This window comes from Sphaerisporangium sp. NBC_01403 (assembly GCF_045040145.1).
GTDB lineage: Bacteria > Actinomycetota > Actinomycetes > Streptosporangiales > Streptosporangiaceae > Sphaerisporangium > Sphaerisporangium viridialbum.
This window is the reverse complement of record NZ_CP109534.1, coordinates 5,660,634-5,718,304: the sequence shown is the minus strand read 5'-3', so window position 1 is coordinate 5,718,304 and position 57,671 is coordinate 5,660,634. Positions and strand designations below refer to the sequence as shown.

46 protein-coding genes (2 of these 46 cut by a window edge) are annotated in these 57,671 nt (G+C 71.5%); 28 read left to right on the top strand and 18 right to left on the bottom strand.

The features are described from left to right. A protein-coding gene (locus OG589_RS25465) for a sortase (protein ID WP_405140228.1) crosses the window boundary here: on the bottom strand, positions 1-663 show its beginning. The gene continues 822 nt to the left of window position 1, outside the view; the window shows 663 of its 1,485 coding nt (coding positions 1-663); it begins with the start codon at positions 661-663; the stop codon falls past the left edge of the window. Continuing rightward, a complete protein-coding gene (locus tag OG589_RS25460) occupies positions 660-3,275 on the bottom strand; it encodes a hypothetical protein (protein ID WP_405140226.1) in 2,616 nt (871 codons plus the stop codon). The genes OG589_RS25465 and OG589_RS25460 overlap by 4 nt, the downstream gene beginning before the upstream one ends. 336 nt (positions 3,276-3,611) lie before the next feature. On the opposite strand from OG589_RS25460, the gene pstC reads away from it, so the two are divergent. Genes pstC through OG589_RS25430 form a run of 6 tightly spaced genes read left to right on the top strand, consistent with a single transcriptional unit; the run spans position 3,612 to position 11,904 of the window. Further along, positions 3,612-4,616 carry a phosphate ABC transporter permease subunit PstC gene (gene pstC, locus OG589_RS25455; protein WP_405140224.1) on the top strand — a complete coding sequence of 335 codons (1,005 nt, stop codon included), beginning with the start codon at positions 3,612-3,614 and terminating at the stop codon, positions 4,614-4,616. Further along, complete coding sequence (pstA, locus tag OG589_RS25450) at positions 4,613-5,791, top strand: phosphate ABC transporter permease PstA (RefSeq protein ID WP_405140222.1); 1,179 nt, start codon at positions 4,613-4,615, stop codon at positions 5,789-5,791. The genes pstC and pstA overlap by 4 nt, the downstream gene beginning before the upstream one ends. Positions 5,792-5,822: 31 nt before the next feature. After that, on the top strand, positions 5,823-6,650 hold the full coding sequence (locus OG589_RS25445) for a phosphate ABC transporter ATP-binding protein (protein WP_405140220.1): 828 nt from the start codon (positions 5,823-5,825) through the stop codon (positions 6,648-6,650). Positions 6,651-6,677: 27 nt separating this feature from the next. After that, positions 6,678-8,564, top strand: a complete 1,887-nt coding sequence (locus tag OG589_RS25440; protein WP_405140218.1) for a substrate-binding domain-containing protein — start codon at positions 6,678-6,680, stop codon at positions 8,562-8,564. Positions 8,565-8,567: 3 nt separating this feature from the next. Continuing rightward, complete coding sequence (locus OG589_RS25435; RefSeq protein WP_405140216.1) at positions 8,568-10,925, top strand: Ig-like domain-containing protein; 2,358 nt, start codon at positions 8,568-8,570, stop codon at positions 10,923-10,925. Positions 10,926-10,935: 10 nt separating this feature from the next. Next, complete coding sequence (locus tag OG589_RS25430) at positions 10,936-11,904, top strand: class I SAM-dependent methyltransferase (protein ID WP_405140215.1); 969 nt, start codon at positions 10,936-10,938, stop codon at positions 11,902-11,904. Positions 11,905-11,947: 43 nt separating this feature from the next. Here OG589_RS25430 and OG589_RS25425 read toward each other — a convergent pair whose 3' ends face one another. Then, positions 11,948-12,664: a hypothetical protein gene (locus OG589_RS25425; RefSeq protein ID WP_405140213.1), complete on the bottom strand. Its 717-nt coding sequence runs from the start codon at positions 12,662-12,664 to the stop codon at positions 11,948-11,950. Then, positions 12,661-13,173: a SigE family RNA polymerase sigma factor gene (locus OG589_RS25420; protein WP_405152123.1), complete on the bottom strand. Its 513-nt coding sequence runs from the start codon at positions 13,171-13,173 to the stop codon at positions 12,661-12,663. Before OG589_RS25420 ends, OG589_RS25425 begins: the two co-directional genes overlap by 4 nt. A 240-nt stretch (positions 13,174-13,413) precedes the next feature. Here OG589_RS25420 and OG589_RS25415 point away from each other — a divergent pair, with 240 nt between their 5' ends. From OG589_RS25415 to OG589_RS25400, 4 genes are all read left to right on the top strand, one after another. Beyond that, positions 13,414-13,758 carry a histidine triad nucleotide-binding protein gene (locus OG589_RS25415; protein ID WP_405140211.1) on the top strand — a complete coding sequence of 115 codons (345 nt, stop codon included), beginning with the start codon at positions 13,414-13,416 and terminating at the stop codon, positions 13,756-13,758. Between the two features lie 248 nt (positions 13,759-14,006). Further along, positions 14,007-14,963 (top strand): PhoH family protein, encoded by a 957-nt coding sequence (locus OG589_RS25410; RefSeq protein ID WP_405152122.1) that lies wholly within the window; start codon positions 14,007-14,009, stop codon positions 14,961-14,963. Between the two features lie 8 nt (positions 14,964-14,971). Beyond that, the gene (gene ybeY / locus OG589_RS25405; protein WP_405140209.1) at positions 14,972-15,451 is read left to right on the top strand and encodes an rRNA maturation RNase YbeY; all 480 of its coding nucleotides are present in this window, start codon (positions 14,972-14,974) and stop codon (positions 15,449-15,451) included. Next, entirely contained in the window at positions 15,448-16,758 is a 1,311-nt protein-coding gene (locus OG589_RS25400) for a hemolysin family protein (protein WP_405140207.1), read from the top strand. Before ybeY ends, OG589_RS25400 begins: the two co-directional genes overlap by 4 nt. A 595-nt stretch (positions 16,759-17,353) precedes the next feature. Here the strand turns inward: OG589_RS25400 and OG589_RS25395 are convergent. From OG589_RS25395 to eccB, 5 genes are all read right to left on the bottom strand, one after another. Further along, a complete protein-coding gene (locus OG589_RS25395) occupies positions 17,354-18,712 on the bottom strand; it encodes a WXG100 family type VII secretion target (protein ID WP_405140205.1) in 1,359 nt (452 codons plus the stop codon). Positions 18,713-18,741: 29 nt separating this feature from the next. Beyond that, positions 18,742-19,125 carry a hypothetical protein gene (locus OG589_RS25390; RefSeq protein ID WP_405140203.1) on the bottom strand — a complete coding sequence of 128 codons (384 nt, stop codon included), beginning with the start codon at positions 19,123-19,125 and terminating at the stop codon, positions 18,742-18,744. An 81-nt stretch (positions 19,126-19,206) separates the two neighbouring features. After that, positions 19,207-19,518 (bottom strand): WXG100 family type VII secretion target, encoded by a 312-nt coding sequence (locus OG589_RS25385; protein WP_405140201.1) that lies wholly within the window; start codon positions 19,516-19,518, stop codon positions 19,207-19,209. A gap of 31 nt (positions 19,519-19,549) precedes the next feature. After that, positions 19,550-19,876 (bottom strand): WXG100 family type VII secretion target, encoded by a 327-nt coding sequence (locus OG589_RS25380; RefSeq protein ID WP_405140199.1) that lies wholly within the window; start codon positions 19,874-19,876, stop codon positions 19,550-19,552. 170 nt (positions 19,877-20,046) lie between these two features. Continuing rightward, on the bottom strand, positions 20,047-21,483 hold the full coding sequence (eccB, locus tag OG589_RS25375; protein WP_405140197.1) for a type VII secretion protein EccB: 1,437 nt from the start codon (positions 21,481-21,483) through the stop codon (positions 20,047-20,049). Positions 21,484-21,691: 208 nt separating this feature from the next. On the opposite strand from eccB, the gene OG589_RS25370 reads away from it, so the two are divergent. Together OG589_RS25370 and OG589_RS25365 are read left to right on the top strand one after the other, a co-directional pair. Continuing rightward, positions 21,692-23,080, top strand: coding sequence for a hypothetical protein (locus tag OG589_RS25370; protein ID WP_405140195.1), 1,389 nt, complete (start codon positions 21,692-21,694; stop codon positions 23,078-23,080). Then, entirely contained in the window at positions 23,077-23,736 is a 660-nt protein-coding gene (locus OG589_RS25365) for a hypothetical protein (protein ID WP_405140193.1), read from the top strand. Before OG589_RS25370 ends, OG589_RS25365 begins: the two co-directional genes overlap by 4 nt. 113 nt (positions 23,737-23,849) lie before the next feature. On the opposite strand, the gene OG589_RS25360 is transcribed toward OG589_RS25365, so the two are convergent. Continuing rightward, on the bottom strand, positions 23,850-24,290 hold the full coding sequence (locus tag OG589_RS25360; RefSeq protein WP_405140191.1) for a YbaB/EbfC family nucleoid-associated protein: 441 nt from the start codon (positions 24,288-24,290) through the stop codon (positions 23,850-23,852). Between the two features lie 215 nt (positions 24,291-24,505). On the opposite strand from OG589_RS25360, the gene OG589_RS25355 reads away from it, so the two are divergent. The 3 genes from OG589_RS25355 to OG589_RS25345 are packed head-to-tail and all read left to right on the top strand — an operon-like array spanning position 24,506 to position 26,069. Beyond that, positions 24,506-24,808 carry a hypothetical protein gene (locus tag OG589_RS25355; RefSeq protein ID WP_405140189.1) on the top strand — a complete coding sequence of 101 codons (303 nt, stop codon included), beginning with the start codon at positions 24,506-24,508 and terminating at the stop codon, positions 24,806-24,808. Between the two features lie 43 nt (positions 24,809-24,851). Further along, positions 24,852-25,643 (top strand): hypothetical protein, encoded by a 792-nt coding sequence (locus tag OG589_RS25350; RefSeq protein WP_405140188.1) that lies wholly within the window; start codon positions 24,852-24,854, stop codon positions 25,641-25,643. A 24-nt stretch (positions 25,644-25,667) separates the two neighbouring features. Further along, a complete protein-coding gene (locus OG589_RS25345) occupies positions 25,668-26,069 on the top strand; it encodes a YbaB/EbfC family nucleoid-associated protein (RefSeq protein ID WP_405140186.1) in 402 nt (133 codons plus the stop codon). Between the two features lie 8 nt (positions 26,070-26,077). On the opposite strand, the gene OG589_RS25340 is transcribed toward OG589_RS25345, so the two are convergent. Continuing rightward, a complete protein-coding gene (locus OG589_RS25340) occupies positions 26,078-27,136 on the bottom strand; it encodes a helix-turn-helix domain-containing protein (RefSeq protein ID WP_405140184.1) in 1,059 nt (352 codons plus the stop codon). Positions 27,137-27,282: 146 nt separating this feature from the next. Between OG589_RS25340 and OG589_RS25335 the strand changes: the two genes are divergently transcribed. After that, on the top strand, positions 27,283-31,155 hold the full coding sequence (locus tag OG589_RS25335; RefSeq protein ID WP_405140182.1) for a S8 family peptidase: 3,873 nt from the start codon (positions 27,283-27,285) through the stop codon (positions 31,153-31,155). 67 nt (positions 31,156-31,222) lie between these two features. On the opposite strand, the gene OG589_RS25330 is transcribed toward OG589_RS25335, so the two are convergent. Then, positions 31,223-31,531, bottom strand: coding sequence for a hypothetical protein (locus tag OG589_RS25330; RefSeq protein ID WP_405140180.1), 309 nt, complete (start codon positions 31,529-31,531; stop codon positions 31,223-31,225). A gap of 84 nt (positions 31,532-31,615) precedes the next feature. Between OG589_RS25330 and OG589_RS25325 the strand changes: the two genes are divergently transcribed. After that, positions 31,616-31,999: a hypothetical protein gene (locus OG589_RS25325; RefSeq protein ID WP_405140178.1), complete on the top strand. Its 384-nt coding sequence runs from the start codon at positions 31,616-31,618 to the stop codon at positions 31,997-31,999. On the opposite strand, the gene OG589_RS25320 is transcribed toward OG589_RS25325, so the two are convergent. After that, a complete protein-coding gene (locus tag OG589_RS25320; protein WP_405140176.1) occupies positions 31,936-32,640 on the bottom strand; it encodes a type 1 glutamine amidotransferase domain-containing protein in 705 nt (234 codons plus the stop codon). The genes OG589_RS25325 and OG589_RS25320 overlap by 64 nt on opposite strands. 139 nt (positions 32,641-32,779) lie before the next feature. On the opposite strand from OG589_RS25320, the gene OG589_RS25315 reads away from it, so the two are divergent. From OG589_RS25315 to OG589_RS25300, 4 genes are all read left to right on the top strand, one after another. Beyond that, positions 32,780-33,709, top strand: coding sequence for a LysR family transcriptional regulator (locus OG589_RS25315; RefSeq protein WP_405152121.1), 930 nt, complete (start codon positions 32,780-32,782; stop codon positions 33,707-33,709). Between the two features lie 34 nt (positions 33,710-33,743). Next, on the top strand, positions 33,744-34,316 hold the full coding sequence (locus OG589_RS25310; RefSeq protein ID WP_405140174.1) for an alpha/beta fold hydrolase: 573 nt from the start codon (positions 33,744-33,746) through the stop codon (positions 34,314-34,316). A gap of 223 nt (positions 34,317-34,539) precedes the next feature. Beyond that, the gene (locus OG589_RS25305; protein ID WP_405140172.1) at positions 34,540-34,893 is read left to right on the top strand and encodes a hypothetical protein; all 354 of its coding nucleotides are present in this window, start codon (positions 34,540-34,542) and stop codon (positions 34,891-34,893) included. Then, complete coding sequence (locus tag OG589_RS25300) at positions 34,893-35,834, top strand: hypothetical protein (protein WP_405140170.1); 942 nt, start codon at positions 34,893-34,895, stop codon at positions 35,832-35,834. Before OG589_RS25305 ends, OG589_RS25300 begins: the two co-directional genes overlap by 1 nt. A gap of 7 nt (positions 35,835-35,841) precedes the next feature. Here OG589_RS25300 and eccD read toward each other — a convergent pair whose 3' ends face one another. Further along, on the bottom strand, positions 35,842-37,329 hold the full coding sequence (eccD, locus tag OG589_RS25295; RefSeq protein WP_405140168.1) for a type VII secretion integral membrane protein EccD: 1,488 nt from the start codon (positions 37,327-37,329) through the stop codon (positions 35,842-35,844). Positions 37,330-37,525: 196 nt separating this feature from the next. On the opposite strand from eccD, the gene eccCa reads away from it, so the two are divergent. From eccCa to OG589_RS25270, 5 genes are all read left to right on the top strand, one after another. After that, on the top strand, positions 37,526-41,512 hold the full coding sequence (gene eccCa, locus OG589_RS25290; RefSeq protein WP_405140166.1) for a type VII secretion protein EccCa: 3,987 nt from the start codon (positions 37,526-37,528) through the stop codon (positions 41,510-41,512). A gap of 144 nt (positions 41,513-41,656) precedes the next feature. Further along, complete coding sequence (locus OG589_RS25285; RefSeq protein ID WP_405140164.1) at positions 41,657-41,962, top strand: hypothetical protein; 306 nt, start codon at positions 41,657-41,659, stop codon at positions 41,960-41,962. Further along, a complete protein-coding gene (locus OG589_RS25280) occupies positions 41,959-43,065 on the top strand; it encodes a transglycosylase SLT domain-containing protein (protein WP_405140162.1) in 1,107 nt (368 codons plus the stop codon). Before OG589_RS25285 ends, OG589_RS25280 begins: the two co-directional genes overlap by 4 nt. Before the next feature lie 131 nt (positions 43,066-43,196). Beyond that, positions 43,197-43,613, top strand: coding sequence for a hypothetical protein (locus tag OG589_RS25275; RefSeq protein WP_405140161.1), 417 nt, complete (start codon positions 43,197-43,199; stop codon positions 43,611-43,613). Further along, on the top strand, positions 43,610-44,587 hold the full coding sequence (locus OG589_RS25270; protein ID WP_405140159.1) for a hypothetical protein: 978 nt from the start codon (positions 43,610-43,612) through the stop codon (positions 44,585-44,587). The genes OG589_RS25275 and OG589_RS25270 overlap by 4 nt, the downstream gene beginning before the upstream one ends. On the opposite strand, the gene OG589_RS25265 is transcribed toward OG589_RS25270, so the two are convergent. Together OG589_RS25265 and OG589_RS25260 are read right to left on the bottom strand one after the other, a co-directional pair. Then, positions 44,584-45,192: a hypothetical protein gene (locus OG589_RS25265; RefSeq protein ID WP_405140157.1), complete on the bottom strand. Its 609-nt coding sequence runs from the start codon at positions 45,190-45,192 to the stop codon at positions 44,584-44,586. The genes OG589_RS25270 and OG589_RS25265 overlap by 4 nt on opposite strands. Before the next feature lie 78 nt (positions 45,193-45,270). Further along, complete coding sequence (locus tag OG589_RS25260) at positions 45,271-45,855, bottom strand: hypothetical protein (RefSeq protein ID WP_405140155.1); 585 nt, start codon at positions 45,853-45,855, stop codon at positions 45,271-45,273. Positions 45,856-46,319: 464 nt separating this feature from the next. Here OG589_RS25260 and OG589_RS25255 point away from each other — a divergent pair, with 464 nt between their 5' ends. Both OG589_RS25255 and OG589_RS25250 read left to right on the top strand, forming a co-directional pair. Next, entirely contained in the window at positions 46,320-47,792 is a 1,473-nt protein-coding gene (locus OG589_RS25255) for an APC family permease (protein WP_405140153.1), read from the top strand. Beyond that, positions 47,789-48,409 (top strand): GNAT family N-acetyltransferase, encoded by a 621-nt coding sequence (locus tag OG589_RS25250; RefSeq protein ID WP_405140151.1) that lies wholly within the window; start codon positions 47,789-47,791, stop codon positions 48,407-48,409. Before OG589_RS25255 ends, OG589_RS25250 begins: the two co-directional genes overlap by 4 nt. Here the strand turns inward: OG589_RS25250 and OG589_RS25245 are convergent. Together OG589_RS25245 and OG589_RS25240 are read right to left on the bottom strand one after the other, a co-directional pair. Next, complete coding sequence (locus OG589_RS25245; RefSeq protein ID WP_405140149.1) at positions 48,406-48,930, bottom strand: hypothetical protein; 525 nt, start codon at positions 48,928-48,930, stop codon at positions 48,406-48,408. The genes OG589_RS25250 and OG589_RS25245 overlap by 4 nt on opposite strands. A gap of 32 nt (positions 48,931-48,962) precedes the next feature. Beyond that, a protein-coding gene (locus OG589_RS25240; protein ID WP_405140147.1) for a hypothetical protein crosses the window boundary here: on the bottom strand, positions 48,963-57,671 show its 3' portion. Its footprint extends 219 nt past the window's final position; only the last 8,709 of its 8,928 coding nucleotides appear in the window; the start codon falls outside the window, past its right edge; the stop codon is at positions 48,963-48,965.

Genomic DNA, 57,671 nt, shown 5'->3' with positions numbered 1-57,671 from the left:
CAGCCCGGTCATCGAGACCCCGCCGAGCCGCCGTACCTCCGGGGGGAGCCCGTTGACCAGGTCGCGCAGGCTCCGGCGCTTGGGGGCGGGCGCCTGCGGCACGAACTGCGCCGTCGCGCCGGGCATGCCGTACCCCGGGGGTACGGCGTGGACCGGCGTCGCGGGGTACCCGGCGGGCACGCCGTATCCGGCCGGCTGGACGTATCCCTGTGGCACGCCGTAGCCCACCGGCGGGCCGTACCCGGATGGCGGGCCGTACCCAGGAGGCATGCCGGGGAGCGGGGGGACGAGGTGGGCCGGGGCGAGCTGCGCCCACTGCCCGGGGGCGACCTGCACCCATGGGGCCGGGCCGTACGGCATGGGGGACGGCGGCCGCGCGGGAGCGGAGACCGAGCCGAGGCGCAGCAGGACGTTGTCGTAGCGCGAGCGCAGGGCGGCGGCCGACGCCCTGCCCGCGGTGTCGTGGGGCGCGACGGTGAGCTCCAGCTGCCCGAGCAGCACGGACGCCGAACCCGCCAGGACCAGGGCGTTCGCGTGCCCGGTTCCGTCGCCGGTGCCCGACAGGCGGGCGACGATCTCCTCCAGCCGCTGGACGGCCTGGTCCGCCAGTTCCATGGCGGCGGCGTACGGCGCCTCGCCGCCTGTGGTGTCCAGCGGCGTCACGGCCTGAGGTCCGATGCGGGCGGCATGGTCACGGTGGTGGCGGCGTGCGCGGTTTGCGCGGTGTGCGGGGCCTGCGCGGTGTGCGGGGCGGGCGCCGCGGCCGGGGCGGGGGCCGGGCCCGCGTCAGGACGGGTACCGGCCGCGGGGGCCGGCTTGGACCGTATCCGCCACAGCAGGTAACCGCGCCACGTGCCGCCCAGTGAGAGGGCGACCGCGCCGAGGATCAGCAGCATGCTGGTCTGGATCACCCAGGAGGGGGCCGGAATCGTGCCGCCGCGCACGCTGCCCTCGTTCGCCACCGGCTGGGGGGCCGAGTTCGTGTCGGCGACCGGGCTGAGCTGCGGCTGCGGCTGCGGGCCCGCCGAGGGCGGCCCGCCGGGGTCCTGGGGGCCGGTGGTCACGGGGGCGCCGGTGGGCTGTGAGCCCGCGGAACCGCCCGCGCCCGGCGGCGTCGTGGCGCCGGCGCGGGTGGTCCTGGTGGCGGACGGGGCCGCGAGAGGACGGTGGGTCTTGGTCACCGTGACGGCCGGCGTGGGCTTCGGCTTGGCGCTCCCGTCCAGCAGGGCCGCGCCGGTGTCCTCGGGGCCGGGCGTCCCGCTCTCGGAACCGCCGTTCCCCCCGCCGCCGTTCCCGCCATTACCGCCGCCGCCCGTGTCGCCGCCGCCGGCGTCGGGCCGCGACGTCGTCGGCGTGGGGCTCGGCGAAGGGGTGGTGAGCAGCATGTCGGCCACCTGGACCGCCTGGTCGCGGAGCGCCTGGGGGAGCGGCGCGCCGCCGAGCTCCTCGACCCGGGCCTGCGCCTTGTCGCTCACCGCGTACTTGACGAACAGCGACAGCGCCTTGCGCTTCTCCAGCGGCAACGGGTTCTGGCCGTTCGCGTCGGCCTTCGGGACGGCGATGTAGTGGACCATCGGCAGCGAGTACGCCGCCGCGTTCCCCTTGTCGTCGAAGACCGCCGTGTAGGTCCCGTCGTCGTTCTTCCTCATCGACGAGAACGCGGCGAGGATCGACTCCTTGGTCGGCTTGACGTACTTGCCCGCGGCGTTCTTCAGCGCGGACACCCCGAGCGGGAATCCGCGTTCGGCGAGCGCCTTGACCTCGGTGATGTCCACGTAGCCGAGGGCCGCCCTCTGGTTCCTGAGGGTCTTGGCGTTCGGGTCCGGCTTGCCCTCCTGGTCGAGCTTGGTCAGGTCGCCGAACTGCGTCGCGACCTGCCGGGCGGTCTCGGCACCGCTCTGGGTGCCCCGGGTCCCCGCCGCGCCCGCGAGCAGTTCGAGACCGCCCGGATCGCTGTTGGGGAACTCGCGCTTGAACAGGTCGGCGGGGATGTTGGCCGCGAGCCACGAGGACAGCACCTGATTCTGGGCCGACTGGCCGAGGCGGAAGATGCTGACGACGTCTCGGGGAGGGAGCTCGCAGCCGTGGTTGTCCACGCTGAACAGGGACTTCTGCCCGAGAGCGCTCCAGCCGCTGGTGTAGTCGTTCAGGTAGGCGAGTGGACCGCTCCCGGGGGCGGAGGCCTGGCCGAGCATCCACGCCAGGGTGGTGGGGCTCAGGCGTGCCTCGCGGATCGGGCGGCCGGCGATCTCGACCTCGTTCGCCACGGCGAGCGCGGTGAGCGAGATGGGGGCGTACGCCACCTCACCCCCCGCCGTGTCACGGTCGTAGGGGATGCCGGTGACCGAGAAGTCGGCGCCGCGCTCGAACGCGCTCTGGAATCCCGCCTTGAGCGTGCCGGCCCCCTGGACGGAGGTGGTGCGCGAGAAGCTCACGTCGGCGGCCTTCGGCAGGGCGCGGACCTCGGTCAGCCAGGTCTCGAAGGCCGTGACGACGTTGGAGGCGCCGCTGCCGTGGATGATGTCGCCCACGCGCTCCCCGGCGATCGGGTCGAGCGGGGGTGGCGGCTTCTCCGTGGGGAAGTCCGGCGACACCAGCGCGGGCACGGCGGCGGTGACCGGTGCTCCGTCGCCGCCGGGGGCGAACCCGAGGTTCTCGCTCACCGCCGCGCGGGCCGGTTCCTCGATGCCCTCAGGCGGCGTCTTCTGCGGAAGCAGGGCCGGCGTCGGCGTCGTGACGTAGTCCAGCGGCTGCTGCCACTCGCACTCGCTCGCGATCACGACGCAGGGGGCGTACTGCGAGTTGCAGGTGAAGGGGTAGTTCGCCGTCACGCCGCCGCTGGCGTTCTCGTACACCGTGGAAGGCGTCATCGTGCCCTGCCTGACGGTCAGGGTGGCCGCACCGGTGCCGTCCGCCTTGGTGGCGCCGGACTGGCGGATCTGGTGAGCGCACCACTGGAACGGGTGCCAGGTCTTCCAGCCGTAGGCCTCGCCGTCGTACACCGACCACGCGCGGACGGGATCGACGCACTGGGTGAGCACGACCGACGAGTTCGGCGTGAAGCCCTTCCAGCGGACGTTCACCTCCTGCGCGGCGCCGAGCTTCTGGGCGGGGACACCGTCCACCCTCGCGCCGCCGTCGGCCGTCCACACCTCGACCGAAGGGGTCTCCTCCGCCGCGCGGGCCGTGGACTGGACCGCGACAGGGGTGACCGCCAGAACCGCGGAACTTCCCGTCACGGCGACCACCAGCAGTGCCCAACGTCTACGTCGCAACACGTCCGCATCTCCTATATCCAGAAACGGGGGACGTGCGTCAACGCGCGCAGTTCCCCCCGTATAGGGAAGCGCCCTGAACTTCCCCCGGACAATGGCTGCGGCCATTCGTCGGGGTGCCGTCCGGAGTCGTTCATCCGGCATTCCATCCCTGGAAACAACCTCAAAAGGCCTCGAAACACCGAAGAAAAGGTGTCGGGCACGTGCCCGCGCCCGTTCATCCCCCGTTCTCGCACCGGCCATGGGCCTGGCTCGACACTGGCGACGGACCTCGGGAAACGCAGATGACCGGGAAATCCGCCCACGCATTCACCACACGCCTATGAGGGGATCGACGTGCAGCCAACTGGCCCCGAGGGGTCGGTCACGAGTGAAATGCCCGAGACGGGGCCGCACGCTCAGGAACCGCGAAAGCTGGAAGCCCGCCTCACCGACGCCGATCGTCTCTACCGGGCCTTCGTCGCCTCGGGTGCCGGGGCCACCCTGGTGCTGATCACCCTCATCGGCGTCTTCCTGCTGATCGGGGCGTTACCCGCGCTAAGGACGGCGGGGCTGTCGTTCCTCACGACGCAGCCCTGGGCGCCCGACGGCCAGCCGCCGAAGTTCGGCGTCGCCGCGATGATGTTCGGCACCTTCGTCAGCGCCGCGGTGGCGATGGTGATCACCGTGCCGGTCGCGGTGTGCACGTCCCTCTTCATCAACGAGTACGCACCCCGGGCCATTCGCCGGGGGCTCACGTCCCTGGTCGACCTGATGGCGGCCATCCCCAGCCTGATCTTCGCGATCTGGGGCCTGTTCCTGCTGGTGCCGCTGCTCCAGCCGATCGAGGACTGGGCCGTCGCGCAGTTCGGCGGGTGGATGCCCCTGATGGAGGCCTCGGCCACGGGAGGGTCCTTGTTCAACGCGGGACTGATCATCGCCTGCATGGCGATCCCGATCACCACCTCGATCATCCGTGAGGTGCTGGCACAGGCGCCGAGGCACGAGTGCGAGGGCGCCCTGGCCCTGGGCGGCACCCGCTGGGGGATGATCACGGCGGTGATCCTCCCGTTCGGCAAGGGCGGCATCATCGGCGGCTCGATGCTCGGACTCGGCCGCGCGCTCGGGGAGACCCTCGCCGCGACGCTCATCCTGTCGATCGCCTTCGAGATCAAGCCCAGGATCCTGGAGAACGGCGGCATCACCGTGGCCAGCGGCATCGCCATCGAGTTCAGGGACGCGCAGGAGATGGGGCTCAGCGCGCTCATGGCCGCCGGGCTCGCGCTGTTCCTGGTCACCTTCGCCATCAACATCCTCGCGGCCCTGGTGGCCAACAGGTCACGCCCGGGAGCGGGCAGGTGACCGCGCCGGAGACCAAGGCGCTGCCCATCGCCCCGGGGACGGGGGGACGGCGGCCCGCCTCGGGCGCCGGCACCGGGCCGTCCCGGACGGCGCAGCCGAGGCGGCGGCCCAGGGCGTGGCGCTGGAGCGACGTGCTGGAGACGGCCGGCGCGCTCGCGGCCGCGTTCTTCCTGACGTGGCTGCTGTTCACGCGGCTGCTGCCGTTCCGGGTCATGCCGGTCGCGTTCGCCGTGGCCTGGTACGCGCTGTTCCTGCCGATCCACTGGTTCGTGACCAAGGACGGCCAGGGCCGGGCGGTGGCCAAGGACCGGCTGGTCACGGTGCTGATCGGCACCGGGGCGGCGTTCGCCTTCACGCCGATCGTGTTCGTGGTCGGGTACGTCGCCTACCGGGGTCTCAAGGTGCTCGGCCCGAGCTTCTTCACCGAGACCATGCAGATCGTCGGCCCGCTGTCGAAGGCGACCGAGGGGGGCGCCCTTCACTCGATCATCGGCACCCTGGAGCAGCTGGCGCTCGCCACGGCCATCGCGGTGCCCCTTGGGGTGCTCACCGCCGTCTACCTCAGCGAGATCCAGGGCCCGCTCGCCCGGCCCGTGCGGCTCGTCGCCGACGCCATGACCGCGCTGCCCTCGATCGTCGCGGGCCTCTTCGTCTACTCCCTGCTGATCAAGCCGCACCTGTGGTTGCAGTCGGGGATCCTCGGCAGCCTCGCGCTGGCCATCCTCATGCTCCCCACGGTGACGATCACCGCCGAGCAGGTGCTCCGCGTCGTGCCGGGGAGCCTGCGCGAGGCCGCGCTGGCGCTCGGCGCGCCGTACTGGCGCAGCGTGCTGATGGTGGTGCTCCCGACCGCGAGGGCGGGCCTGGCGACCGCCGTGATCCTCGGCATGGCTCGCGTGGTGGGTGAGACCGCGCCCGTGCTGATGACCACGGGCGGCACCACGGTGCTGAACACCAACCCGTTCGCGGGACACCAGGACAACCTGCCGCTGTTCGTGTTCACGCAGATCAGGAGCTCGCAGGAGACCCAGGTCGAGCGGGCCTGGGGCGGCGCGCTGATCCTGCTGATCGTCGTGCTGCTGCTGTTCGTGCTGGCGAGGATCGCCGGCTCGGCGGGCTCCGGCCGGCGCAGGGTCCGTTTCCCCGGCCGTGGCGGGCAGCGCCGTGGCCGCTGAAGGCATATCCGGAGCGGAGAGGACCGACCTGATGACCGTGCCAGACGTCGAGCACACCAGGCCCATCCCCGAGGCGGCCGCCGGCCCCGTCGGCGGCGTCCTGGAAGGCGTGGACGTGAGCTGCTGGTTCGGCTCCCGCAAGGTGCTGGAAGGTGTCAACATCAAGATGGACGCGGGGGTCGTGACCGCGCTGATCGGGCCCTCCGGGTGCGGCAAGTCCACCTTCCTGCGCACGCTCAACCGCATGCACGAGCTGGTGCCGATCGCCACGCTCGCCGGGTCGGTGCTGCTCGACGGCGACGACATCTACGGAGTCGGCCTGCGCCTCACCGAGGTGCGCCGCCGCATCGGCATGGTGTTCCAGAAGCCGAACCCGTTCCCCGCGATGACGATCGCCGACAACGTGGCGGCGGGCCTGAAGCTGACGGGGACCAAGGTGCGCGACCGCGACCAGCTCATCGAGGCCAGCCTGCGCAGGGCGGGCCTGTGGAACGAGGTGCGCAACCGGCTCGACGCCCCCGCGGGCGGCCTGTCGGGCGGCCAGCAGCAGCGGCTCTGCATCGCGAGGTCCCTGGCCGTCAGCCCCGACGTGCTGCTCATGGACGAGCCGTGCTCGGCCCTCGACCCCACGTCCACCAGGCGCGTCGAGGAGACCATCCTCGAACTGAAGGACCAGGTCACGATCGTCATCGTCACCCACAACATGCAGCAGGCGCAGCGCGTCTCGCAGCACTGCGCCTTCTTCCTCGCCGCCGAGAACGAGCCCGGGCGGGTCGTGGAACAGGGCCCCACAGAGCAGATCTTCTCGGATCCCGAGGACCCGAGAACCGCCGACTACGTCAACGGCCGGTTCGGCTGAGCCGCCGGCGAGTTCTGGAGCACAGGAATGCGAATCCGCCGTCGAGGCACCCGCCTGCTCGTGGTGCTGATGCTGATGATCCTGCCCGCGTCGCTGGGCGCCGCCCCCGCGTGGGCCGCCTCGCCCGTGAACGGGTCAGGTTCCACCTTCGCCTACGTCGCGATCCAGCAGTGGATGTCCGACGTCGCCCGGTTGCAGGGGCTGAGCGTCAACTTCGCGCCCAAGGGGTCGACCCAGGGCCGGCAGGAGTTCGCCTCACGCCAGGCGGACTTCGCCTCCAGTGACGTCTCCTACAACTTCCCCGGCGGGCTCGGCGTCGAGCAGGATCCGCCCTTCAAGTTCACCTACATGCCGCTCGTCGCGGGCGGCACGGCGATCATGGTCAACCTCAAGGACAACGCGGGCAGGCCGATCACCGACCTCCAGCTCTCCGGCGGCCTCCTTGTGAAGCTGTTCACGCAGAACATGTTCTCGTGCGCCAACAAGGGCAGCGAGAAGGAGATCTTCTGGGACGACCAGGCGATCAAGGACGACAACCCCGGCCTCGAGGCACGGCTGCCGCACGTACGGGTGCGCCCGGTCGTCCGCGCCGGCGGCTCAGGCACCACGGCCGTGTTCACCGACTACCTGAACCAGATGGACCCCGGCCGGTGGAAGGCCTACATGCAGGGCGTGGGCGGCAACCCCAACGGGTGCTCCACCGAGAAGTCGTCCAAGTGCACCGACCAGGTGTGCGGCCCGACCGACGTGTGGCCGAACCGGCCGGACACCGACCTGGTGGACGGTTCCGACCGCGTGGCGATCCAGGTGAAGAACGGCAACGCGAGCTGGGGCTGGATCGGATACGCGGAGTACGCCTACGCCATCCAGCTCAACGTGCCGGTGGCGAAGATCAAGAACGCCGCGGGGCAGTACACCCTGCCCACGGCCTGCAACCAGGCGATCGCCCTCACCGCCGCCGAGCGGAACGGCGACGGCACGTACAAGCTCGACAACGTGCACACGCACCCGCACCCGAGCGCTTACGCGATCTCCAGCTACAACTACATCATCGTCCCCACCGAGGGGTTCGACGCCGGCAAGGGCGAGACCCTGGCGAAGTTCGTGCTCTACTCCATCACCGACGGCCAGAAGAACGTCGACCAGATCGGCTACTCACCGCTGCCGTCGAACCTGATCAAGCAGGGTTTCGACGTGCTCGGCCAGGTGCCGGGCCACCCTGCGGTTCCCGGAAACCCTGACACGTGGGGCAAGTTCTACGAGAACCTGCAACTGCCGGACGGGAAGAAATGCGGCCAGGTGGGTGAGCAGACCGCGAACGATCCCCCTCCCGCGCAGAACGACAACAGCGGGAACAACAACCAGAACAACAACAACAACCAGCAGAACAACGACGACAACAAGAAGGACGACAAGGGCGCGGGAAGCCCCAGCCCGACGCCGAGCGCGAGCGCGACCACGAAGGCGCCGGGACCCAAGCCCAGCAAGACGCCCAAGGCCACCACCGGCCCCAAGGCGAGCACCGGCCCCAAGGCCACCACCGGACCCACGGCGGACACCGGTCCCCAGGCCACCGCCGGCCCGTCCGCGTCCGGCTCCGCCACCCCCGGCGAGACGACGAGCGGCGGCGGCGACCCCGGGACCACCACGCCCGGCGCCACCGGGGGCGACGCCACGGTGGCCGTCGACCAGAACGGCCAGCCCATGCCCGAGACGCCCGGTTCGACGGGCAACGGGCTGATCGATCCCACCCTCGCCGCCGGGGCCGCCCGTGAGATCGACACGGTGGCGTCGTCGATCGGCACGCCGTGGACGCTGTTCGGGCTCGCGGTGACGATGCTGGCCATCGTGTTCGCGCCGATGATCCTGGCCGGCGTCCGCCGCCTCGTCCGCGTGGGCCGCCCCGGTGAGTGAGAGATGAGGATCAGAACCCCGCTCGCCGGCCTGGTGGCCTTCGCGGTGGCCGCCATCGGGCTGGTGGCCGCGGCCGTCCCGCCTGCGGCGGCCGCCCCGTCCGGCACGATCGCCGAGCCCGCGGCCGACGGCGCCCTCTATACGCGCGCGCCCATCCTGGTGCGCGGCACGCTGAGCGGCGCTACCCAGACGGTGGTGGCCGTCCAGGACAGGGTCAGCAAGCTCTGGTGGCACGCCGACGGAAGCTGGGGCGACTACGAAGGGCAGCAGGCGGCCCTGGACGCGGGCTCGTGGAGCTTCACCTGGCCGAGCCCCGAGCCCGGCGACTACCTCGTCCAGGCCAAGGCGGTGGCCTCCGACGGGTCCTACGACCCTGCCCTGCCGTACCGGAGGTTCACGGTCGTGGACCTTCCGGCGGCGCTGGCCGCCCCCGCCGGGTTGATCGCGGAGCCGGCCCCGGGCGGCATCGTCCCCGTTGGGCAGAAGACGACCATCCGCGGCGTCGCGCAGGCGTCCGGCGGAGTCGTGTGGGCCGGCGTGACGATCCTCGACAGGGCGGCGCACGCCTGGTGGCACGCCGACGGCACCTGGGGCGCCTACGAGCGGCAACCCGTCACGATCGGCGCGTCCGGTGCGAGCAGGGTGGCGTGGTCCTTCGACTGGACCCCGCCGAAGGACGGTGACTACCTGCTGGAGGTGGCGACCCGGGACGCGGGAGGGGTGACGGCCGTCTCGCCGTCGGTCGTGTTCGCCGCGGACGGCGCGCCCCCCTCGGTCACGGCCGCCGGGCAGGCCTCCTACCCGGTCCAGCACCCGATCACCTGGACCGGCAGCGCCTCCGACAACCGGGGCGTCGTCTCGGTCAGCGTGGCGATCTACGACCGGGCCGCCAAGCTGTGGGCGCGCGACGACGGCACCTGGGGGGACTACCAGTCCAGGCCCGCGACGCTGACCGGGCCGGACGGCGGCATGCCCTGGACGGCGTCCTCGACGGGGCAGTTCGCCTTCAGCCAGGTCGGCTGGACGTTCACCTGGACGCCGCCACGTCCCGGCGACTACGGCCTGTCGGTGTACGCCACCGACTCGATCGGACTGCTCGACACCGCGCATCCGTGGCTGCCCTTCACGGTCACCGCGCCCGGCCAGGACGCCGAACCGCCCGTGGGAGAGGTGACCGCGCCGCTTCCCGACCAGGGCTTGACCTCGCCCGGCATCCGCGTGGCCGGCACGGTCACCGACGACGTCGCCGTCGACAAGGTCCGCGTCGGCGTCCAGAACAGGGACACCGGCAAATGGTGGCAGGCGGGCGGCACCTGGGGCGAGACACCGGGCTGGGCGGTCGCGACGCTCACCGGATCCACCTGGTCCTACCAGTGGGAGGCCCCGGCCGCCGGTCACTACAGCGTCACCGTGCGGTTCGCCGACAAGGCGGGCAGGGAGAGCTCCCGCTGGCGGGGCTTCGACCACGACCCCGGCGCCGACGGCAGGTACGTCACCCTGCTCATGTCCCGCTCGCAGTGGAGCGCGGTGGACAGGGCCTGCCGCCCGCTGCGCGGGGCCGTGAAGCTCGACGAGGTTGCCCGCGAGTTCAAGGCGCGGGGCTTCCCCGCCAGCGGGACCGTCGTGGTCGACCGCACCCTGGACCAGAACCGCCAGTGCCTGGCCGGTTTCGTCGACTACGCCAACTGGGCCGACCTCGCCACCCTCCGTGACCAGTACGGCTGGACGTTCGTCAGCCACGGCATGGGCTACCGGAACGTGACCACGCTGACCCCCGAGCAGCAGCGGGCGGAGTCGTGCGGATCCCTCGCCCCGCTGGCGAGCCGCGGCCACACCCGGGCCTGGGGGCTGTTCGCCTACCCCGACGACCGGCTCACCACGCAGATCCAGCAGGACGTCGTCTCCACGTGCTTCGCCTTCGGCCGGAAGTACGGCAACGGCGTCACCAGCCGGTCCGACCTCGCTCCGCCGTACTTCCAGAACACCTGGAGCCTGCCCGCCGGCAGGTGCGACGACCCGTCGTTGCTGTGCAACCGCTGGGTGCCGAGCGTCACAGGGGCCAACGACTACCGCTACACCTCGCCCGACCAGCTCGCGGAGTTCCTCAGGGGCTACCCGGGCAGGTGGCGGGTGCTCCAGGCGTACCGGTTCATGCGGGGCAAGCGCATCGTGGACACCGGGCAGGGCGAGTCGTGGGACTGCACCGGAACGAGCTGGCGCGGCCACTGGACGGGCGGCGCCGAGGCGTACTGCCTGAACGACTTCCTCACCGCCCTGCGCATGGCGGGCGGGCAGGCGACCGTCACCGATCCCGCCGCGGTCGCCGGCGCCTGGGGCCGTGGCGACCGGACCGCTCCGTGAGAGGACTCCTATGACCGCTTCCGACACCCAGGACGGCGCCGCCGGTCCGGGCGTGGTGACCTACGCGGCCACCCGCCACCCGCGTGCCGTGTGGTGGAGCGCCGGCCTCGGGATGAGCCTGGCGAACGCGGTGCGGCACCGGTTGCGCGGCTACCGCACCCCCCGCCCGTTCGGCGCGGACGACGTCGAGCGCAACGTCGACTACGTCATCGGGGTGGCCGACCGGTGGGCACGGGACGGTGATCTCGACTTCACCGGCCGCAGGATCCTGGAGCTCGGCCCCGGGCCGGACCTCGGCACCGGTGCGATCATGCTCGCCCGCGGCGCGGAGTCCTACACCGCGGCCGACCTGTTCCCGCTGGCGTCCGGCACCGGCCAGGCGTTCTACGAGGCGCTCGGCGCCCGCCTCGGCGGTCCCGTGGAGCGCGACCGGCTCTCCTACCGGGTCACCGCCTTCCCCGGCATGCCGGACCTCCGTGGCCCGTTCGACCTGGTGGTGAGCAACGCGGCGCTGGAGCACTTCGACGACGTCCCCGCGACGTTCGCACGGCTGGCCGAGCTGGTCGCCCCGGGCGGCGTCATGTGCCACCACATCGACGGCATGGCGCACATGCGCGGCATCCGGTCGCGTGACCCGCTCAACCTGCTGCGCTACCCGGCCCCGCTCTACCGGGCGATGAGCTTCCCCGGCATCCCCAACCGGCTGCGGGCGCGGGACTTCCTCGCCTACGCCGCCGCGACCGGCTGGAGCGCCAGGATGGTGCCCGGACTGGTCGCGCCCGCGGCGTACGTCGAGGCGGCACGCCCGGGCCTCACCCGCGAGTACCGGGCTCGTGACGCCGAGGATCTCGCGCTGCTGACCTTCACCCTCGTCGCCAGGCGGCAGGCCGCACCCAAAACAGTGAGCACCCCCAAAACAGTGAGCACCCCCAGAACAATGAGCACCCCCAGAACACTGAGCACTCCAGCAACGCGATGAAAGGCCGGGCTCCGAGGAGTCCGGCCTCTCGTGGGGTGGGGCTTCAGTTCGCGGGCGGGGCCGACTCGGCCTCCGCCGTCATCTGGGGGGTGACCGTCGGCGGCAGGGGGTCGGTGGGCGCCGGAGAGCACTGCGGGCACGGGTCCGGAGTCGGGTCCGCCGTCGGGGTGCGGGTCGGCTTGACGGTCGGCTTCGCGGTCGGCTTGGTGGTGGGCTTCGTCGGCGTGGGCGTCGGGGTGGGCTTCGGCCTGGTGGTCTGCTCCGGCTGGGAGTCGCCCGTGCCCGAGGGGCAGGGCTGGTCCGGCTCCTGCCCAGGCTCCGCCGTCGGCTGCACCGGGGTGGTGCAGTCGTTGCCAGGGGAGACCGTCGGGGTGGGTGTCGGAGTGGTGAGCGGCGTCGTGGCGATCGTCGGGCTGGGCTCGGCACGCTGGCTGCCGCCGGCCGGGGGCTGGACGCCGTTCCACGGCCTGCGCGTGCTCGACTCGTCAGGCGGCGACGTGTCCCACTGAACCTGGGTGATGCGCTGGTCCGTGCTGATGTGCTCGCGCAGCGGCGGCACGATCATCACGACCGTGGCCGCCACCAGGACGGCGCCGCACGCCGACGCGGCGGCTCGCCACCAAAAGACACCCCGCAGGCCACGCTGGTCGATGCGGGTGCGGATGATCTGCAGTCCTTCTGCGGAGGGCACGACAGAATCCGCCTCCGCGCGCAAGACACGGCGGAGGACCTCGCCGTACTCGTCGGGGGACTCGGTCATGACAATTGCTCCAGTACGGTGCGTAAGGCGGCCATGCCGCGGGCTGTGTGGCTCTTCACCGCACCCTTGCTGATGCCCATGGCGCTGGCGATCTCAGCCTCGGAGAGGTCGCCGTAGTACCGCAGCACCAACGCCTCGCGCTGCCTGGTCGGGAGCCCGCGGAGCGCCTCGATGACGGCGGACCGCTCGAGCTCTCCTATGGCTCCGTTCTCCGCGCTCGGGGCGTCGGGGAGGCCCTTGGGGGCGTACTTCTCCACGACGGCACGATGACGGAGCACTGAGCGCGATCGGTTCACGACCGACTGGCGCAGGTAGGCGAGTGCCTTGTCGGTGTCACGCAGGCGGCGCCATGCCCCATGGAGGGCGACGAACGCGTCCTGCACGACTTCCTCAGCGGTGGCGCTGTCACGCACCAACAGCATGGCGAGACGCACGAGCGACCGATAGTGGGCGCTGTAAAGCGCCGTAACGGCCATGTCGGCGTCCCATCCGACGGGCACCGCCCCCATCGACCTTTCGGCCACGAGGGTCTCGGTGGTCACATCTGTTGGACGCACGGCCTTCCCAGAGGGTTTACTCTCTGCCGGTTCTTTAGGGGGCATGACCCAGTTGTGTCCTCGCCGGTGGCCTCGCCGACACTGACCGCTATCTGACGCTGAAGTGTCGCACACCAACCCTAGCCGCGAGGATCTTTCGACGGGACCACCTAGGTATTACCGATTGGCAACAGAGGTGACTACCCTTCAGGCGTGACAGACTGCCTGTTCTGCAAGATCGTGGCCAAGGAGATCCCGGCCGCGATCGTCTACGAGACCGACCGCACGGTGGCCTTCCGCGACGTGAACCCGCAGGCCCCGACGCACGTGCTGGTGATCCCCAAGGGGCACTACGAGAACGCCGCGGTGCTCGCCGCGGCCGACGACGGGCTCGCCGACGAGGTGCTCAAGACGGCCCACGCGGTCGCGGTCCAGGAGGGCGTGGCCGACGACGGCTACCGCCTGGTGTTCAACACCGGCCCGCAGGCCGGTCAGACCGTCTTCCACGTGCACGGCCACCTGCTCGGCGGCCGGGCCATGCACTGGCCTCCGGGCTGAGCCCGGCCCGGATACGATGGCCTTAGCCAGCGGCGCGGTCGGGCCGGATGCCAGGCGACTGCACGGTCATCCGAGCGAGCGCGACAGACAAGTACACCAGGCCGGGAGGCGAGCAGGCCGCAGGGCCGCCCATGTCCGAGTCACACGAATCCCGCAGCGCGCCGAACGGCGCGCAGACCAGCGAACCGCCGCGCGTCAAGGGCCCGTCACGCACGCAGGCCAAGGTCGTCATCCCGGACCAGTACTCCATGGTGAGCATTCTCGGCTCCCGTGACGAGCTGCTGCGGGTCATCGAGGCCTCGTTCCGCGCGGACGTCCACGTCCGTGGCAACGAGATCACCATCAGCGGAAGCCCGGAGGAGAGCAGCCTCCTGGTGCGGCTCTTCGAGGAGATGGTCGAGCTCGTCAGGTCCGGGGCCCAGCTCACCGGCGACGCGGTGGAGCGGAGCATCGCCATGCTCCGCATGAGCTCAGGCCGTCCCGCCGACGTGCTCTCCCTTGACATCCTGTCGGCGCGGGGGCGCACGATCCGCCCGAAGACCGTCAACCAGAAGCGTTACGTCGACGCGATCGACAAGCACACGATCGTCTTCGGCATCGGCCCCGCGGGCACGGGCAAGACCTACCTGGCGATGGCCAAGGCGGTGAAGGCCCTCCAGAACAAGGACGTCAACCGCATCATCCTCACCCGGCCGGCGGTCGAGGCGGGTGAGCGGCTCGGCTTCCTGCCCGGCACGCTGTACGAGAAGATCGATCCCTACCTGCGCCCGCTCTACGACGCGCTCCACGACATGCTCGACCCCGACTCGATCCCGCGCCTGATGGCGGCGGGCACCATCGAGGTGGCGCCGCTCGCCTACATGCGCGGGCGCACGCTCAACGACGCCTTCATCATCCTGGACGAGGCGCAGAACACCTCGCCCGAGCAGATGAAGATGTTCCTCACCCGCCTGGGCTTCGGGGCCAAGATCGTCGTAACCGGCGACGTCACCCAGATCGACCTCCCCGGCAGCACAGAGAGCGGTCTGAAGGTCGTCCAGGATATCCTGGAGGGCATTCCGGACATCCATTTCAGCAGGCTGACGAGCGCGGACGTCGTGCGGCACAAGCTGGTGAGCGACATCGTCGACGCCTACAGCCGTTACGACCTCGCGACCGCCGAGCCTCATGCCATCAAGGGCGCCAAGCGCCCCCGGGGGAGATAAGAAACACCATGAGTATCGAGGTGGCCAACGAGTCGGGCGTGGAGATCGACGAGTCCTCGCTCGTGAAGCTGGCCGGTCACGTGCTCGGGCGCATGGGCATCCACCCGCTCGCCGAGCTCTCCATCCTGATCGTGGACGAGGCGGCGATGTCGCAGCTCCACGAGCAGTGGATGGGCGAGCCCGGGCCGACGGACGTGCTCGCCTTCCCGATGGACGAGCTGCGGCCGAGCCCGGGCGGTTCACGCCAGGAGGGCGACGCCCCGCTCGACCCGGCACTTCTCGGAGACGTCGTGCTGTGCCCGCAGGTCGCGGCCAAGCAGGCGGCGGAGGCCGGCCACGGCACCCGCGACGAGCTTGAGCTTCTTTGCACGCACGGCATCCTTCACCTCCTCGGCTACGACCACGCCGAGCCGGACGAGCACGCGGAGATGTTCGGCCTCCAGGGCGAGCTGCTCGACGCGTGGCGGGAGGTGCGGCGGGAGCCGTGAGTTCCCCCAGCGGGTGGTTGCTGTCAGCCGCCCTTCTGATCTTCATCGGCGGCCTCCTGGCCAGCGCCGAGACGGCTCTCGCGCGCATCTCCCGGGTGCGCGCGGAGGAGTTCGCGCGCAAGGGGCGGCGCGGCGCGCAGCGCCTCCAGGCGATCGTCGCCGACCCGCCCCGCTACCTCAACCTCCTGCTGCTGCTCCGGCTCAGCTGCGAGCTGATCGCCACGGTGATCGCGACGCTGCTGTTCATCGACTGGCTGGGCGACGAGGGGCAGGCCTACGCCGCGGCGGCGGGCGTCATGATCCTGATCAGCTACGTCATCGTCGGGGTCTCGCCGCGCACCCTCGGCCGCCAGCACGCCGAGCCGGTCGCGCTGGCGAGCGCCCCCATCGTGTACGGGCTGACGCGCATCTTCGGGCCCCTTCCCAAGCTGCTCATCCTGCTCGGCAACGCGCTGACGCCGGGCAAGGGCTTCAGGGACGGCCCGTTCACCTCCGAGGCCGAGCTGCGCGATCTCGTCGACCTGGCCGAGGAGCGCCGGGTCATCGAGCCCGACGAGCGCCAGATGATCCACTCGGTCTTCGAGCTGGGCGACACCCTGGTACGCGAGGTGATGGTGCCGCGCACCGACATGGTCTTCATCGAGCGCGGCAAGACCCTCTCCCAGGCCATGTCCCTGGCGCTGCGCAGCGGCTTCTCCCGCATCCCCGTCGTCGGCGAGAACGAGGACGACGTGGTCGGCATCGCCTACCTCAAGGACATCGTCCAGCGGGTGCACGAGTCGACCGCGAGCGGCGACGCCGAGCGTGAGAAGGTCGGCTCGCTGATGCGCCCGGCCACCTATGTGCCAGAGAGCAAGCCGATCGACGAGCTCATGCGCGAGATGCAGGCACGGCAGATCCACCTCGCCATCGTGATCGACGAGTACGGCGGCACCGCCGGCCTGGTCACCATCGAGGACGTCCTCGAGGAGATCGTCGGTGAGATCGCCGACGAGTACGACCAGGAGGCGCCGCGCGTCGAGTGGCTCGACGACGGGAGCGCCCGGGTGACCGCGCGGCTTCCCGTGGACGAGCTGGGCGAGCTGTTCGACATCGAGCTGGAGGTCGACGACGTCGACACGGTGGGCGGCCTGCTGGCCCACGCCCTCGGCCGGGTCCCCATAGCCGGGTCCCGCGCCACCGTCGACGGCCTGAGCCTGACCGCCGAGAGCACCGCCGGCCGCCGCAACCGCATCAGCACGGTCGTCGTGCACCGAGTGGTCCCCGCCGAGGACGTCGCCGTGCACGCCTCCGCCGACCGCGAGTGACGTGTCGGCCGTCTGGTTGCCGGTGCTACCGCCCTGCCGCTCGATCGGCGAGATCGCCGAGTTCTACGGTGCGCTGGGCTTCACCCGGACCTACCGTCAGGTTCGCCCGAACCCGTACCTCGCGCCGGCCCGCGCTCGGGTGGCTTTCTAGGGCTGGAAACCGGGATGTACGTCTTATGGGGATATGGCGTCAAGCGTCCTTTAAGTGTATTGCAAGTGGTTCATGGAAGTTTGTTGTCAGGCGCCCACCGGCTCGGGGCGCCGGTAAGGGGAGGGCCGGTGTACCGGGAGGGGTTCACGGCACACCGGCAGAGCTGGGGGGACGCGTGGCGGCCCTGGCCGGGAGACCGGCCGGGTCCGGCACGCCAAAAAGGGTGCCTCACCTGCGCTGGGCGGGTGAGGCACCCTTTTGACTTACGGGTCCCGATCAGCGGGTCACCGCGAGTCCGGTCTGACCGGGCTGGATCAACGGGTCACGCCGGGTTGGTTCGACCAGGAGCGATCGGGGCCGGGTGTGGTCGGATCGGGCTCGGCCGGGGCCGGGTCTGGTCGGATCGGGCTCGGCCGGGGCCGGGTCTGGTCGGATCGGGCTTGGTCAGGCGATGACGCTGGGGGCGACCGGGCCGTCGCCGCCCCAGACGCTCTCGTCCTCGGTCAGCCAGGTCGAACGCTCGCGTTCCTGGCTCCCCTCGTTGCCCTGCCCGCCCATGGGCATGAACGGCATGCCGCCCATTCCCGGCGTGCCGGCGGCACGCGTGGCCAGGGCCGGGGTCACACCGCCGGCACCGCCGCCGCCGTAGGAGGAACCGAGGCCGGAGCCGCCGGTGCCGGTGCCCGTCGCGCCCGTCCCGAGGCCCGCCGGGATGATCGGGCCCGACGAGTTCGGCGACGTGACGCCGTTGAGGTTCGGGGTGTTGAGACCCGTCGTGTTCGGCGTGTTGAGCCCGCTGGTGTTCGGGGTGTTGAGCCCGGTGGAGGGGTTGAGCCCCGCCAGGCCGGTGCTCCGGGGATCGTTCGGGTTCGGCCCGCCCGGAAGGCCCGTGCCGCCCGTGCCGCCCGAAGGGTTCGAGGGATCGTTGACGCCGCCACCTGGCACGCCGTTCCCCGGGACGCCGTTCGAGCCGTCGCCGGGCAGGCCCGTGCCGCCCGGCCCGGTGCCGCCCGATCCGGTGCCGCCCGATCCCGTGCCGCCCGATCCCGTGCCGCCGGTGCCGCCGCCCCCGGAGAGGTTCGACGGGATGTTCGGGTCGGACCCGGGCATTCCGGTGCCGCTCGGACCACCGCTCCCCGAGTAGTCAGAGGGGTTCAAGCCGGACGGACTGTAGCCGGATGAGCCGCGCGGCGTGTGGCCGCCGCCGTTGAGGCCCGAGGTGTCGAAGTTGGAGGTGTCGAGGTCGGGCTTCTCGGGAGGGGCCGGAGAGGGAAGGACCGTGGTGACGTCCAGCGGGAGCGTGTCGTAGACCGCGACGATGCGCTCGTTGAGGTTCTCGATGTGCTGGCGGGCCATTTCGTTCTCGGAGGCCGAGGTGGTCCTCCAGCCGGACAGCCATCCAGGCATGTCGTCATCGAACGTGTACGGGCCGCTTTCGGGCAGGTGGGCCTTGGCCTTCCTCAGCTCGTCGGCGTAGTCCTTGTGGGCCGCGCCCACCTGGCGGGCCCTGGCGGCGAGCTCCCTGGCCGAGGCGTGCAGTAGCTGGAGCGCCTGCTGGGCCTGCTGGGAGGACTTGTCCTTCCAATCTCCGGCCATCGTTCCGGCCAGCGATTCGAGAAGGTTGTAGGTGTCCTCCAGGTAGCCGGCCGCGGCGATGTAGGCGTCACCGGCGGTCGACAACGCCTCCGGATTGGTGTTCTGCAGCTTCGTTCGAACGCTTTCGACCCCGCCGTAGGTGCCGGTGTCCCCGCGCGGCGGAGCCGTCCCCGCCTTGATCGCCTGTATCTGGCTGATGCGCTCCATATCGACCCATCGTTGAACCGTTGATCGCTTCAGGTGGCTTTACTACTTTGGTCGGCCTTGCCCAGGTTGAGGAGGGCTGCCTTCGTCGTCGCGACCGCGGCCTCGTACTTGCCGATGAGTTCGGCGTAGCCCGTGTAGATCGCCGTGTGGCCCTTCGTCAGCACGCCGGCCAGCTCCTGGGCCGCGTCCCACTCGCCGCAGTCCTTGACCGCCACCTGCCCGTACGTCTTCAGGTGCTCAGCGGTGCCCGCCTCGATGCCCTTCAGGCGCGCGACGTCGTCCTCAAGTGCCTTGATCAGGTTCTTGACGGTCGAGTGGTAGACGTCGACGCCGTCCTTGACGTCGAGCCCCGGCCACTTCTCCTCGATGTGGAACCCGTTGTAGGCGAACCCGCTCCTGCCGTTGCCGCTCATGTCTGTCCCCTAAGCTCTCAGGCCGCCCTGCCGGCGCGTCGCGCTGCCAGGGCGGTCCGCTCGCCGTGAGCCCGCCGAGCCCTATCTGCCGTCGAACATGCTGACGTTGGCCTTCTCGGCGAGCGAGAAGTTCTCGTGGCCCTGCTCGATGACCGCGCCGAGCTGCTGCAGCAGGGCCGCCATCCGCGCGGAGGCCGCGTCCCACTTGCTCCTGGCCTGCCAGTACGCGGTGCGGGCGTCGCCGTCCCACTCGCCCAGCAGGCGGTCGAGGTCGGTCTCGAGCTGCTGGAGCGTGCCTTCCATGGCCTGCCACTGGCGGGCGAAGTCCTGGCGCCCGGTGGTCATGCTGCCGAAGTTGACGAGCGTGCGGTCGACGTCGTTGTTGATAGCCATGATGATTTCCGTTCGTCAGACGCGGGTCAGGTCAGGCGTTGATGTTCGCGCTGAGCCGGTTGGTGGCCTCGGTCTGCGCGTGCTCGGTCTCGCGGTACCGTCCTTCGACCGCGTGGAGCTTCCGCGCCAGGTCCTGCAGCTCCCCGAGCACGATGGAGAGCTCCTGGTTCCAGCGCCCGAAGGCGCCCGTTTCCGCGTCACCGAAGGCCATGCCGGAGGAGCCGCCCCAGCCCTGGCGAAGCTCTTCCGTGTGGCTGATGAGCTGGCTCTTGATGCTGCCGATGAGCACATGCGCCGTGTCGGTCTTCTTCGCCGCTTCGACGATCTGGGGAAGCTGTGCGGCGGTCTGCTGGGCCACGAAGTACCTCCTGAGATGCGGCCTGCACGCTCGCGGCGGCTCTCCATGCGACGCGCATCGTCGCCCCCGCGATGCTGATCAACCCCACATTAGGATCATTCGCAACACAGTGGACAGACGTCACATTGCGAGTCAGTAACGCTTTCGCGTCCCCCTCGTCGCTCACGCCGTCAGGGCTTGAGGACCTCCGCCTGGCTGACCGGCACGGGCACGCGAGCGGCCGCCGGGTCCAGGGGCGGGCCCTCCGGGATCAGGTGCAGCAGCTGGGCCGGCAGCGGGGCGACCTCGCTCTGCTCGTAGCCGAGCTTGGGCAGCAGATCGGCCGAGGCCAGGGCGAACCGCCGCCCCTGGTCGGTGACCAGCGAATAGTTCTGGACCGCGTCGAGCTGGCCCTCCCCGGGCAGCAGCCCCGCGAGCACCGCGCCGCCCGGAGGCAGCATCACCTGGTCGACGTGGTCCTGGTCGGAGGCGACGCCCTGCGGGACGGGGATCTGGACACGGCTGCCGATCGTCAGCCGCGCGCGGGTCGATCCCTTGGCCGTGTCGGGGTAGACGGCGCACAGCTGTGACGCGGGGTCGGGGCTGGTGACCTCGGGCATCGTCGAAGGCAGGCCGTCGGCGGCCAGTGACGTGCGCGACTGCGGGGCCGCGTTGGCACGGGCCGCGTCGAGCTCGATGGCGCGCACGGGGCTCCTGCCGTACGCGCCCTTGCTCGCCGGATCCTGCAGGAGCAGGGTGGCCTGCGTCTGGGTGATCGAGGCCAGGCCGTCGCGCAGCAGCACGTACCAGCGGGGGGCGCCGCCGGTCACCGCCGGCACGGTGTACACCCGGCCGACCGCGGAGGCGCGCCCGTCCGGCCCGTGCACCCTCCCGCCCAGGCCCGAGATGGCGGGACCCCGGAAATCGGGGCCGATGGGGAGGGCGTTGAGCCAGGTGGCGGGTACCTGGCGGGGCTGCTCGGCGGTCAGGGCGCGGACTCCGGCGTCCGACACCCGCAGGCGGCGGTCCGCGAGGATCACCCACGACTGCTGGCCGTCGTCGGCGATCATGGCGTCCCCGCCGAACGGCCTGCCGCCGACGTCCATGCCGCCGACCAGCGAGACGTACGGCCTGCGGGTGCCGCTCGGGTCCACGCTCTCGGCCACGCAGGCCGACCATGGGCCGTGGACGAGCTTCTCCGGCGCGGGCAGCGAGTTGGGCGCCCCCGGGATGCCCACCAGCGTGCCCCGGGTGAAGCCCGCCAGCGACGCCGACGACACCGTGCGCACCTTCACGTCCGCGCTGTCGAGCAGCAGCCTGGCCGAGGTGTAGTTGGCGACCGGGATGAGTTTGGCCTCCTGCCGGCTGTAGACGTAGGTCGCGCCGGTCTGCTCCTCGACGATCAGCGTGCCCGGCTCGGTGAGGGAGGTCGCGCCGCCCGGCTTGATCAGCCCCCAGACGCCGAAGCCCGCCACGACCAGCACCGCCACCAGCACGCCGCAGAACATGGCGACGTTGTGCCTGCGCATGGGGGACTCAGGGACGTCGGGCTCTCCCTGGAGCAGGGCCATGCCCAGGCGCTGCGTCATCAGCCGGTGCGCCTGGTAAAGATCTCGACGAGTCTGCATGCCACCTCAAGCGTTGCCTGGCGGGTCCTCGCGGACAGCATAGAAGCGTGCGGGGGGACGGGGATCAAGCCCGGCCTGAAGTGGGGGTTCGCCCCCGGACGCGACCGCGGGGCCGGCTCGGCGCCTTTCTGTACGGCCCGGCGGGGGCTGGGCTAGTCTGCATTTCCAGGGTTGATCACGTGCTGTCGGGTGCGAAGCGGGGGCGGGAGTGAGCGGGCAACTGGGCATAGAAGCGCTGCTGAACGGGTCGGTGACCTCCGCCTCATCGGGGACCTCCGCCTCCTCCGCCTCCTCCGCCTCCGAGGGCGGCGCCTCCGCGTCCGCCTCGGCCGGCACCGTCACGGGCGGGCCGTACGCGGTGCCCGACGGCGGGTCCGCGTCGCACGCCGTCGGCGCGAGCGCGTCCGGGCAGCCTTCGGCGGCGGACGGCCCGGTCGCCGCGGACCCGAGCCTCTCCGGCCCCGGCCATCCGTACGGTCAGGGGAACTCTGTCTCGACCGGTGACCCCGCGGGCGCCGATCCGCTGTACCAGGTGACGGGCCCGTCGTTCCCGGAGACGCGGGACACGACGTACCCCCAGGTGAGCAACCCCGCGGACCCGAACAACCCTGCCGACCCGAGCGGCCCCGTCGAGCCCAGCGGCCCCGCCGGTCCGGACGCCCGCGACCCGTCCGGCTCCACGCAGGGGGACCCGTACTCCCCGGACTCCGTCGATCCGAGCGGGCCGGCGGATCCGAACGGCCCGGTCTATCCCGTCGACCCGAACGGTCCCGGCCTGCCGGACTCCCAGCTCCCAGAGCCGCCCGACGCCAACGCCCCGGACACCCCCGAGGCCCCCGACCCGAACGCCCCTGACCCGAACGTCCCTGACCCGAACGTCCCGGATCCGAACGTGCCGGATCCGAACGTGCCGGATCCGAATGTTCCCGGCATCCCTGACCCGAGCGTTCCCGAGGTTCCGGATCCGTCGGTGCCCGGGGTTCCCGACCCGAACGCGCCCGGGCATCAGGACCCCGAGATCCCCAAGGTGCCCGATCCGAGCATCCCCGACCCGAACCTTCCCGGCCCGTCCGGTCCCTCGGGTGCGGGCTCGTCAAGTGACCCCGGTATCGGCGTGCCCCAGGCTCCGAGCGGGGGAGGCGGCGGCAGCGGCTTTCCCGACATTCCCACCGGGGGGACCGGCGGAGGCGGCGGCAAGAACGGCGGGACGGGCAAGGACGACGGCAAATCCGGCAAGGACGGCAAGGGCGACGGGAAGGACAAGGGCGACGGGAAAGCCGGCACCCGTGAGGTCAAGCACGAGGCCGTCATCGACCTCGGCGTCAAGATCTACAACGGGCCCGGCGCCAAGGCGGAGGCCGTCAAGAAGGAGCCGGGGAACAACCACATCGGCTTCCTCGACTGCGGTGCCGTGGGCATGCCGATCTCCGGCGCCCACGGTGGCGTGTGCGCCGGCTCCGGCAGCTACATCGAAGCGGTGCGCAAGCAGATGGAGATCTGGCGCGATGACCTGAAGCGTTCCGGCGAGAACTGGAAAGCCAGTCATGGTGACGTGCTGAAGAGCCTCGACGGGATCAAGTCGGAGATGAAGCCGTGAGCTACGAAGGCTGGGAGTACGGGTACGTCGCCGGGGTCCTTGGAGCCCTGGGGTACTGCGTTGTGAACCCCGTCAGAGGGCGCATGATCGGGCTGGCCATCGGGGGCATCGCCTCCAAGCCCGGCCCCCTGTCCAGGGCGGGGGACAAGTGGGGTGAGATCGCCAAGGCACTGGAAGGCGTGGGGGCCGACCTCCAGAAGCATGTGAGCGATGTGCCCGCGAAGGACTGGACCGCCCAGGACCAGGAGGCGTTCAAGGGGGCGGTCGAGATGATGGTCAAGAACATCGACGAGGGCAAGAACGTGCACGACGACTCGGGCAAGATCATGCACGGGATGGCCGAGCTTTCCTTCTGCGGCGCGGTGACGTCCGGTGCCGTGGGATCGCTTCTCATCGCTCTGACGATCTACACCATCGCGACACGTGGCATTCCGGTCGTCAACGTGGCGTCGCAGGCGACGTCGGAGGTCGCCGCCACGGGCGCGCAGGTGACCATAGGCGGCCTGGTGAAGAAGTACGGAATGGCGGCCGGTGCCGCGGCGACGGTGTTCACCATGGTCCAGGCCAAGCAGGGGGAGCTGGAGTCCAAGGTCACCGCCATGAGCGCGAACAAGGAGCAGGTGAAGCAGGCGCGCATCCCGCTCTCCAACATCTAGCGGCACTCCGAAGAGCCGTCCGCTGTGGCGCGAACCCGGCGGAGCGGAGACTCGAATCTCCGGCTCGGCGCCGGGTGGTGGATCAGGTGGGCGGGCGCCGTACAGGTATCGGGTCAGGACTGGAGGCGACGCCGGATCTGCTCCAGATCCGACATCACTTCCTCGAACGTGCGGTCGTAGGCGGCCTCGGCCTGCTTCACCTGCGCGAGGGCGGCGTCGGGATCCCTGAGCAGGTTCATGGGGTTGTCCGCGCCGAACATCTCTTCCATCAGCTCGTGCGTCTGCCGCTCCAGGTCCGCCGCGGACTCCCGGGCCACGCTCTTGATCAGATCGGCCAGGTCCGCGGACGCCAGGCGCATCGCGCGAGGGTTCAGCTCCAGCTCGTGCAGGCCCTGGGAGGTGTACCCGACGGTGACGAGCCCGTCCTTGTCCCTGGCGCGGCCGACCAGCTCGGCGGTGCGGCTCTGGAGCTCCTCCACCTGGGCAAGCTGTTTCTGTGCCGAGCCGAGCAGCTTCTCCACATCGATGCTCGCGAAGTCGCCGAACTCTGTCATGGCTTCTCAAACCCCCGTCATCACCGCCGGACAGCCGACACCGAGGAACCCTACAACCCCGGAAACCCCGGCAGTCACGGCGACACCGGGGTGAACACCGACCATCCTGCATCTTTCCGATCTTGTAGAAGACGATGAACAAAGGTGCCGGACAGGGCCATCGACCCTCGGGGACTGGTAGGACATCAGCGGGGAAATCGGATCATGGAGGGGATATGGGGCAGGACAAGTACGTCACCTCGGCGGCCATCGCGAGCATCATCAAGGAGATCAACGAGGACGTGCTGCCCGCCGTAAGGGAGTGGCGTGCCCTGGTGGACACCACCGTCGTGGGGTTTCCCGGGTGGGGGGCGATCGGCGAGGTGGCCATCGGCCTGCGTTATCGGCACATCCAGGACGACGTGCAGGGGAAGTTCGACGAGGCCATCTTCACCCTGTCCGACTTGACCGACCGGCTGGAGACCGCCCGGGTCAACTGGCGTACGGCCGAGGACCGGTCCGAGGTCGTCTACGTCTAGCGCCTCCGCCAGCGAGAGCACCTGCGACATAGGAGCCTGAAGCATGCCGGCCGTGCCGTACGGGCCTTCTCTGACGACCGCCGGGGGCAGCGCGGCATCGATCCTCAAGGCCATGTGGAGGGCCGCCACGCTGTCCCGCCCGTTGATCATCGGGATCGGGATCGCCACGACCGCCGTCGCGAACGTTCCCGGAATGGCGGACGCCTACAACAACTGGGAATCGCTCCACTCCCGCCTGGACACCGCGATCAAGAGCTTCGCCCGCAACCTCGGCGACAAGGGCAAGGACGGGTGGATCGCGGAGGACCACGACGCGTTCGTCGACGCCATCGAGCGCCTCCAGGAGGCGCTGGAGAGCCTCCGCGGATACATCAAGAACATCGCGGGCATCGTCGACGAGCTCGGCGACGCCTTCCGCGCCTACTGGCTGGCACTGGGCAGGGTCGTGGCCGTGCTGCTCGCCGCCCTGCCGCTCGCCGCCGCGATGCTGGCGACCCCGCTCGCGCCCTTCGGATACGCGCACCTGCAGGCGCTCGGCCTCATGGCCACCTCCGTGATCGCTCTCTCGACGAGCATGCTGGCGAACACCGTCGCCGCCGTGGCGGGCGGCATGTCGGTCTACTTCGCGGGCAAGGCGTTCGTCCAGATGTTCAACCTGCAGCCCACGGGTGCCGCCCGGATCGACTTCAAGCAGGCGATGATCGACACCAAGGGGCTGCCGTCGTTCCAGCCCCCTCCGCCGGCACCCCCTGGTGCGGTGGGGAACCTGCCGCCGCACGCCGGCTTCGACTGGAAGTCGCCCAAGCAGAACCTGCCAGAGAAGTACAAGCCGTGAACGTCCAGCGGAGGAGCGACGCCCGTGTTCGATCCTGAGAACTTCCGGCCGGAGGACTTCGACCGGATCGCCGAGGAGAGCAGGGAGGCGCTCGAGCGCCTCAGCGGTGTCTTCGACGGGCTCGGGGCGGTCACCGGCGAGGGGACGGCGGCCGGCGGGCTGGTCGGCGCGGTCGTGGACGGCGGCGGTCAGATCCGGGAGGTCACGCTCGACCCCCGGGTCATGCGGCTGGACAGCGCGTCCATCGCCGAGGCCGTGACCGAGGCCGTGCGGGCGGCGCAGCACGACGCCCGGCTGAAGAACGACGAGATGCTGCGCGACGCGATGGGCGGGGAGAGGCTCCCGACGGACCCGGAGGGCATCCGGTCGTGGCTGGACGACGCCGCCCGCGCGATGGGCGACCCCTGGTCCCGCGACGTGCGTTAGAGCGAGGGTCAGCCGTCCAGGAGGTTCTGCCGGGCGGCGAACAGGCCGGCCTGGAACCGGGTGTCCGCGCCGAGGTGGTCGCACAGGGTCCGCACCCGCCGCTGCACCGTGCGCAGGCTGATGTCGAGCTGCCGCGCGATCGCGTCGTCCTTCAGCCCGGCGGTCAGCAGCGCCAGCACGTCCGCGTCGAACCGGTCCAGCGCGGCCACCGGCGCCAGGGACGCCAGGGGTTCGCCGGGCGCGGGCGGGAGCGGCCCCACAGGCAGAGGGGTGGCGGCGCGCCACAGCACTTCGAACAGCCCGACCAGCGCGTCGAGGAGCGCGGAGGGGTGGACGACGAGCGCGCTCTCCACGGCACGGTCCTCCTCCGAGCCTAGCGGCAGGATCGCCGTGCGGCCGTCCGCCACGGCCAGCTTCATCGGGACGTGACCGACACGCGCCTGCTCGCCGTCGGCCACGGACCGGCGGGTGTGCTCGTACAGGCCCGGCTCCTCGAACGCGCGCGGGCCGTAGATCCCCCTGGTCCGCACACGGCTCCCCAGTGCCGGCGGCCTTTCGTCCTCGCCGAGGTCGAGGTCGACGGCGTAGGGGGGATGCACCAGCACGAGCATCTCCTCGGTCGCGTTGCGCTCGATCTGCAGGTAGCGCCTGGCCACGGCCGCCTGTCCGATGACGACCTCGACGAGCTCCTCGGGCTGCGGGCCGGGGCGGTCGGCGACCTCCGCCGCGAGGAGGGCGGAGGCCGCCCGGCTGTGCGCGATCTCCTCCTGGCGCCGCGCCGCCAGCGCGTCCACCGCGAGGTGCGGCGGCGTGGCGATCAGCCGCAGCGGCCGGCCGGCGAGGCGGGCGACCAGGCCGAGGTCCTCCAGCCGTGGCAGCATCCGGCGCAGCCCGGCCACCGAGGCCTCGGCCTCGGACGCGAGCTCGGTGAGGGTGGCGGGGCCGTGCCGCAGCAGTGCGCGGTACGCCCCCTCCTCGGCGCCGGTGACGCCGAGGCCTTCCAGCAGCCGCCTGCCCGCGATGTCGGCCACGGCCCTGGGGGCTTGCTTTCCGCCTGTGTCGACCACGAACCAAACGGTAGGCGGGTTCTGTCACATCCGTATGGCGGGTTTGCGACAAGTCGTTATCTAGCCGGTGATAAAGCATGGACACCTCCTGAGCCCGGCCGTTAGGAATTCGGTTGATCTGCTTACCGAATTCCGGAGGTCCGTTGATGCGACGATGGGTAACGGCGACCGTCGCCGTAGCGGCGGCATGCGGTGCCGCGCTGGGAGCTCCCGCATCGGCGGGGATGCCCAGCGCCCATGCCGAAAACGTTTCCAGCGGCCCGGAGGCCGCCAAGGCACAGCCCGGCGCGCTCACCGCCGCTCCGGGCTCCTTCGACGTCACGCTGGTGACCGGGGACCTCGTCCACGTCACCGTCCTCGGCGACGGGCACAGGACGGCCACGGTCAGCCCCGCGCCCCGAGCGGACGGGCGCACGCCGAGCTTCCAGCTTCAGGAGAGCGGGGGCGAGCTGAGCGTCATCCCCGAGGACGTCATCGGCCTGGTCCCGCGCCGCCTGGACCCCGAGCTGTTCAACCTGACCACGCTGATCGACGAGGGGGTGGCCGACTCCGCCAGTGGGACGGTTCCGCTGATCCTCACCTACACCGGCCAGGCGGCCAAGGCCGTCGCGCCGCCCGCGATCCCCGCGACCAAGGTGACGCGCCGCCTGGAGAGCATCGGCGGCGCCGGGGTGTCGGCCGACAAGAAGCGGGCCGCCGAGCTGGGCGGCGCGCTGGCGGAGCTCGCCCGGGCCGAGAGCGGTACGGAGACCCCGAAGGCGGCCGGCCCGCTGGCGGGCATCGACAAGATCTGGCTGGACCGCCGCGTGAAGGCGGTCCTCGACCACAGCGTCCCGCAGATCTCCGCGCCCGCCGCCTGGACGGCCGGGTACGACGGGTCCGGAACGACCGTGGCCGTGCTCGACACCGGCATCGACTCCGGCCACCCTGACCTGGCCGGAAAGGTCGCCGACGCGCGGGACTTCACCGGCACGGACGGCCCGGGCGACCGCCACGGGCACGGCACGCACGTCGCCGACACCATCGCCGGCAGCGGCGCGGCCTCCGGCGGGCGGCTGAAGGGCGTGGCGCCCGGCGCGACGCTGCTGAACGGCAGGGTGCTGGGCGAGGACGGCTCCGGCAGCCTGTCCGGGATCATCGACGGCATGGAGTGGGCGGTCGCCGAGAAGCACGCCGACATCGTCAACATGAGCCTCGGCAGCCCCGCGCCCGGCGGGCCGCTCACCGAGGCGGTGAACGAGCTGTCACGGGAGTACGGCTCGCTCTTCGTGGTGGCGGCGGGCAACAACGGCTGCGACAGGTGCGTCGGCACCCCCGCGGACGCCGCCTCGGCGCTGACCGTGGGCGCCGTCGACGGCGCCGACAAGCTGGCCGTCTTCTCCAGCAGGGGCCCCATCGCGCGCGACTCCTCGGTCAAGCCCGACCTCACCGCGCCAGGCGTGGGCATCGTGGCGGCCAAGGCGGCCGGCACCTCCCTCGGCGAGCCGGTCGACGCCTCCTACACCAGGCTCTCCGGCACGTCCATGGCCACCCCGCACGTGGCGGGGGCCGCCGCGCTGCTCAGGCAGGCCCGGTCCGGCATCCGCGGGGGCGAGCTGAAGGCCCTGCTGATGAGCACGGCCGAGCACCAGGACGGCAACACGGTCGACGAGCAGGGCACCGGACGGGTGGACGTCGCCGGGGCGCTCGCCGGCCAGGTCGTGGCCTCCGGGGGCGCGCTCGACTTCGGCCGCGTCATCAAGGGCAGTGCCCGGGTGACCCGGACGCTGACCTACCGCAACCTCACCACCGCGCCCGTACAGCTCGCGCTCAAGAGCACCGGGACGTTCACCGTGTCACCGGAGACGGTCACCGTCCCGGCAGCGGGGACGGCGGAGGTCACCGTCGCCCTCGACCCCGCCGGGGCGCCCATGCGCTCGCTGCGCGAGGAGCTCTCCGCGACCGCTCCGCAGGGCGGCAAGGTGCGGGCGCTGCTCACCGGCGAGGTGGAGGAAGCCCGCGTGGAGCTCAGGGTCAGGGGCATCGGCAGGGACGGCCGCCCGGCGCGCGGCCGCTTCACCGTGCTCGACCTGGACAGGGGCGTCGTCGTCGGCCGCATGCTCCCGGGGGACGCCACCGCGCCGTGCACGGAGGAGCCGTACGGGGACGGGACATGCCTGCTCGTACGGCCGGGCACCTACTCGGTCCTCGGCCACGTTCTCACGATGCCCGCGTGGGCCGGGAGCATGGCCGACGGGACGCCGCTGAACGAGAGCCTCACGGGCGATCCGGAGACGCGGATCAGCGGGAACACCGAGGTGGTGCTGGACGCGCGCAAGGCCGTCGAGGTCAGGACCGAGACCCCCGACCACAGGACCAAGCGCAACCTGGGGGCCGCCGCGCAGCTCATCTGGTACCGGTCGGGGAATCAGGGGGACACCCCGCTTCGCAGCGGCACGTACGTCACCCCGGGCTCGCAGATCGAGGAGCGGCTCTTCGTGCAGCCGACCGCGAAGGTGACCAAGGGCTTCTTCTCCGTCTCCACCCGCTGGCGCCTGGAGGCCCCGGCCATCACGATGAAGGCCCTCGGCGTCGAGCTGAACCCGGACTACTACGACCCGGTGTGGTTCAGCGACTACTCCACCGAGTTCCCCAGGCTGGACGGGACCGAGCTCCTGCTGACGGCCGACGCCGGGCAGGGCAGGCCCGAGGACCTCAAGGGCAGGAACCTGCGCGGCAGGCTGGCCCTGGTCCGGCGCAGCGACGCGATCACGGTCGCGGACCAGTCCAACAACGCGGCGGCCGCCGGGGCCAAGATGGTGGCGATCTACAACGACCGCCCCGGCGTGGACCCCTCCCCGGGCGGGTGGGGCACCAAGCTCACCGTCCCGACCGTGCGGCTGTCGCAGGAGGAGGGGCGCGAGCTCCTCTCGGCGCTGGGCCGCATCCCCGTGCCGGTGCTCGCGACCGGCGTCGCGGCCAGCCCCTACCAGTACGACCTGCTCCTGCGCGAGCAGGGCCGGGTGCCGGCCGACCTCCGGTACGTCGTGCGCGACAAGTCGCTGGCCAGGGAGGACGCAGACTTCCACACCCAGCTCGCCGGCGACGTGGCCGGGAACGAGGCGAGGTACGCCTTCGAGCCCTCGGACACCTACTCGATGACCGTCAACCGGCCGGTGCCGCACCTGCCCCGCACCCGGGTCACCTACACCACCACGGACCCGGACGTGCGGTGGAACAACGGCGCGACCATTCCCGAGATGCCGTACAACCACATGTGGCCTCGTCCGGAGACGCCGCGTCTGGCGCTCAACGACCCCGAGTACCACGTCTACAAGCCGGGCCAGAAGACCCGCATGGAATGGTTCAAGCAGCCGCTGACCCCGGGCGTCAACCCGCTCAACCCCGTGCGCAGGGAGGGCGACCTGCTGCGCGTCTCCATGCAGGGTTTCGTGGACGCGGCAGGGAACTTCGGCCCCGCGTACTCGAGCGACTTCGAGCAGGGCCTGCGCACCGACTTCGTGCTGTACCAGGGCGACAAGGAGCTCGCGCGAACGGAGCACCTGCCCTCCGGGACCGTCGCCCTCCCTGTGGAGAAGTCCGGTTACCGCATCGAGTTCGACGTCGAGAACCAGGCCGTCTGGGCCAAGCTGTCCACGAAGACCAGCTCGGTATGGACGTTCACCTCGGAGCGACCGGCGGAGGGCGCGAAGACCGTGGTCCCGCTGCTGCTCGCAGACTACGACATCGCGGTGGACGAGGAGAACCGGGGTGACCCGTCGTCCCTCGGCCTGAGGCTCTACCACCAGCAGGGCGCGGCGGAGATCGCCGTCAAGGACGTCTCGCTGGAGGTGTCCTACGACGACGGCGCGACCTGGCGTCCGGTACGCCGCCTGACCTCCGCGGGGGCCGGCTCGTACAAGGCGCAGCTCGACCGGTCGCTGGGAGGCAAGGGCTTCGTCTCGCTCCGGCTGAACGCCTCGGACAAGCAGGGCAACACCCTCCGGCAGGAGGTGATCCGCGCCTACTCCACCCGCTGACCCCGCACGCGGCCGAGGGGCACCCGGACGGCACGCCCGGGTGCCCCTCGGCACGTCGGTCAGATTTTCACTGTGATCCTGGCGTCTTCGTGCCGAGAGGCAGGCCGATGACCAGGGTCAGACCCAGATTGGTGGCGAGCTGGCGCAGCAGGGTCGGGTCACCGGTGACCGGTGCCGTGTCCAGCCGGGAGACCACCGACACGCCCCGCCGGAGAGCCTCCGCCGAGGTGATGGCGATCGCGTCGCGGGCGAAGTCGGCCAGGTCGACGGCCGAGGTGGTGCGGATGCCGTGCTCGGCTCGGGCGAGGTCGAGCAGCGCGCCGACGATCTGCTCGCTACGGGCCGCGTGGTGTCCCGGAAGCGGGACGGGCTCCAAACGCTGTTCGAATGCCGGACCTGGCGAAATGAGCGTTGTCCGAGGTCCGGACCTGGTGAAGCACCAGGACAGAAGGAGTATCCAATGCAGATACCACGAAAGATGGCCATCGTGATCGGCGCCGCGGCTCTGGTCGTGGGCGGAGTGACCGCCGCGGGCGTGGCCTACGCATCCCAGGACGCCGGCGGCTGCGTGGCGGCCGGTCCGCTGACCAAGGCGGTCGGGCCGGCCGGCGCCACCGCGATCGGCGACGAGCGGCAGGCCCGCGGACGGGCCGTTGTGCGTCCCGGGCGTGCCGGCGACCCCCGCTTCCAGGTAGGCGATCTGGGCCGGGGCGCCGGGGACCTCGCGGGGTCCCCGGCGCCGCTGCCCGTCCTGGCGCGGCGACCTGCGGGCGATCCGGCTCAGCGGCCGGCGAGGGACTTCAGGACCGCCTCGGCCGTGGCGGTGCTGGACTGCGGGTTCTGACCGGTGATCAGATTGCCGTCCTCGACGACCGTGTTGCTCCACGCGGCACCGGTCTTGACCACGGCGCCTCGTTCGCGAAGCCGGCTCTCCACGAAGAAGGGGGTGTTGTCGCCCAGCCCACCCTGCCGCTCCTCCTCGTCGGTGAAGGACGTGAGGGTGCGGCCGGCGAAGGTGAAGCCGCCGTCCTGCCCGCCGGCGCTCAGCAGCGCGCCGACGCCGTGGCACAGGGCGGCCACGATCTTGCCCTGGGCGTCGGCCTCGTTCAGGAGCCGGCCGAGGTCGGCGTCCTGCGCGAGGTCCGCCATGGGGGCGTGGCCGCCGGGGAGGTAGATCGCGTCGTAGTCACTCGCCCGCACGCCGGCCAGGGAGAGCGGAGCGGAGAGCTGTTCGGCGATGCCGTCGAGGTACGCGCGGAACTCCTGGGCGTCGGCTTCCGGCACACCGCCGCGCTCGTCGAGGCTGAGCGCGTCGACCGTCGGCCGTACGGCGCCGGGTGTGGCGATGTCCACCTCGGCGCCGGCCGCGCGAAGCACCTTGTGGGAGGCGGCGACCTCCTCCGCCCAGTAACCGGTGGGGTGGGCGGATCCGTCGGCCAGCTTCAAGCTGTCCGCACCGGAGATGACCATCAGAATCTTCGACATGGGGATGCCTGCTCTTCTCGCTTGAGTAGGCCCGCAGCTGGACGCTGCCGGCGTATGGCACAACACCGGCTTCCATCACGGATCATCCGCGAGAATTTCGTCTACCATAAGAATAGTTATGATGGGCGGCGTGCTGCCGATGAGAGCGCCCGATCGCGGTCGCGTGCCGAACCTCGACCTGTTGTCGACGTTCCTGGAGATCTACCGGGCCGGCTCGCTGTCCGCGGCGGCTCAGCGTCTCGGCGTGACCCAGCCCGCGGTCACCGGTCAGCTCGCGCGCCTTGAGGAGCAGGTCGGCGAGCCCCTGTTCGTGCGCTCCCGCAGGGGTGTCACACCGACGCAGCGGGCGGCCGCACTGGCCTCTCGCGTAGGCCTCCACGTGGACGAGCTTCGCAGCGCCCTCGGCCCCGCCGACGCCGAGTCGGCGCTGCGGGGCACCGTGCGGATCGGGGGAGCGGCCGAGATGATGAGCATGCGGGTGCTTCCCGCGCTGGCTCCGCTGACCCGCCGGGGCCTGTGCGTCCAGGCGACGCTCGGGCTGGCCGACGACCTGCTGTCCTCGCTGGTCTCCGGCCGGCTCGACCTCGTCGTCTCGGCGGTACGCCCCGCGCATGAGGCGGTGCCGGCGGTGCCGCTGGTCGACGAGGAGTTCCTCCTCGTCGCGCCGCCCGCGGTGGCTCACACCGTGGACGCCGAGCGGCTACGGGCCGACCCGGTGGAGGCGCTGGCGCATCTGCCGCTGGTCGCCTACGCCGAAGAACTGCCCATCGTGCGCCGCTACTGGCGCACCGAGTTCGGGCGGCGCCCGCCCAACCCGGTCGCGATGATCGTGTCCGATCTGCGCGCCGTCCTGGCGGCGGTCGCCGCGGGTGCCGGGATCTCGGTCCTGCCGCGCTACATCGCCGCCCCCGCGCTCGCCGCGGGAGACGTCGTGCAGCTGCACCAGCCCGAGGTGGCGCCGCTGAACACGATCTATCTGGCCGTCAGGCGAGGCGCCCCCGCCAACCCCGCCCTCACCGTGCTGCGCGACCATCTCCGGCAGGCCGCCCGCGAGTGGAACGGCCTGTGAACGGCCGCCACGCCAGCCGGGGCCGCCCCACACGATGCGGCGCGCGGGGAGGGGTTCCTCAGAGGTCAGGTGTCCACCAAACCGGGGCAAGTCCACTACCGCGGGTGCGTCGATCCACGGACGCCGAGGCGGTAACGGACCGCCTCTGCTGCTCCTGCACGGTATTCCGGAAACGCATCTGATGTGGCATCGGGTAGCACCCCACCTCGCCGAGCGCTACACCGTCGTCGCCACCGATTTGCGTGGGTACGGCGACAGCGGCAAGCCGCCCAGTACCGCCGATCATGAGCCCTACAGCATGCGCGCGATCGGCCGTGATCAGCTCGGGGTCATGCGACATCTGGGCTACGACCAGTTCAGCATCGTGGGACACGATCGCTGGGCGCGCTGCGCCTACCGTCTCGGCAGGACGAGGCGGATCGCGAGAACCGGAAGATCTCCTGCCCCGTACTCTTCCTCTGGAGCCAGCGCGGTTCGGTCGCGAAACTTTACGATGATCCGCTCGCGATATGGCGGGAGTGGGCCGATGACGTTCGCGGCGGCCCGGTACCGGTCGGTCACTTCATTCCAGAAGAGGCACCCGAGGAGACCACACGCCAACTGCTGAATTTTCTGCAGTAGTGCAGGTGCGGTGGCACCCGCACAACGGGCGCCGTCCTCCGCCGTAACGAACCGCTGCGCGGATCGGCCTGGCCGATACGGACCACCGCCCTGGGCCTGGCCACGATCGCCCTGTCGGTAGCCGTCGGCCTCCTGCCGACCGCGGATGATGGCGGCGTATCGGGATCTATATCCGAAATCTTGGTAGGAAATCCGTGTATCTTCGATGAATGTCGTATCCAACTGAGCAAGGCAAGGTCCTGGACCTGTCGTCGGCGGGGCTCACGCAGCTCGGCAAGCTGCTCGAAGCCCAGGGCGTGGACCTGACGGAGGCGCTCAAGGAGGCCGAGACGGAGCTCGCGGGCATCGGGAACTTCTGGGGCGACGACGACGCCGGGCGGGGGTTCCACGACGGCAAGGGGGACAGGTCGGGCTACCGCACCAGGTCGGAGGACGTCCACGACGAGATCCGCGCGCTCGGCAAGGTGCACGCCGGCATCGGGGACCGTCTCGACCTCATGGGGAAGAACGTGGAGGTCGCTGACTGGGACTCCATCCCCAAGCTGCCGGAGGTCCCGAAGTGATGCTCGGCCGCTGGGCGCTGTACCCCGCGGGGACGAGCGGCATCGCCGCGTTCGTGGCGGCGATGATCCTCTCCGACTGGCCGGAGGGCGACCCCGACGGGGCCCGCGAGGCGGGCAAGGTCTGGAGGAAGCTCGCCGCGCGGATCGACGCCAACACCACCGACACCGATGCGATCGCCAAGAAGGTGTGGCTGGAGCACCCGAGCCAGGGCTCGGAGGCGTTCCGCCGATACTGGTCGGTCGGCGGCTTCGGCAGCCCGCCGGGCGGCGTCGTGGCCTACCCTCCCCAGGTCTCGGCGTACTGCAGGCGCGTGGCGGAGGCGTGCGAGGAGTACGCCGAGGCGGTCGAGACGGCGAGGCGCGCGCTCAAGGTGGCCGCCCTGACCAGCTACGCGCAGCTCATGCTCGCCGCCTCCTGGCCGTGGGTCGGCGCCCAGGGCGCGGCGCTGTCCAAGTGGCTGGTGGACCGCCTGTACAAGAAGGTCCAGGCGCAGGTGCTGCTGAAGCTCCTGGAGAACGCCACCATGAAGATCGTGATCACCAAGCTCACGGGGTACGCCGTCGGCAGCGGCATCTTCGCCCTGGGCGACGAGGCGCTGGCGCTCGGCGCCCGGGCGTACTACGGCGAGGACCTCGGCTCCTTCTCCGACAACGCCTCGGCGACGTTCAAGGACTTCGCCGCGTGCATGGTCTTCTTCGGGCTCTGGGACGCCACCAAGCTCGGCCGCCTGGGCAAGGCCTTCCCCGAGAACGACCTCGGGGACTCCGCTTCCTTCCTGTTCGGCAGCACCGCCTACACCGTCACCCTCAACCTGGAGGACGGCAAGACGGGCTGGGACGTCATGCCCACGATGGAGCAGATGCTGACGAAGTCGCTCATCGGCCTGGCACAGCGCGGCCGGGACCCCGGGTATCCGCTCCTTCCCACCACCCAGCCCTAGATCAGGGCTACCCGGCGAGCCCGCGCACCCAGCCGTAGACGTCGAGCACTCCGAGCGCCAGGGGGAACAGGGCGGCGATCAGCGTGAACTCCGCGATGTCGCCCGCCCTGCCCCAGAACGGCGTCGGGCGCCGCTGGGGCAGGAAGAGGCCCATCCCGGCGCCCACCCCCGCGATCGCCAGCAGGGCAGGGCTCACCAGGAGGGCGGCGAGCGGGCCCGCCAGGGCCAGGGCGATCAGCAGGATCACGAGCCCGGCCACCCCGGCGGCGAGCAGCCACAGGCGCTGGCCGACGCCGAGGAAGACGCGGGCGCGCATCATCAGCGCGAGCGCCAGCACGACCTCCATGGTCCTGCCGATCCAGCCGGTCGCGCCGAACAGGAACAGCTGGGAGGCCAGCGCGACCAGGGCGACGCCCGCCGCCAGGCCGGTGGCGAACCGCTCGGCCTCGACCGCGCGCCTCTTCACGTCCGGCCCGTCGAGCTCCTGCTTGTCGTCGCGCAGCTCCTCGGCGTTCCTCGGAGCGGAGGGCAGCGGGAGCCGGGCGAGCCGGAACGAGAGCGCGGGGATCAGCGGCGTGCACGCGAGGAGCACCGCGACCACCAGCGCCGCGACGCCGGACGGGGGCGCGTCCCACACCATCACGATCGCCGCCCCTGCCGCGCCCGCCATGGAGGCCACCATGACGCCGAAGAAGTTCGGCAGCCCTTCGGCGATCGCCCATCCGGCGACCGTGGCCGCCAGCGCGGTCATGGCGAATCCGGCGAGCAGGTTGGGCGCCCCGAGCGAGAGCAGGCTCCCGGCCTTGGCGGGCGCGAGGAGCCCGGCCATGAAGGCGTACGGCAGGGCGGTGTACCCGACGACGGCTCCGGCCGACGCGTCCCCGAGCGCGCGCGAGAGCGCGGCCCCGGCGCCGACCAGCAGCAGGGCGAACAGGCCGGCCACAAGGGTGGTCAGCGTCCAGGGCGGCCCCGCCACGGTGAGCGGGAGGGCTCCGGCGACCAGCAGCGCGACGGCCGTGCCGAGGCCGGCCGCCCGCGTGTGCCTGGGCTGCCACCGGCCGGACCTTTCCTTGATCCCCGTGGCGATGGTGTCCGCCACGTCGTCGAAGACGGCCTCGGGCAGCTCGGAGGGGCGCGGCAGGAGGTAGAGGACCTCGCCGTCGAGTATGCCGAGGGTGCTCATGCTCGCGTCCAGGTCGAGGGCCCGGCCGCCGACACGCTGCAGGACCCATCCGGTGGTCGTCAGCACGGTGTCGTCGCCGCCCTCGCCGGCGGCGGTGAGCATGTTCGGCAGCACGTGCGCCAGCGGGAGGTCGGAGGGGACCGCCAGGTCGATCCTCTTGCGGGGGGTGACGATCGTCACCCGGCTCATGGCGATGGCGGATCCCGGCGCGCGCAGGACCGCCGCCTTGGGCGCCCCGTTCATCACGTCCAGCGCGGCTCCGGGCCCCCCTGGACCGCGCGCGGGCGGTCCCGCCATCGGATTGAGCGTCACACCGGCTCCAAAGAGATCACGCGAATACCGTAGCGGGCTGACATGGCGCGAGAGGGCGGGATATGTCCAGGTTTCTTCGGGGAGACTCTGCCGGCCCCATGATCGAGGTTCGCTACGGTTAGCTGGTCGGTACGAAGGTCCTGGAACAGGTCGGCACGTACGGTTCCCGGGCAGATCCCCTGAGCTATGGAGCGATGTGGGCATAGTCGTTGTCCGGCGGCCCGAGCGGCGGCCGCCTCCGGCACCGCCGAGGGGCGAGATCCTGCTGGAGTCGCCCCCAGAGATCCCCGAGACCACCTCCGCCGGATTCACCCAGGTCCTCACCTTCATGCCGATGGTGGCGGGCGGCGCCGCGATGGCCCTGATGTTCACCGCGGGCGGCGGCGGGAACCCCATCATGTACGTCGCCAGCGGCATGTTCGCCTTCTCGATGGTCGGCATGAGCCTGAGCCAGCTCGGCCGGGCCTCGGGGGAGCGCAAGCTGCGGCTCAACGGCCTGCGGCGCGACTACTTCCGCTACCTGTCGCAGACCCGGAAGAAGGTGCGCAGGGCGGCCCGCCAGCAGCGCGAGGCGCTCCACTGGAACGGCCCCGACCCCGACTCGCTGTGGTCGGTCGCCATGGGCCCGCGCCTGTGGGAGCGCAGGCCCCGCGACGGCGACTTCGCCACCGTGCGGGTGGGCACGGGCACCCAGCGCCTTGCCGTGCAGCTCATCCCGCCGGAGTCCAAGCCGGTCGAGGACCTCGACGCCATGTCGGCCGGGGCGCTGCGCCGCTTCGTCGGGGCCCACTCCACCGTGGACGACCTGCCGATCGCCATGGCGCTCCACTCCTTCGCCCGCATCGTGCCCACCGGCGAGCCGAAGGCCATCCGCGACCTGGTGCGGGCGCTCGTCGGGCAGCTCGCGGTCTTCCACTCCCCGGAGGACATGCGCGTCGCGGTGTGCGCCGGCAAGGACTGGATGGCCCAGTGGGAGTGGGTCAAGTGGCTGCCGCACGCCCTGCACCCGGAGGAGACCGACGCGGCAGGCCCCGTGCGGCTCATGGCCGACGACCTGAGCGACCTCGACAGGCTGCTCGGCGGCGAGCTGAAGGACCGCGGCAGGTTCAGGCCCGGCGCCTCGGTGGAGGCCCTGCCGTACCACGTGGTGATCGTCGACGGCGGGTACGTCCCGCAGGACTCCCAGCTCGGCGCGGACGCCATCCAGGGCGTCACCGTCATCGACCTCAGTGGCTCGACGGCCCTCACCGAGGAGGGCATCACGCTGCGGCTGGAGGTCCTGCCCGACCGGTTCAACCGCGTGCAGCTCGACCACGCGGGCAAGGAGCTCGTCACCGGGCTCGGCCGGCCCGACCGGCTGTCCTTCCTCCAGGCCGACGGCCTGGCACGCCAGCTCGCGCCGCTGCGCGCCTCCACCGCCAAGAGCGGCGACGGACAGGACGTGCTGGCCACCAACATGACGCTCAGCGACCTGCTCGGCGTGGCGGACCCGCGCCATCTGGAGATCCCCGCGCTGTGGCGGCCCCGCGCGCCGCGCAACCGGCTGCGGGTGCCGATCGGGCTCGGCGCCGACGGCCGCATGGTCGAGCTGGACATCAAGGAGTCCGCCCAGGGCGGCATGGGGCCGCACGGCCTCATCATCGGCGCCACCGGCTCCGGCAAGAGCGAGCTGGTGCGCACCCTGGTGCTCGGGCTCGCCGCCACCCACTCCTCGGAGATCCTCAACTTCGTGCTCGTCGACTTCAAGGGTGGCGCGACGTTCCTCGGCATGGAGTCGCTGCCGCACGTCTCGGCCGTCATCACCAACCTGGAGGACGAGCTCCCGCTGGTCGACCGCATGTACGACGCCCTGCACGGCGAGATGGTGCGCCGCCAGGAGCTGCTGCGCTCGGCGGGCAACTACGCCTCCCTGCGCGACTACGAGCGGGCGAGGGAGCAGGGCGCCGACCTGCGGCCGATGCCCACGCTGTTCGTGGTGCTCGACGAGTTCAGCGAGCTGCTCTCCGCCAAGCCGGAGTTCATCGACCTGTTCGTCATGATCGGCCGGCTCGGCCGCTCGCTCGGCGTGCACCTGCTGCTGGCGTCCCAGCGGCTGGAGGAGGGCAGGCTGCGCGGCCTGGACACCCACCTGTCGTACCGCATCGGCCTGCGCACCTTCTCGGCCATGGAGAGCAGGGTCGTGCTGGGCGTCGCCGACGCCTACGAGCTGCCCTCCGCGCCGGGCAACGGCTACCTGAAGTTCGACACCAGCGGGATGACCAGGTTCAAGGCCGCCTACGTGTCGGGCCCGTTCGCGCCGGAGGCGCGCCAGGAGCGCCGCGCCTCGGCCGACCAGCACCAGGTCGTGGTGTACGGCCCGGCCTACATCCCGCCGCCCGTCCCCGCGCGGGAGCCCGACCCCGAGCCTGAGCCCGCGGCCGCGGCGGCGGGCAGGGACAGCCTGCTCGACATCATGGTCCGCCAGTTCGAGGGGTACGGCCCGCCGGCGCACCGCATCTGGCTGCCGCCGCTGGCCGAGCCGCTGACCCTGAGCCACCTGCTCCCGCCGCTGAGCATCACGCCGGAGCACGGCCTGACCACCGCGGGCTGGGCCGGGCGCGGCAAGCTGCGCGCCGTGCTCGGCATCGTCGACCGGCCGTTCGAGCAGCGGCGCGACCCGCTCGGCGTCGACCTGTCGGGCGCGGCGGGCCACCTCGCCGTCGTCGGCTCGCCGCAGAGCGGGAAGAGCACGATCCTGCGCACGCTGATCGCCGGGCTCTCGCTCACCCACACCCCCCGCGAGGTGCAGTTCTACTGCCTGGACTTCGGCGGCGGCACGCTGTCGTCCCTGGAGGGCCTGCCCCACGTCGGCGGCGTGGCGAACCGGCTCGACGGCGACCGCGTGCGCCGTACCGTCGCCGAGGTGACCGGCCTGCTCCAGCAGCGGGAGCGGGAGTTCGCCGAGCGGGGCATCGACTCGTTCGCGACCTACCGGCGCCAGGTCGCCGAGGGCGCGATCACCGGCAACGAGTTCGGCGACGTCTTCCTGGTCGTGGACGGCTGGCTCACGGTGCGGCAGGACTTCGACACGCTGGAGCCGACCATCACCGACCTCGCCGCCCGCGGCCTCGGGTACGGCATCCACGTCGTCGCCGCGACCAACAAGTGGTCGGAGTTCAGGCCCGGCATCCGCGACCTGTTCGGCTCGCGACTGGAGCTGCGCCTCGGCGACGCCTACGAGTCGGAGGTCAACCGTAAGACCGCCATGGCCGTGCCAGAGGGCGTTCCCGGCCGGGGCCTGACCCGCGACGGGCTCCACTTCCTGAGCGCGCTGCCCCGCGTCGACGGGGTCCGCCAGGCCGACGATCTCACGGTGGGCGTGCGTGCGCTCGTCGACGGCGTCAGGGAGGCGTGGAAGGGCAGCCCCGCCCCGCGCGTGCGGCTGCTGCCCGCCGTCCTGCAGGTGGACGCACTGCCCGGCCCCGACCAGACCGGGCCGCGCATCCCCATCGGCATCGACGAGGCCACGCTGTCCCCGGTCTCGGCGGAGTTCGACGTCGACCCGCACCTCACGGTGATCGGCGACACCGAGAGCGGGAAGTCCAACCTGCTGCGGCTGGTCGCCGAGGGCATCGTCGCGCGGCACGCCCCGGCCGACGCGCGGCTCATCGTCATCGACTACCGCCGCTCCCTGCTGGACGCCGCGTACACCGAGCACCGCATCGGCTATGCGGCCTCCAGCACGGCGGCGGGGGAGATGGTCGCGGAGGCCAGGGAGGCGCTGGTCAAGCGGCTGCCGCCGGCGGACCTCACCCCCGACCAGCTCCGCTCGCGCAACTGGTGGAAGGGCGCCGACCTCTACTTCGTCGTGGACGACTACGACCTGGTGGCCACCGGCAGCAACCCGCTGGGCCCGCTGCTCGACCTGCTGCCGCAGGCGCGGGACATCGGGCTCCACCTCGTGCTGTCCCGCGCGATGGGCGGGGCGGGACGGGCGATGTTCGACCCCGTCATGCAGAGGCTCAAGGACATGGCGAGCCCCGCCGTCATCATGTCGGGCGACCGTGACGAGGGCGTGCTGTTCGGCGTACGGCCGCACGCGCTGCCGCCCGGCCGCGCGTACTACGTCGACCGCAGGTACGGCTCCCGCCTCATCCAGACGGCGTTCCTGCCCCCGTCCGCGCCTCCGGCCCCGGAGAGCTGAGCGCGCGGAGCCCTGTGACGATCGCCACTCGCTCGATATGATCGCTGTCCGGTATGCCTGGCCCGCGGCTTCGCGAGAAGCCGGTCGCGGGCCATGGCGCCCGGGCAGGGGGTTGCGCGGTGACGGCGGAGGGAGCCGGTCCCGGTGGGCATCGATCTGAACCGCGACGCGCTCGCGAAGCTCCGCGTCGCGGTGAACGTCCAGGGGGGCAAGCTCGCTGCCGTCGGCGACGAGTTCCCGGCCAAGGACGCCGCCGGGCCGTCCGTCTTCGGCACATTGACCGGCGCCGGGGCGCTGGCCGCCGCGATCGGCCGGGTCGAGGGGCACGTGGACGCCGAGCTGGGCACGGTGAAGAGCCGCCTCGACGGCGTGGAGCGCGCCCTGGACACCATCGAGGACAACGTGCGTAACGCCGAGCACGGCACCGAGCAGGGGCTGCCCTCCAAATGACCGACACGGGGGCCGTGGCGGCGCTGCCGGGGGGTCAGGCGCTGGTGTCGCTGGTGGACAAGGCCAAGGGCGATCCGGCCGCGATCAGGGCCGTCGCCACCCGCTGGCGCGGGGCCGCGTCGAGCACCGTCGAGAAGCTCGGCGTGCTCGGGAACTCCGTCACCCTGGTGGACGCGGCCTGGAAGGGCGACTCCGCCGACGCCTTCGTGGCGTACATGAGGCGGTACGGCCGCGCGGGCGACGCCCTGCACGACGCGCTCGCCAACTGCGCGAACATCCTCGACACGGCCGCCGGCGCGGTGGAGGCGGCGAAGCGGAACCTCGACGGGGTCTGCGACGACGTGCTCGCCTGGGTCGCGGAGTACCGCAGGATCAACCCCCACGCCACCGAGGACGAGCTCGAACCCGGCATCTCCCAAGAGGTCGCCGATGCCGTCTCCCTCGCGCGGGGGCACGTGGAGACGGCCGAGACGGTGCTCTCGACGGCCCAGGGCGACATCGACAAGGAGCTCGGCGCCATCTCGCCGACGTTCGCCGACATCCCGGCCGCGGGCGACCAGACGTTCGTCCCCGGGCCCGGCCACACCACCCACTGGGTGCCGGTGCCCAAGAGCGAGATCGACCCCGACCTCTTCGGCACGTCCGGCGGCGGGTCGTCCGGCGGCGGCTCGCCTGGCGGCGGGGGAGGGTTCGGGGGGTACGGGCCGAGCGGCCCCCCGCCGCCCGGCGGCGGTCCCGCGCCGGAGGGGCAGGTCGCCGACTGGATCCAGCAGGCGGTCGAGATCCTCAGGGCTCACGGCTACCCCGTCGAGAAGATGAACGTCAATGACATCTGGTTGATCATCCAGCACGAGTCGGCCGGCAACCCCAACGCGATCAACAACTGGGACTCCAACGCGTTGGCGGGGACACCGTCCAAGGGGCTCATGCAGACCATCGACCCGACGTTCGACCGCTGGTCGCTCCCGGGGCACAAGAGCATCTACGACCCGGTGGACAACATCATCGCCGGCGTGCGTTACGCGATCGAGCGCTATGGGTCCGTCTCCAACGTGCCCGGCGTCGTGGGCTCGAAGAACAACTCCGGCTACGTGGGGTACTGACGGCGGTCGCTCCGGTGCGGGCGGACCCTGGCGATGTACGGCGAAGAAACTCCACCTTAAATCCGTGGTAACCCGGCCTTTCTAGCATTCGAGCTGTCAGTCAGGGTTGCGGCAAGAGGAGAGCCTCGCTGATGAGTCCAGACGACCTTTCCATGAGCCGGACCGGTGGCGGCCGTTCCGTGACGGACGTGAGCGCGGTCGGCCTGAAGAGGCGCAAGGGCGACTTCCACGCCGCCCGCGACATCGTGGGGGACGCGCTCGCCGCTGCCACGGCGGCCCTCGACGCGCTGGGCGCCTTCTGGGGCGGCGACGAGGACGGCCACAAGTTCTACGAGGGCACCGAGGGCCACAAGGGCTACGAGGCGGCCACGTCGGAGATCAGGCGGCACGTCGGGAACATCGTGGAGGGCTTCACGCGCCTCGGGGACGACGTCGACGTCTCAGGGGCGAACATCCAGGTGGCCGACTTCGCCACCATCGAGGGGCTGATGAAGACGGTGTACGCCGGTGAGCTCTCCGTCCCGACCACGAAGGCCGAGTTCGCGTGAGCCCCGCTCCCTTCAGCGCCCTGAGGAGCGTCGCCCGCGCCCATCCCGGCGCCACGACCCTGACCGCGGGGGTCGTGACCCACGCGGCCTTCGTCACGGCGATGCTGGAGGTCCAGTGGCCCGAGGGAGACCCGGGCGGCCTGCGGGAGGCCGCCGGCATCCTTGAGGGGCTGGCCACGAAGATCGAGGAGGGCCTGGACACCGCGGACGACGCGGCGGCCCAGGTGGTGCGCGACAACTCCGGGGAGGGCATCGACGCCTTCCAGCGGCTGTGGCGGGGGACGGCCGGCGGGGCCACCGCCTCGGCCCCGAGGGCCCAGAAGGGCTTCGCCGACTACCCCCCGGAGGTGGCGGTCTACTGCCGGAAGGTCGCCGCCGGGTGCCGGTCGTACGCCGACGCGGTCGAGACGATCCGCCACGTGCTGGTCGTGATGGCGGTCCAGCTCTGGGCGAACATGCTGTTCACCTCCATGTACGGCTGGACCACCGCGGGGGTCGGCAAGATGGTGGAAGACCGGATCATGAAGACGTTCTTCAAGAAGCTCGCCCAGTCGCAGCTCAAGATCTTCCGGCTCAGCGTGGAGAAGATCGTCTACAACGCCTTCTACTACACCCTCGACAGCATCACCTACGCGGGGATCCAGCAGGCGCTGCAGGCCGGCATCTTCGCCCTGTCCGGCGTGCGCAAGGACCTCAAGGGCAGGGACGTGCTCTCGGCCGAGCTGAACGCCGTCCAGTTCGCGCAGGGCTTCGGGGCGAACATGGCCTTCAACGCGGTCGGGGACCTGGTCAAGATGCCGAAGTTCCTGCCGGAGAACAGCCGCTGGGTGGACTTCCTCGGCCGCATGGCGGGCTCGTCCGCCTACAGCGCCGTCGACAGCATCGAGCAGAACCCGACGGACCCGGACTTCGACTGGAAGACCTACCTCGCCAAGCCGTTCATCCACGGGGTGCGGGCCATCAAGCCCTCCTAGCCCTCGCCGTGCTCCTCGGGGGGCGGGCCGGCGAGGTCGTCGAGCCTCCGCTGGAAGAAGGCGACGTCGCCCTCCACCGCCTCCCGCGTGAACAGCTCAGGCTCGTCACGCAGCGCAGCCTCTCCCATGTCGGACCAGAACGCGGTGGCGGGCACCTCGCCCGAGCCCTCGGGGAGGAACTTGGCCACCTCGGCGACGGCGTCCCGCGCGGACTCCCACCCGAGCACCACGCTCTCCAGCAACGACGAGTCCCCTGACCCCTCGCGGTAGCGGAGATCGTCCGCCATGGCCCGCGCGGCGTACCCCGCGCTGACCACCCGCCACTGCCCGGCGTCGATCAGCCGAGAGGGCCCGTCCCCGAACCGCAGGTGCTCACGCCTGGCCTGGAACTCGCTCTCGTAGGGCACGAGAACCTCGAAGGCGAGCGCAAGGCCGAGGCCGTGCCCGTCGAAGCGCAGCCGCCAGGCGCCCGACCTCTCGGAGAGCTTGGTGTGGGCCTCGTAGTCGCGGGCCGGCTCGTGCGCGTCGTCCCGCTCGGAGGCCATCGCCGTGAGGTCGACGAACAGGTAGGCCTCCACGAGCGTCCTGGCGAGAAGCGATGACATGGTGTCCACTCCCTTCGCCGGCCGTGCCCGGGTGCCTTCGACGATATCGGCCGGGTTCCGCGCCGGGTGCGCCCGCCCTCAGCGGTCGCCGAACATGCCGGTGAATTGGTCGATGCTCTCCTGGTAGAAGGCGATGTCGTCCTCCAGCCGCGACCGGGTGAACCGCTCGGGGTCCTCCGCGCGCCTCGCCGCGCCCGACTCCGTCCAGAACGCCTCGGGCGGCACCTCGCCGCCTCCCGGGGGGAGGAACTTCGCCGCCTCCGCGGCGGCGTCCCTGGCGAACTCCCAGTTGAGGACGGCGTCCGCGAAGCCCTCTTCGTCGCCGGGAGCCGCGGCGTACGAGAGGTCCGCGCTCAGGGCCCGCTGCGCGTACACCAGGCTGATCGACAGCCACTGGCCCGCGTCGATCAGCTCGGAGACGCCCGGCCCGAAGCGCAGGCGGTCGCGCCGTGCCTCGGACTCGGTCTGGTAGGGCACGAGGATCTCGATGAGGTGGCGCCGTCCGGTGTCCGGGCCGTCGAACCGCAGCGTCCACGTCTCCGGACCCTCGGTCAGCGTGGTCCACCGCCTGGCCGAGAAGTCTTCAGGAGGTTCCTCGTCGCCGGCCGCCACGGTCAGGTCGATGTAGAGAAAGGCCTCCACCAGCGTTCTCGCGCGGAGCATGGGCGGTGACTCCCTCGTTCGACCGGGCGCGGACGCCCTCGACCATATCGGAACGTCTCGCCGCCTCCGCGCCCATGGCCGGGTCGCCGGAAGTCCAGAGTGCGACTCCGGTGACGCTCACCATCTGAGCGCCCGTCACGCGGACGCAGGAGGAAACCTCTGCGGGCCATCGGAATGGCGTGGACCCACCCTTCCTTCGCGCCCGAGTTGACATAACCCTGTTTTTAGTTTGTCCAAAATAGGATGTAATGCCGTAAATCGCAGGGGAACGATGCGGTAGATATCTGCATTGAGGGACGTCAGACGCGTTGTTCCCTGGCGATGACAATGTCATCGATGACAAATTCAACAATTCGCCTATATCATCGCCGTTCGTGGCTGAAGGTGATCTTTCGAGCCCGCCGCCGGCCTGTCCTTTGTCATGCACGACAACGTGACCAGCCCCCCATCTCACGGAGTGCCGGATGTCCCTCACAGAGCAACGGCCGAGCGCCGTTTCCGCCGCACTGGCCAAGGATCGGCTCGGCGTCCCATCGGTCGTGTTCTTCGTCGTCTCCGCGGCGGCGCCGCTGATGGTCGTCGCGGGTTCGGTCCCGACGGCGTATACGGTGACGGGCGTCATCGGGGTGCCGTTCGCGTTCCTGATGCTGGGCGCGATCTTCGCGCTCTTCGCCGTCGGGTACGTGACGATGGCCAGGCACGTCGTGAACGCGGGCGCGTTCTACGCCTATGCCGCCCAGGGGCTCGGCCGGACGCAGGGGGTGGCGACCGCGTGGGTGGCGCTGCTGGCCTACAACGCGCTGCAGCTCGGCCTCTACGGCATCATCGGGTCGGCGGCCGAGCCGCTGCTCACCGACTGGTTCGGCGCCTCGCCCGCGTGGTGGGTGATCGCGCTGGTGGCGTGGGCGCTGACCGGCCTGCTCGGCCTGCTGCGGGTGGACGTCAACGGCAGGATCCTGTCCGTCCTGCTGGTCAGCGAGATCGCCGTCGTCCTGGTGTTCGACATCGGTGACCTGGTCAACGCCGCCCCGGGTGGCATCGGCTTCGAGGGCTTCAGCCCGGGCTCGCTGTTCGTGCCGGGGGTGGGCGCCGCGCTCGCCACCGTCGTCGCGGGGTTCGCCGGCATCGAGTCGTCGGTCGTCTTCGCCGAGGAGTCCAAGGACCGCGACAGGACCGTGCCCATCGCCACCTACGTGGGCATCGCCATCATCGCGATTCTGTACGCGATCTCCGCCTGGGCCCAGACGGTGCCGACCGGGGCGGGCGGGATCGTCAAGGCCGCGACCGAGCAGGGGCCGGCGCTGATCTTCAACCAGGCGGCGACCCACCTCGGCTCCACCGTCGCGACGGTCGGTTCGGTGCTGTTCGTGACCAGCAGCATCGCCTGCATGATCGCCTTCCACAACACCACGGCCCGCTACATCTTCGCCCTGGGCCGCGAGAACGTGCTCCCCTCGGTGTTCGGGCGCACCTCGGCCCGCACCGGCGCTCCGGTGGCCGGATCGGTGCTGCAGACGGTGCTCGGGCTGATCGTGATCATCATCTATGCGATCTTCGGCCTCGATCCTGTCACGAAGCTGTTCTTCACTTTCGGCGCGTTCGGCGGCCTCGGGCTGCTGACCCTGCTCACCGTCACCTCGATCGCGGTGATCGCGTTCTTCGCACGGAACCCCTCGCGGGAGACGGCGTGGCGGACGCGCGTCGCCCCGGCCCTGGCGGCCGTGGCGCTGTGCGTGATCATCGGGCTGACGCTGTTCAACTTCGACACCGTCCTCGGCGTCGCGCCCGACTCGGTCATCCGCTGGATCCTGCCGGGCATCTTCGTCGTCGCGATCGTCTTCGGCGTCGTGTGGGCTCGTGTGCTGAAGGCGACCAGGCCGGAGGTGTACGCCAACATCGGCTTCGGCGCGCAGGCCGTCACCGGAGGCTCCAAGTGACGGCCGAGATCAGCCGGATGACGGACGCGGCGGCGGCCGGGGAGCTCATCGCCGACACGTTCAGCCCCGACGCGATCACCAGCTGGCTCATCCCGCCGGTGGCGGAACGGCTGCCGATCCAGCGGCGGTTCTTCACCATGCACGCCGCGCACGCGCTCGACCACGGCGTCATCTACGGGATCCACGAGTCCGGCGAGCTCGCCGGGGTCGCGGTCTGGTTCACCGCGCCGTTCCCCGAGATCCCCGGCCAGGAGGAGGCGATCGCCTCCTTCGCCGGGGAACACGCCGAACGCTTCGGCATCCTCGGCGAGCGGATGGACAAGCTCCATCCGCACGAGCCGCACCACTACCTGGCGTTCATCGCCCTGGTGCGCGGGCGGACCGGCCGCGGCCTCGGCAGCCTGCTGCTGGAGGAGCACCACCGGCGGCTCGACGCCCAAGGGACGCCGGCCTACCTGGAGGCCAGCAGTGCGGCGAGCCGCCGGCTCTACCTCCGGCACGGCTACGTGGACCTGCCGGAGCTGCTGCGGCTGCCCGGCGGTCCGGTCATGTACCCGATGTGGCGCGCGCCGCTCCCGCGCGACGGCGGACCGGCCGGCGGCGATGCCGCGGGCTAGAGCTCGGCGGAGAGCCTGCGGTAGGTGTCGCGCACGATCAGCAGCCGTTCCAGCTGGAACCTGCCGGGCTCGGCCGCGCGCACCTGCTGTCCGCGATCGGACCAGAAGGCGTCTCCGGGAACCTCCCGCTCCCCGGGCGGAATGAACTTCACGACCTCCTCGACCGCCGCCGTCGCGATCGACAGTGCCCGCCGTGCCGCGTCCGCGTCGCCGGCGGGCACGTCGCCCGCGGTCAGGTCGGCCACCCAGAGCCACTCCCCGGCGTCCAGCAGCTCGGACGGCTCCGGCCCGCCGAACGTCGGGAACCCCGACGGCGCGGTCTCGCGCGCGGGCAGGCCGAAGAGGAACTCGCGCTCCGCGCCGCAGCCCTCGCACTCCCCGGCGTAGCAGGCCGACGGCTCGCCGTCGACGTCCACCACGCCGTTCTCCCAGGTCGTGTCGGCAGAGCCGCACTCCTCGCAGGGGTTCAGGTCGAGGTACAGATGCGCCTCGTCCCGGGTCCTCGCCACCGAGAATGGCATCGCGTTCCTCCGTTCGACTTGATGAGGCGACCTTACGGCCCGCCCGCTCCGCCCAGGCCGGTGGCGCCCCCGCCGCCCTGGCCGGTGGCGGGCGAGCCGCCGAGGCCCGTGGCGCCGCCGCCCCCCTGGTAGGTGGTGCCGACCGCGGGGGGCTGCCCGTGCGTGCCGATGTCCTGGCTCGTCGGCCATGGTGCGGCCGGATCGGTGACCTGCCTGCCGAGCGCCACCAGCCGCTCGCGTACCACCTCGGCGAAGTCGGCGCCTCGCGGCATCCCCCGGAAGACCTCGCGCAGGTCCACCTGGAGTCCTTCCACGAGCGGGAGCAGCCGGGTGGGCAGCGAGGCGAACGCCGAGGCGAAGTCACTGTCGTCCGTGCTGTGGAGAGCGCCGTCCGGAGCGGCCTGGTAGTGGTGGGTGGTGCCGCCGTCCCGCAGGTACAGGTGGACGTCGGCGCCGAGTTGCCGCGCCAGCAACCGCGCGTCCGTCAGCGCCGAGACGGGGGACGTCGCGGTGGCCGCCGAGGTGAGCAAGACCGGTTGCCGCCGGTCGCCGGAGGTTCCCCCGCGCAGGACCGAGGCCATCGCCGGGTAGGGGTCGGCCGGGTCGAAGGCGGGGTCCCGTTGCGCGGCGGCGAGCAGATCGGGCAGCGCGACACGCCTCGGCCAGCCCTTCGGCCGCTCCGGCGAGGTGGGCGGGGCCGTGTCGTCCGGCCGGGCCAGCATCTCGGACAGATGGCGCTGCGACATGCTGAGGTCCGCCGTGCCCGTCGCGGTGCGGGTGAAGGTCTTGACGACCTGTTCGTTCCCGTGGCGGTCGTAAGTCACCAGTTCGACGGTGGCGTCCCAGTCCACCCGCGTCGCCACCGTGCCGCCCTCGCCCATGTAGGAGGCGGTCTCCTCCTTGCGGACGCCGTCGCTCATCGCCGCGCTCGCCGAGGCGTGCTCCCCGTAGGCGTAGTCGGTGTTCACCGCTCCCTCTCCATCGTAGGAGAAGTCCGGTCCCGCGTCCCAGCCCAGCGGCAGCAGATGGCTCGTGCTCCGGTTGACGTTGCGCATCTCCTGGTGCCGCGTGGCCTGGCCGTGCTCCACGTCCTGGCGTCCGCTGACGATGACGCGCGGCTCGGTCACCCTGGCCGCGAGGGTGACCCGCACCTCCTGCCTCGGGTGGCCGGGCCTCGGCAGGCGGACGGTCGCCTCCCCGCCGAACCGCGCGATGTGGGCGAATCTCGCGCTCAGCTTCTTGTGCGACAGTTCCTGCTTCAGCCTGGGCGCGAGCTTCTCCATGTCCGACCTGGTGAGCAGGCCCTCGTCCGTGAAGCAGTCGCTGAGGGTCTGTTCCAGCTCGCCGATGTCCAGCCCTTCCACCTGGAACCGGGGCGGCAGGGTGAGCGCCCGTGGATCCGGTGCCACCTGCCCCACGGCGGGGACCCCCGCCGGACCGACCAGCCCGTTGGGCACGAGCCGTTCGGCGTCCACGGTGAACACGATGGGGGTGAGGGGCCCCGCGGGCACGGCGTTGACCACGCGGTTGACCCCGCCTTCGACCGGCCCCCCGAAGGCGTCCGACCATTCCAGCTCGGCGGTGAGCCGGAGCCTCGTGCCGATCACGTGCATTCCCGAGTACGTGGCCATGCGGTCGAGCTCGTTCTGCAGGTCGCCGTGGGACACCGAGCGGCCGTGGTTGCGGTCCGTGCCGACGCCTCCGTCCCCGGAGACGTCCTCGGAGTTGCCGCTGGTGCTCACCTTGCCGCCGGCCGTGACGCCGGCGGAGGCCGATCGCTCGTGCTGGTCGTACCCGTACGCCTGGCGGATCAGGCCGTCGTCCGGCAGGAAGCCGAGCCACCGCGGTTCGCCCTCGTACTCCGCTCTCAGCCGCACGGTGAGCCGCTGGGTGAGGTGCGGACCCACTCGCACGGGGAAGGAGAGCTCGAACCCGCCCGGCCTGAGGATCTCGTCGATGTTCCCCAGCCACTTGTCCGCCGCGAGGACGGCCGACAGGCCGGGGCCCAGCGCCGGGTCGGTGTTCAGGACCCCCGGTGAGTGGCCTTGGAGCGCCTTGCGTATCTCGTTGAGCAGCTCGACCACCTCACCGTTCCGGGTGAGCAGCACCCTGCCGAACTTGGTCTGGCCCACCCCCCGGTGGAGGTGCTCGGGCAGTGAGACCTCCGGCTCCAGGTTCGCGAGGTCCTTCGCCTTGCTGAGCGTCCTGGTCAGCTGCTTGTCGGGCCTCGGGCCCGCTCGGTCGGGGAGGCTCGGGTCACCGATCAGGGGGGCCAGCCGTCGCAGCATCTCAAGCCGGCGCTGCCCATTGGCGAGCTGGGGGATCGGGTCGCCCGACTTGCGGGCTTCGTTCAGGTGGTCCAGGTAGCGGCGGACGAAGGGGACGGCGACCCGGCGATCGAGCTTGAGCTCGCCGTTGAGGAACCGCTCCATCGCGTCGGCGGCCTCGTCCAGTGACAGAGGCTGCTCGCCGTTGGCGTACAGCATGAGCGCGCGGCGTTCTGACTGCCGGTACAGGGCCGTGCCGTCGACGCCGATCTTCACCGGGGCGTCGGTGCCGCGCCCCTCCACGGTGATCTCGAAGCGGACGGGCGCCGTGTGCAGCCGCTCGACGCCCTGCTTGACGTGCAGACGCTCGTCACCGTAGATCGACAGGTCCGTCGCGGACGCCCCGGAGTTCCCGGACACGGAGGTGTCGACGCCGCCGGAGGCGTTCGGCGCGCCCTGCTGGTGCACGCCGGCCCCGGCGGAGCCGCCGGTCGCCACGTTGCTTCCGGTGCTGCGGGTCACACCGTCGCTGCCCATCCCGAAGAGGATGTCGAGGCTCACCAGATCGGGGTTGCCGACGGGCGTGGAGGGGCCGGTCACGAACGCGCGGACCGTCACCGTGGCGTGCAGGCCTCCCGGGCCCTGCGGGTGCACGGGGATGGAGATGCCGTGGCCGGTGACGAACATCTCGGAGTGGGCCAGCAGGTGCTCCGAGGTGAGGAGGTTCATCACCTCGACGAACGCGGCGGTGCCCGGTCGCATCGTCTTCGGGAGCCTCGGCACGACCTCCGCCAGCATGGGGCCGATGTCCAGGCCGAGGAGGCCTCCCCGGCGCATCTCCTCCAGGGTGTCGACCTGGCTGACCGACTGGGTGAGGGGGGCGACGGCGGCAGTGGCGGGAGGCAGCATGTCGGAGGGCCAGTAGACGTCCGCCCGGACTTCCTGGGGTGCGATCAGCGGCCGCAGAGAGCCGTCCTCGTTGATCATCAAGACGCTCACCTCGTACCGCTTGGCGAACGTCCCGAGCGCCGACTTCGCCTCCACGAGCTTCACGTCGTTGGTGGTGTTGCCGACGGAGCCCTCGGCTCCGTGGCTGGTTCCCCGGCTCCCCCTGCCTTCGGCGCCGGTGAACATGGCGTCCTGGTCGTGGGCCTCCATGCGCATGCCCGCCTTGGCCTCCAGCGGCGTGCTCCTGCTCTCCCCGCTCGCCCTGCCGGTGGTGTCGGACGCGATGTCGAGGTTCGCCATCCCCTCCAGCGGGGCCAGGCCCCGGTAGCCGGAGCCGATCTCGTTGAGCGGTACCAGCAGGGGGACGTGCCTGGTCTGCCGGTTGAGCCCCGAGAGCTCCAGGTGGACCAGGGTGCCTCCCTGAGTGGCCTGGTTGATGCCGGCCTCCTGGCGCACGGCGGCGATCGCGTCGGTGAGCTTCCTCTGGTTGGCCTCCTGGGAGGCGCGCGTCAGGGGATCCCGCGTCAGTGACGGGTCGGGCTTCCCCGCGGCGTTCAGCGGGGGCAGGTAGTCGGCGTCCAGCGCGCGCAGCGCATTCTCCGTGAGCCTCAGGACCTCCGGCAGCCCGGTCATGTCCTGCACCAGGCCCGGGCCGACTCCCCGCAACCTGCCTGGACCGTCGCCGCTCCACACCGGCGGCTCGGCCAGCCGCTTGGGCGGCGCCTCAGGGACGATCTCGTCCCGCACCGCCATCGAGCCGTCGGGGTGCGTGAGCGGCACGCCGGACTCGTCATGCGAGACCGCCGCCGCGTCGACCGGCCACCCCGAGCGGTACGCGTGCCACACCGGAGTCCTGAGCAGAGCGCTGACGTCGCCCGAGATCACGATCGGCGCGCCCAGCTGACCGGCCCTGCTGATGGGGCGCAGCCTGATCTCCAGCTCGATCTCCGCCTGGTACCCCTCCCCGTACATCGCCCGCTGCACGCTGACCTTGTACGTTCCCACGGTGGCCGAGGAGGACTCCGATCTCGACCGCCCCCGCCCGGTGCCGACCGTCGCCTTGGGGACCATGTCGTCGTCCAGCAGCGGCATGCTCTCTTCGTCCAGGGCCGCGACGCCGACGGCGCCGCCGAGGCTGTTCGAGCGTCCGGACGACTGCGTGACCGACACGCTGGAGTGCTCAATGCGCAACGCCTCCTGGAAGTCCTCGGCGCTGGCGACTCCGACCGGGGTCACGGCCGGACGGCGCACACCGGACGCGTCGGGCACCGTCCGGAGCCTCGCGACCACCTCGATCTCCGCCACCGGGCGCGTGCCGTCGGTGATGACCCTCGGGGGTAGCCCCGCCGGGTTGTTGATGGCCTCGCCGAGCCGGCTCGTCACGACCTGGGTCAGCATCTGGCGGATGTCGTCGCGCGCCACGCTGCCCACCCTGGCCTGGGACCCCAGGGCGGCGGCGGTCTCGGCGACCAGGGGTCCCAGGCCGGTCGCGCTGAGGACCACGTGCCTCGGGAACCCCTCCCGCCGGGTGAGCCCGTCCGGCAGCCGGATGGTCGAGTCCGGGGCGGCCTGGGAGAACGAGTGCGACAGCACCAGCCGAAGCCCCGTCCCATCCTCGGTGGCGGCGACCCGCTCCACCTGCGGCCTCCTCGCCGTGCCGTCACCGTCGCTCGCCGTGCGGACCTCGACCTCGTACTCGGCGTCCTCCACGGTGTAGACGAGCGATTCGCCACGGTTGTCGGTGACGCCGCTGGCGTCGCCGACCGCGTACTTCTCCGAACTGCCACTCGTCGACTCGTGCCGGCCGTTGGAGAAGTTGACCTCCAGGACGCCGTGCTCTCCCAACCACCTCAACGGCACGGTCAGGTTGTTCTCCGGCAGGCCCATGAGGAACGGCTTGATGTAGCGCATCACATTGGGCCCGTACGACTGGCCGAACCTGTGGGCGGAGGAGGTCCCCATCGACGGGCCGCCCTGGGCGAGCCGGGCGCGGATGAACTCCGACGGCCGGTGATCGGGGTCGAGCACTTCGAGCAGCGCGCCCACGCGCAGCCTGACGCGCAGCTCCCCCGGATGGGCGTCGCCCACCCGCACCGTCAGGCCTTCCTCCGACACCACCTGGTCGAAGTCGGCGACCAGGATGTTCTCCAGCCGGGCGCGGGTGAACGCGTCGTCGATGCCCCTGGCCACGAGCATGGCGTTGACCCTGTCGGTCAGGGCGGCCATGTTGGGCAGGTCGCCGTCCGGCGCGGCGGAGGTCAGTGCGGCACGCGGCGGCAGGGCCTCTTCCAGCGCCTTGCGGTAGGCGCCGTCGGCCGACTCCGCCGCGAGCCTGGCCTGGGCCACGTCGTCGGCCAGGGGCGCGAGCAGGTTCGGGTCCCGCTCCGCCTCCAGCCGTGCCATGGCGTCCGCCAGGGTCTCGTACGCGGCGCGGGCGTCCCGGGCGCGGCCTCGCGCCCTCTCGTACGCCTCGGCCATCCGCGTCTGCCGGCGCTCCTGGTCCCTGGCCACGTCGGCCTCCGCGACGGCCCTGCGCCTGCGTTCCCCCGAGGCCTGGTCCCGGTCCCTGGTCGCCTTGTCCCGCTTCTCGCCGGCCTCGCGGCCCTTCTCCCTGGCCGCCTCCGCGTTCTCCCGCTTGGCCGTGACGCGTTCGCCGAGTGCCGTCGCCGCGTCCGCCATGGACCGGCCCAGCGCCCGCACCCGTACGAGATCCGGGGACGCGGGCGGGCCCGCGCTCCACGGGAGCACCGGGGGCACGTGACCGCGCCTCTCGATGTCGCGCGCCGCCGCCTCGGCCTCCCGCCGGAGATCCCGCCGCTCGTCGGGCGTGCGGGCCTGCTCCCACTTGCGGACGAGGTAGGCGACCTCGTTCCTCCGGGCCGACACGCACTCGTCGTTGCCCTCGACATGGCCGTGGAACGGGTTGACCGCCGCGAGGCGGCCGCGGATGACACCCTGCGGCGCGCGGGCATCGACCGCCGCCCTCCGTTGCAGCGCGTCGGTGGTCTCATGGAGCAGCACCCGCGCGACCTGGTTCGGATGGATTCCGGGTGCCAGGCGCACCTGGTGCGGCCGGTCGACCGTTCCGGCCTGGACCCTGGTCCGGGCCAGCAACCGGCGACCCCACAGCCTCCCCAGGCGAAGCCTGGACACTTTGCCGACCGAGACGTCGAAGTGATGGACGTTCCCGTCGTCGGTCATCACCCAGTAGGCCGAGCCGTCGGGCAGCACGCCCACCTCGCGCACGCCTATGCCGTGCCGGAAGTCCGAGGCCTGCAGGTCGGCGAGGGCGGGGGGGACCTCGGCGAGGGTCAGCCGCGTGCCCCGCGGGCGGGCGTCCGGCCGGAAGCCGGTGCCCTCGATCTCCTCGGCCGTGACCGTGCCGGCCCGTACCGTCCGCCTTCCGACGTTGGGCCGTCGCGACCCGCCGTCGGCGCCGTGCGGGCCTGAGCGGCCGGGGCCGGAGGTGTTCCGTGCGGAACGGCCCGGGCCGGTGCCGTGCCCCGCGGGACGGGCCGGGGCCGGGTGGCTCGCGGACGCGGGTACGGGGGCGACGGTGGTGTGCGCGTCCGGGGTGCCGTTGAGCGCCGCGCCTATGGAGATGGTCGCGGGCCCGCCCACCTGGGCCGCGGCCTGCGTCACGGTCACTCCCGGCGCCGCGGCCTGTGCCTGCGCCGCCACCTGCGCCGCCACCTGCGCCGCCACCTGCGGCGCGCTCTGCGCCTGGGCAGCGGTCTGCGCTTGTGGCGCGGTCTGGGTCTGCGTTGAGTTCTGGGTCTGCGTTGAGTTCTGGGTCTGCGTTGAGTTCTGGGTCTGGGTGGCGGTCTGGCTCTGAGCGGCGGTCTGCGCCTGCGGCGTGGTCTGGGTCTGGTTGGCGGGCTGGCTCTGGGACGCGTTCTGTGCCTGGGACGCTGCCTCGCCTTGTGGTGTGGCCTGTGCCTGGGCCTGCGGTGCGGTCTGGGTCTGGGTCGGGGGAGTGGCCTGCGTCTCGGCCGTGGCCGCCGACTGGGGTGCGGGCGCGTTGGCAGGGGGAGCCGCCTGCGCGGTCTGCGCGTTCGCGCCGTTCGGGGAGGTCACGTCGGCCGCGCCGTGCGGGACGCCGCTCTGCGCGGTCGCGGGGCCCGGCGTGGTGGGCGGAGCCGCGGTGGTGTTCTGGGGGGTGGCCGGCGTGGCGCTGGTGTTCGAGGTGGAGCCCGATGGGGCCGTGGTGTTCGAGGTGGGGGCCGGCGGGGTGTGGGGCCCGGTGTTCGCGGTGCTCTGCCCGTTCGCCGTACTCCCCGACAGAGCCTGCGTGCCCGCCGGGGCGCCCGTCGCGTGCGGGACGGTCGGCTGGGGAGCCGCGCCGTGCGTCGCGTTCACCTGCGAGCCGGTCCCGTGCGGGACGGTCACCTGGGGGGCGGCGCCTTGCGTGGCGGTGGCGGGCGTGCCCGCCGGGCCGGATGGCCCGGGGGAGCCGTCGCCGGAGGAGGACGCGCCGCCGTCCGGAGGCGCGGCGGGTGGCGCGTACCCGGCGTTGGCGAGCCGGGACAGGTCGGTGAGCCCGCTGGCCACGTTGGCGGCCTGAAGGCTCGCCAGGGGGTGGAACGCGGCCTGGGCGACGGCCGGGTTGAAGGGGCTGATCGTGTTGGTGCGGCCCGCGCCCCCCATGAAGGCTCCGCCCACAGATTCCAGCGTGAACGACTGCTTGAGGGCCTGCAGGGGGCCTTCCCCGTAGACCAGCATCTGAGCCACGGCGCTGCCGAAGGGGGAGGCGGCCATGTTGTTGAGGCCGGTCTGCATCGCCCGGCCCGGGAAGCGGGCGAAGGCGTTGGCGAAGCCGGGGGCCGTCCCGCCCGCGTTGTTCAGGGCCCTGAGAAGCGGCACCCTGTCGCTGAACCTGGACAGCGGGCCCGCGAGCTTCGTGCCGACCCACGCGCCGCCGGCCGCGCCTATCGCCGAGCCCATGGTCTTGTCCCAGTTCCACTTCGTGATCGACCCCAGTTCCTTCTGCTTGCGCTGGGTCCAGTAGTCGATGGTGACCTCTTCGCTGACCTCCTCGACGAACTCCCTGCCGAGGTGGCTGCCGAGGATCGTACGGACGAGGGTCGCGGCGCCGGTCTGGGTGAGGCCGTTCGTGGCGGCCAGCCTGGTGGCCATGCCGGTGCCGAACTCGCGCCCGGCCACCATGGTGAGCCTCTGGAGGATCCGGGCCATGGCCGCGCGCGCCGACGCGGCGATGGGCCCGACCATCGGAGTGGTCGCCCCGGCGGTGAAGAACGCGGTGAGCAAGGCGATGAACGCCGCGATGATCGCGATCCAGAAGGCCACGTTGATCGAGATCTTGGAGTACTGCGTCTCCCGCGCGAAGTTGTCCGCCTGCAGGGCCTTGTAGAGGTTCTCGACCCCGAGCGCGTTGAGCCCGGAGTCCTGGGAGAGGAGCCGCTCGGCGTCGCGCAGGAACATGGGCGTGGCGGGCACGTCCCATCCGTCCAGAACCGCCTTGATCGCCCCGACGATCGGATCGGTGGAACCGCAGAGGGCGACGCC

Bases quoted from the DNA above. Each gene is read 5' to 3' on its own strand.
- OG589_RS25445 (WP_405140220.1), top strand. From the start codon at position 5,823: ATGACCGTGCCAGACGTCGAGCACACCAGGCCCATCCCCGAGGCGGCC.
- OG589_RS25440 (WP_405140218.1), top strand. From the start codon at position 6,678: ATGCGAATCCGCCGTCGAGGCACCCGCCTGCTCGTGGTGCTGATGCTG.
- OG589_RS25435 (WP_405140216.1), top strand. From the start codon at position 8,568: ATGAGGATCAGAACCCCGCTCGCCGGCCTGGTGGCCTTCGCGGTGGCC.
- OG589_RS25430 (WP_405140215.1), top strand. From the start codon at position 10,936: ATGACCGCTTCCGACACCCAGGACGGCGCCGCCGGTCCGGGCGTGGTG.
- OG589_RS25425 (WP_405140213.1), bottom strand. From the start codon at position 12,664: ATGACCGAGTCCCCCGACGAGTACGGCGAGGTCCTCCGCCGTGTCTTG.
- OG589_RS25420 (WP_405152123.1), bottom strand. From the start codon at position 13,173: ATGGGGGCGGTGCCCGTCGGATGGGACGCCGACATGGCCGTTACGGCG.
- OG589_RS25410 (WP_405152122.1), top strand. From the start codon at position 14,007: ATGGTGAGCATTCTCGGCTCCCGTGACGAGCTGCTGCGGGTCATCGAG.
- ybeY (WP_405140209.1), top strand. From the start codon at position 14,972: ATGAGTATCGAGGTGGCCAACGAGTCGGGCGTGGAGATCGACGAGTCC.
- OG589_RS25395 (WP_405140205.1), bottom strand. From the start codon at position 18,712: ATGGAGCGCATCAGCCAGATACAGGCGATCAAGGCGGGGACGGCTCCG.
- OG589_RS25390 (WP_405140203.1), bottom strand. From the start codon at position 19,125: ATGAGCGGCAACGGCAGGAGCGGGTTCGCCTACAACGGGTTCCACATC.
- OG589_RS25385 (WP_405140201.1), bottom strand. From the start codon at position 19,518: ATGGCTATCAACAACGACGTCGACCGCACGCTCGTCAACTTCGGCAGC.
- eccB (WP_405140197.1), bottom strand. From the start codon at position 21,483: ATGCAGACTCGTCGAGATCTTTACCAGGCGCACCGGCTGATGACGCAG.
- OG589_RS25360 (WP_405140191.1), bottom strand. From the start codon at position 24,290: ATGACAGAGTTCGGCGACTTCGCGAGCATCGATGTGGAGAAGCTGCTC.
- OG589_RS25355 (WP_405140189.1), top strand. From the start codon at position 24,506: ATGGGGCAGGACAAGTACGTCACCTCGGCGGCCATCGCGAGCATCATC.
- OG589_RS25350 (WP_405140188.1), top strand. From the start codon at position 24,852: ATGCCGGCCGTGCCGTACGGGCCTTCTCTGACGACCGCCGGGGGCAGC.
- OG589_RS25335 (WP_405140182.1), top strand. From the start codon at position 27,283: ATGCGACGATGGGTAACGGCGACCGTCGCCGTAGCGGCGGCATGCGGT.
- OG589_RS25325 (WP_405140178.1), top strand. From the start codon at position 31,616: ATGCAGATACCACGAAAGATGGCCATCGTGATCGGCGCCGCGGCTCTG.
- OG589_RS25320 (WP_405140176.1), bottom strand. From the start codon at position 32,640: ATGTCGAAGATTCTGATGGTCATCTCCGGTGCGGACAGCTTGAAGCTG.
- OG589_RS25315 (WP_405152121.1), top strand. From the start codon at position 32,780: ATGAGAGCGCCCGATCGCGGTCGCGTGCCGAACCTCGACCTGTTGTCG.
- OG589_RS25310 (WP_405140174.1), top strand. From the start codon at position 33,744: ATGCGGCGCGCGGGGAGGGGTTCCTCAGAGGTCAGGTGTCCACCAAAC.
- OG589_RS25305 (WP_405140172.1), top strand. From the start codon at position 34,540: ATGTCGTATCCAACTGAGCAAGGCAAGGTCCTGGACCTGTCGTCGGCG.
- OG589_RS25300 (WP_405140170.1), top strand. From the start codon at position 34,893: ATGCTCGGCCGCTGGGCGCTGTACCCCGCGGGGACGAGCGGCATCGCC.
- OG589_RS25280 (WP_405140162.1), top strand. From the start codon at position 41,959: ATGACCGACACGGGGGCCGTGGCGGCGCTGCCGGGGGGTCAGGCGCTG.
- OG589_RS25275 (WP_405140161.1), top strand. From the start codon at position 43,197: ATGAGTCCAGACGACCTTTCCATGAGCCGGACCGGTGGCGGCCGTTCC.
- OG589_RS25265 (WP_405140157.1), bottom strand. From the start codon at position 45,192: ATGTCATCGCTTCTCGCCAGGACGCTCGTGGAGGCCTACCTGTTCGTC.
- OG589_RS25260 (WP_405140155.1), bottom strand. From the start codon at position 45,855: ATGCTCCGCGCGAGAACGCTGGTGGAGGCCTTTCTCTACATCGACCTG.
- OG589_RS25255 (WP_405140153.1), top strand. From the start codon at position 46,320: ATGTCCCTCACAGAGCAACGGCCGAGCGCCGTTTCCGCCGCACTGGCC.
- OG589_RS25245 (WP_405140149.1), bottom strand. From the start codon at position 48,930: ATGCCATTCTCGGTGGCGAGGACCCGGGACGAGGCGCATCTGTACCTC.